This is a genomic window from Janthinobacterium sp. GW821-FHT03A03 (assembly GCF_059421435.1).
In genome coordinates this window covers 57,382-113,183 of the sequence record NZ_JBWKUZ010000017.1, presented here as the reverse complement: position 1 = coordinate 113,183, position 55,802 = coordinate 57,382, and the positions used below count along the sequence as shown (strand labels likewise).

Genomic DNA, 55,802 nt, shown 5'->3' with positions numbered 1-55,802 from the left:
TGACGGTGTCGAACGGATTGAGCGTATGTTCAATCACTTCCAGGCAGACGACGCAGTCATAGGCGCTGTCGGCGATCGCCGAGTTGACCTTGGTGATGTCGCCCACCAGGGTGGGGCTATAAGTGTCGACGATGTCAAAGGTATCGACGCTGAAATTGCTGAAGTTTTCGCGCACGGTGGAGCGGTCCTGCGGCCCCACTTCCAGCAGCTTGCCCGTCTCACCGGCAAGCTTGGCGGCGGTTCTTGCCACAAAAGCGTTCAAGTGATCGCGGGCCAGCTGAAACGTGTCATTGTCAAACTTCGAAGGAGTTGCCATCGTAAAAATTCTCGTATAGTGGTTATGCCCGGACGCTATGCCGCAAGCAAAAACATCATAGCCGCTAATTTTCCCTGTGGCAACAATACCTTCCCTATGCCGCTTACATGCTGGCCATGCCGCCATCGGCGGAGATAATCGCGCCGTTGATGAAGTGCGAATCCTCGCCCGCCAGCAACAGCAGCAGGCCGTCGAGGTCTTCCGGCTTGCCCGGACGTTTATTGGGCAGCATCTCGATCAGTTTCTTGCCCTGCTCGGTGGCGAAATAATCTTCGTTGATTTCCGTGGAAATATAGCCGGGGCAGATGGCGTTCGTGTTGATGCCATATTTGCCCCACTCCACGGCCATGGCGCGCGTCATGTGCACCATGCCCGCCTTGCTCATGCAGTAAACGCCGATCTGCGGCAGCACCTGCAAGCCCGCCATCGAGGCGATATTGATGATGCGGTGCTGTTTCTTCGGGTCGCCCTTGGCGCGCGCAATCATGCGCTTGGCCGTCTGCTGGGCCACGAAGAACGATCCGCGCAGATTGGTGTCCATCACGAACGAGTAATCTTCGGGCGTGACGTCGACCAGGCGTTGCGTGGTAGACACACCTGAGTTATTGACGAGGATATCGATGGGACCGGCCTCCGTTTCCGCGTGCGCGATGGCCGACTTGATGCTGGCAAAGTCGGTCACGTCAAGCGAGACCACGTGCGCGGCGCCGCCGTCCGCTTCGATTTCGGCACGCAACTCCTTCAGGCGCTCGGTACGGCGCGAGGCCAGCACGACCTGGGCGCCGGCCTGGGCCAGCACTTTCGCAAAGCGCGCGCCGAGGCCGCTCGATGCGCCGGTAATCAGGGCAATCTTGCCCTCGAAATTGACTTCTATGCCCACGAGCTACTCCTGTTTTGTTTTAAACAACACTTTACGCCATGCCCATGGCAATCGGGCAAATTCCCCCGCAGCGCACTTGAGCAAAAGTAAACGCCATCATTACACAAAATGGCCGGATTTAGATTGCGGCGAGGGGCAATGTCACGCAAAATGGCGCCAAAGTTGCAATCCTCGCCAAAAACAAGCACACTCGTGCTTAAATTTATTCGAAGATTCCTCACCCACCCATTTAGTGAATAACAATCGAGACCATGACACAGCCTAATAACTTAGTTGAACAGTACGGACCGCGCGAGACCATGGAGTATGACGTGGTCATCGTGGGCGGCGGCCCCGCAGGCCTGGCGGCCGCGATCCGCCTGAAGCAGCTGGCGGCGGAAAAAAGCCAGGAAGTGTCCGTCTGCGTGCTGGAAAAAGGCGGCGAGCTGGGCGCGCACATCCTGTCGGGCGCCATCATGGACCCGAAAGCCTTGACCGAACTGATCCCGAACTGGAAGGAACTGGGCGCGCCCCTGAACACGGCCGTGACGGAAGACCGCATCCTGTTCCTGACCGAAACGAAGGCCTACAAGACGCCGAACTTCGCCGTGCCGGCCTGTTTTGAAAACCACGGCAACTACATCGTCTCGCTGGGCAATGTGGTGCGCTGGATGGGCCAGCAGGCGGAAAACCTGGGCGTGGAAATCTTCCCGGGCTTCCCTGCCGCGGAAATCCTCTACAACGACGACGGCTCCGTGAAAGGCGTAGCAACCGGCAACATGGGCGTCAAGCGCGATGGCCAGCCCGGCCCCGACTTCCAGCTGGGCATGGAACTGCACGCCAAGTACACCCTGTTCGCCGAGGGCGCGCGCGGCCACCTGGGCAAGCAATTGATGGCCAAATATGACTTGAACGCCGGCAAGGACCCGCAATCGTACGGCATCGGCATCAAGGAACTGTGGGAAATCGACCCCGCCCTGCACCAGCCGGGCCTGGTGATCCACTCGACGGGCTGGCCGCTGGACGCGAAAACCTACGGCGGCTCCTTCCTGTATCACCTGGAAAACAACCAGGTGATGGTCGGCTACGTCGTCGGCCTGGCCTACGAAAACCCGTACCTGTCGCCGTACGAGGAATTCCAGCGCTACAAGACGCATCCGGAAATCCGCAAGTTCTTCGAAGGCGGCAAGCGCATCTCCTACGGCGCGCGCGCGATCACGGCCGGCGGCCTGCAATCGTTGCCGAAACTGGTATTCGCGGGCGGCGCGCTGATCGGCTGCGACGCGGGCTTTTTGAACATGAGCCGCATCAAGGGCAGCCATGCGGCGATCAAGAGCGGCATGCTGGCGGCCGAGGCGGCCTTCGGCGCGCTGGGCGAACAGCGCCAGCACGACGAGCTGGCCAGCTACCCGCTTGCGTTTGAGCAATCCTGGCTGCACGACGAGCTGCACGTGGCGCGCAACGTCAAGCCATGGCTGTCGAAGGGCTTGTACCTGGGCAGCCTGATGACGGGCATCGACCAGATCATCTTCCGCGGCAAGGCGCCATGGACCCTGCACCACACGCACGGCGACCACGAATGCCTGAAGCCGGCCGCCCAGTCGAAAAAGATCGTGTATCCGAAACCGGATGGCAAGTTGACCTTCGACAAGATGTCCTCCGTCTTCATCTCGAACACCAACCATGCGGAAGACCAGCCGATCCACCTGACCCTGAAAAACGCCAGCGTGCCCGTCGACGTCAACCTGGCCACGTATGCCGGTCCGGAAGCCCGTTACTGTCCGGCCGGCGTGTACGAGTTCGTGAAGAACGACGACGGCGCCGAACGCCTGCAGATCAATGCGCAAAACTGCGTGCACTGCAAGACCTGCGACATCAAGGACCCGACGCAGAATATCGTGTGGGTGACGCCGGAAGGCGGCGGCGGACCGAATTATCCGAACATGTAGTCGTTCTCGCGCGTAACAGGCGACAACAGCGCGGCACCCTCGGGTCGCCGCGCTTTTTTTATTTTTATCGCAATCTTTCCGTCCCCTGTGGCGTGCCAGGAACAGGGAAATTTGCTCAATGATGCTCTGGAGCAAAATTCCATGGGGAAATTTTCTATTCGCCACTCCCAGCAGTTACAATTGCCGCTGGTACATTTTCCTTCCCTCTCATGAACGCTGACGCCACCCCGGAAACGCAACTCGACACCCAACTGGCGCTGGCACTTGAAGCGCACCAGGCTGGCCGCCTGGAAGAGGCGGAAGACCTGTATGTCGGCATCCTGCAAGAACAGCCCTACCATGCCATCGCCAACCACAATATGGGTTTGCTGGCCGGCCAGGTCGGCCAGTTCCGGGCAGGACTGCCGTATCTGCGCAAGGCGCTGTCGGTCAATCCCGACGAAGGCCAGTTCTGGCTGTCGCTTGCCGAGGGCCTGCTCAAGGCCGGCGAACGGGACGAAGCGCTCGACATCATCGACACGGCCATCGGCCGCGGCCTCGATAACGACCAGGCGCACGCCTTGCGCGCGCGCATAGCCGCGGCGATTGCCGCCGCGCCGACGGCCGACGAATGCCAGCACGTGGTGGCGCTGTACCAGGCGGCACGGTACGCGGAAATGGAAACGGCCACCCGGGCGCTGATCGCCCGCTACCCCACCTCCGATTTTGCCTGGAGCGTGCTCGGCACCGTCCTGCAGGCGCAAGGCAAGGACGCCCTCGACGCGCTGCAAACCACGGTGCAGCTCACCCCGTATGACGCCGAAGCCCATTGCAACCTGGCCAATGCGTGGCAGGCGCGCGGGGAACACGCGCAGGCGGTCCAGTCCTACCAGCAGGCGCTGCAGTTCAATCCGGCGTTCGCCGAGGCGCACAGCAACCTGGGCGGCGCCCTGCAGGCGCTCGGCGCCCTGGCGGAAGCGGAAGCATCCTACCTGCGGGCCATTGCCCTGCGGCCCGACTATGGCATGGCGCACTTTAACCTGGGCAACACACGCAAGGCGCGTGGCGATCTCGACGGCGCCGTCAGCGCCTACCACGCCGCCCTGGCAAGCATGCCCGGCGACGCCGAAGTGCTCTGCAATCTGGGCAACGCCCTGCAGGGGCTGGAGCGCAATGAAGAAGCGGCCGACAGCTATCGCCGCGCGCTGGCGCTCGATCCCCGGCTGGTGATGGCGCACAGCAACCTCGGCGCCGCGCTACAGAATCTGGAACAGTACCCGCAGGCGGAAGCGAGCTACCGCAGCGCCTTGTCGCTGGCGCCGCGCCATGCGGACCTGTGGAATGGCCTGGGCAACAGCCTGCAGTCGCAGCAGCGCCTCGACGAGGCCGCCGATGCCTATCGCCAGGCGCTGGCCGTGCAGCCCGACTATTCCCAGGCCCAGTCCAACCTGGGCGGCGTGCTGGTGAGCCTGGGCGAATTCGATGCGGCGATCGCCAGCTATCGCCGGGCCCTGCAGCTGCAGCCGGACAGCGCCGACGCGCACACCCAGCTGGGCCTGGGCCTGCAATCGGTCGGCGAACTCGACGAAGCACTGGCCCTGCACCAGCGCGCGGTACAGCTGGCGCCCGACAAGCTGCAGGCGCACACCTGCCTCGGACATTGCCTCAAGCAAATGCGCCGCTTTGAGGAAGCGCAAGTCGCTTACCGGCAAGCGCTCGCGCTGGCGCCCGATGTCGCCACCCTGCACAATGACCTGGCCATCGCCGTGCAGGACGCCGGCGATTATCCCGAGGCGATCCGCATCTACCAGCACGCGCTGGAACTGGACCCGCGCTCATCGCTGATCCATTGCAACCTGAGCGTGGCGTTCGAGGATAGCGGCCAGTCGGAGCGGGCGCTCGAGTATCTGCAGCGCGCGCGCGAAATCGCGCCCGACTCCAGCCGCGTGCACTTTACGATGGGCAATTGCCTGCGCTCGCTGAAGCGCTACGACGAAGCGCTGGCCAGCTATGCGCGCTCGCTGGAAATCCAGGACGACTTCATCGGCTCCCATTTGAACACGTGCGCGACCTACAGCGAGATGGGCCGCACCGACGACGCCGTCCAGGCCTGCCGCACGGCCCTGGCCAGGTATCCGCAGTACGATGAGGTCTACAGCAACATGCTGTTCGGCCTGTCACACATGCATGCCGACGACCCCGCCGCCATGGTGGCCGACCATTTCGGCTTCGGCGAACGCTACGAAACGCCGCTGCGCGCCGCATGGCAGCCGCATGCGAACGAGCGCGACCCGCAGCGCCAGTTGAAGATCGGCCTGGTCTCGGGCGACTTCTGCAACCACGCCGTGGCGCATTTCATTACGCCCCTGCTTGAAGAACTGGTGACGATGCCGCAGTTTGCGCTGTATGCGTACTACAACAATAGCCGCGTCGACAACGTCACCATGCGCATCGCGCAACTGCTGCCCAACTGGCTGCCAGTGACCCACCTGAGCCAGGAAAAGCTGGCCGAGCGCATCCGCGCCGACGGCATCGACATCCTGATCGACCTGTCCGGGCATACGGCCAAGAATTGCCTGCTGGCCTTTGCCCGCAAGCCGGCGCCCATACAGATGAGCTGGATCGGCTATCCGCTGACCACGGGCCTGCAGGCCATGGATTATTATCTGGGCGACCGCCATTTCTCGCCGCCGGAGACATTCGCCAGCCATTTCACGGAAAAACTGATACTGCTGCCGACCATCGCCCCGTTCCTGCCATCGGAGCATGCGGACGGCATCCTGCCGGCGCCGGTGCTGAAGAACAAATACCTGACGTTCGGCAGCTTCAACCGCCCTAACAAGCTCAACCGCCAAACCATCGCGCGCTGGGCCAAGGTCTTGCGCGCCATCCCGGACGCCAGGATGCTGCTGGCGGCCATGCCGGCGCCCGGTCCCCACCCCGGCCTGACGGCGTGGTTCGCCGAAGAAGGCATCAGCGCCGACCGCCTGATCTTCGAGCCGCGCGCCAACATGGCCAACTTCCTGGCCATGCATCACCGCGTCGACATCTGCCTCGATACGGCGCCGTACGGCGGCGGCACCACCACCTTCCACGGCTTGTGGATGGGCGTGCCCACCCTCACCGTTGCCGGACCGACAGTACCAAGCCGCGCCGGCACCTCGATACTGCGCCATGTGCAGCTGGAGGAATTCATCGCCCGCGACGACGAGGAATTTGTCAGCAAGGCCCTGTACATGGCGGCCAACCCCATGCTGCTGGGCGCCTACCGCTTCAGCACCCGGCACCGCCTGGCGCAAACGGCGCTGGGCCAGCCGAAGTTGATTGCGGAAGGCGTGGCCAACAGCCTGCGCCTGGCCTGGCAGCGCTGGTGCGCGGGCCTGCCGCCAGCGAGCTTCGATGCGCCGCTCGACAGCCAGTTGCCCGGGGAGCTGGCAGCATGAGCGACTCCAAACCCATCTACGTCACCCAGCCGCTGCTGCCGGACCTGCAGGATTTCCTGCCATACCTGGAAAGCATCTGGCAAAACAAGATCCTCACCAATGGCGGCCCCTTCCACCAGCAGCTGGAAAAAGCGCTGTGCGACTACCTGGGCGTGCGGCATATCTGCCTGTTTACCAATGGAACGCTGGCATTGATGACGGCCTTGCAAGCCTTGCGCGTGAAGGGCGAAGTCATCACGACGCCATATTCCTTCGTTGCCACGGCCCATTCGCTGCTGTGGAACGACATCAAGCCCGTCTTCGCCGACATCGATGCGCGCACGCTGAACCTCGATCCGGCGCGCATCGAGGCGGCCATCACGGCGCAGACCACGGCCATCATGCCCGTGCACTGCTATGGCCAGCCCTGCGATGTCGACGCCATCCAGAAGATTGCCGACAATTATGATCTGAAGGTCATCTATGACGCCGCGCATGCGTTCGGCGTGCGCCATCAGGGCACCAGCGTGCTCAATTACGGCGACCTGTCCGTGATCAGCTTTCACGCGACAAAGATCTTCAACACCTTCGAAGGCGGCGCCATCGTCTGCCCGGACGCCAAGACCAAGCAGCGCATCGACCATCTGAAAAATTTCGGCTTTGTCGACGAAGTCACGGTCGTCGCCGCCGGCATCAATGGCAAGATGAGCGAAATCAATGCCGCCTTCGGCCTGCTGCAGCTGAAGGGCATCGACCAGGCGCGCCAGCAGCGGCGCGGCATCGACGCCCACTACCGCCAGCGCCTGGCCGGCATCGCCGGCATCACCTGCCTGGAAGCGGCCGATGCGGAAGCGGCCAATCACGCCTACTTCCCCATCCTCGTCGGCCCCGAGTATCCGCTGGCGCGCGACGCCCTGTTCCAGCGGCTGCGCGATCACCAGATCTATGCGCGCCGCTATTTCTACCCGCTCATCAGCGATTTCCCCATGTACCGCGGCATGCCGTCCGCCGTGCACGCCAATCTGCCGGTGGCGCGCCTGGCCGCGTCCCAGGTGATCTGCCTGCCGATCTACCCTGCCCTCGAGCTGTCGAGCGTGGATGCGATCACCGCCCTGATCGCCGGGCCTGCCTGAGCGCCGCGCCCATCCCTATTGACCCAGAACAAACGGCCACCGCATGTCCCACTACGCCCACCTTACCGCGATCGCCTGCCACCTGCCGCAGGCGATCCTGACGAATGCCGCGCTGGAACAGGAATTCATCGACTGGCCGGCGCAAAAAATCCTCGACAAGACAGGCATTGCGCAGCGTCATATCGCCGCGGCACATGAAACGGCCAGCGACCTGGCGTTCCATGCCGCGGAAAAACTGTTCGCCACGCATGACATCGCGCGCGGCGACATCGATTTCCTGATCCTGTGCACGCAGGCGCCCGACTACCTGCTGCCCAGCAGCGCCTGCGTGCTGCAGCAGCGGCTCGGCTTGCCGACCTCGTGCGGCGCGCTCGACATCAACCTCGGCTGTTCCGGCTACGTCTACGCGCTGGCCATGGCCAAGGGCCTGATCGAGAGCGGCATCCGCAAGAAGGTGCTGCTGCTGACGGCCGACACCTATTCCAAGTACATCAACGCGCGCGACCGCAGCGTACGCACGCTGTTCGGCGACGGCGCCGCCGCCAGCGTGATCGCCGGCGGCGCGCCCGAACTGGCGCTGGGACCGTTCGTCCTGGGCACGGACGGCAGCGGCGCGAACAACCTGATCGTGCCGGCCGGCGGCATGCGCACGGCCCGCAGCGCGGCCACGGCCGTCCCCGTCGAGGACGCGTCCGGCAACTGGCGCAGCCAGGACGACCTGTTCATGGATGGCGCGCAGATCGTCCAGTTCACCTTGGGCGCCGTGCCGCGTACAATGCAGGAGCTGCTGGAGACGGCCGGCAAGACCCTCGATGACATCGATCATGTGATTTTCCATCAGGCAAACAAATTCATGCTGGACGCCTTGCGCCGCAAAATCCGTATTCCGGAAGACAAATTTGTGATTGAAATCGATACTGTCGGCAATACCGTCTCCTCGACCATTCCCATCGCCATCGCCCGCGCGCGCGCCTCGGGGCGCATCCGGCCGGGCGACACGGCCCTGCTGCTGGGCTTTGGCGTCGGCTATTCCTGGGCCGGCACGCTGGCGCGACTGTAGGCGTCCGCGCGCCTGCGCACTGAACTTCTCTGAAAGGAAACACAATGCAAGAATTTTTCAACGGCATGGCCGACATTCTGGAAATCGACGCCGACAAGGTCGTGCCGGGCCTGAAACTGGGCGATTACGCCTGGGATTCGCTGGCCATCATTTCCACCATCGCCCTGGCCGACGAACTGTTCGATCAGATGCTCGAAGGCCAGGCCCTGGCCAATTGCGAAACCCTGGCCGACGTGCTGGCATTGATCGCCGTCAAGGTCTGACCATGTCTAGCCAGCGCCTGGAATCGGGACTGCCGTTCAGCACCGCCCATCTGGCCATGCGCGGCGTGGTGTGCGCGCTGCCGCGCACGCAGGTCCACAATGCCGACCTGGCCGAGCGCTTCGGCGCCGAGGCCGTGGCCGACGTGAGCAAGATGATCGGCGTGCAGTCGCGCCGCCGCGCCGCCGACGGCCAGACGACGGCCGACCTGTGCCAGGCGGCGGCGCAAACCCTGCTCGACGACCTGGGCTGGGAGCGCGACAGCATCGACGCCCTGATCTTCATTTCGCAAACCCCCGATTACGTGCTGCCGGCCACCGCCTGCGCCCTGCATGGACGGCTGGGCCTGCACAAGGCCTGCGCCGCCTTCGACATCAACCTCGGCTGCTCTGCCTACGCGTATGGCCTGTGGCTGGCGGCGAAGATGCTCGATGGCCAGGCCATGTGCCGCATCCTGCTGCTGGTGGGCGACACCATCAGCAAGACCGTCGACGAGACCGACCGCGCCACCGCGCTGCTGTTCGGCGACGCCGGCACGGCCACGGCGCTGGAATTCGATGCGGCGGCGGCGCCCGCCCATTTCATCGTCGGCAGCGACGGCGGCGGCGAACGCCACCTGATGATGGCCGCCAGCGCCTGCCGCCCCTACGCGGGCGACGATGCGCGGCTGGCGCAGCGCGATCCGGCCAAGCTGTACATGGACGGCGGCGAAATCTTCAATTTCACGCTGAAAAGCATTCCGCCGCTGGTAGCGGACCTGCTGCGCCTGGCTGGCCGCACGAGCGACGAGGTCGATGCCTTCCTGTTTCACCAGGCAAATACCTTCATGCTCAAGCACATTATCAAAAAAGCCAAATTGCCGGCCGGGCGCGCGCCGATCAACATGGACCGCTATGGCAACACGTCCAGCGCCTCCATCCCCCTGTTGATCGCCGACAGCCTGGGGGCGGCGGCACAGGGCCAGACCATCGCCATGTTCGGCTTTGGCGTCGGCTACTCCTGGTCGGCGGCCGTGCTGGGCCTGCAATCGCTGACCGTCAACCGCCTTATCGAAGTCTGAACCATGATCTTTCAACCCGACATGCTGGCCGGCCAGCGCATCCTCGTCACCGGCGCCTCGTCCGGCATCGGCCGCGACACGGCCCTGCTGCTGGCGCGCTGCGGCGCGCAACTGCTGATCAGCGGACGCGACCCGGCTCGCCTGGAGCAAACCCTGCAGGCGCTTGACGGCAGCGGCCACCGCGCCGAAGTGCTCGAACTCGACGGCGGCGACCACATCGTCGACTTCCTCAGGCAGGCCACGCAGGAGGCGCCCCTGAGCGGCATCTTCCATGCGGCCGGCATCGAGTTATTGCGCCCGGTCAAATTGTCCAAGGCCCAGCAGTTTGACGAGGTCTTCGCCTCCAGCGTCAAGACGGCGCTGGCGCTGGCGCGCGGCGCCGCCCTGCGCGGCGTGCTCAGCGATGGCGCGGCCCTGCTCTTCATGTCTTCCGTGGCGGGCCAGAGCGGCCAGTCCGGCATGAGCGTGTATTCGGCCGCCAAGGCCGCCATCGACGGCCTGGTGCGCGCCCTGGCCGTGGAACTGGCGCCGCGCGGCATGCGCGTCAACAGCATTGCCGCCGGCGCCGTCGAAACGGAAATGCACGCGCGCCTGAGCCGCGGCTTGCCGGACGAGGCCATGCGCGCCTACGCGGAACGCCATCCGCTCGGCTTCGGCCGCAGCAGCGACATCGCGCAGACGGCGGCCTTTTTGCTGTCGCCGGCGGCCCGCTGGGTCAGCGGCGCCACCTGGGCCGTCGACGGCGGCTACCTGGCCCGTTAGGAGTGCCCATGCAAACCATCCTCATCGTCGGCGCCGGACGCTTCGCCCGAGAATTGCTGTGCTGGCTGGAAGACAGCCTCGACCCTGCTACCGCCCGCATCGGCGGCCTGCTCGACGACACGCTGCCGCCCTCGGCCGTGCTCGACGCCGACTACCCGTATCCCGTGCTGGGCAGCATCGGCGGCTACCAGCCGGCGCCCGGCGAAGCGCTGCTGCTGGCCATCGGCGCGCCGAAAGCCCGGCTGGAAGTGGCGCAGATGCTGGCCGCGCGCGGCGCCCGCTTCCATACCCTGATCCACCCCAGCGCCATTGTCGCGCGCACGGCCCGCATCGGCCAGGGCGCCGTCGTCTGCCCGTTCGCCCTCGTCTCGGCAGGCAGCGAACTGGGCGACTATGTCACCATCAACAGCTACGCCAGCGTCGGCCATGATGCAGTGCTGGAACCGGGCTGCACGCTCAGTTCGCACGTCGACATCACGGGCGGCGTGCATCTGGGCCAGGCCGTCATGGTCGGCTCGGGCGCATCCATCCTGCCGCGCGTGCGCATCGGCGCCGGCGCCACCGTGGGCGCCGGCGCCGTCGTCATGCGCCGCGTGGCCGCCGGCGCCACCGTTTACGCTCCACCCGCAAAGACATTATGACCATCCACTCCGAGACGCGGCAGCTGCGCGACCAGTTCTGGCACCTGCTGTGCCACCGCAGCGAATTGCCCGCCAGCGGCGACTATCTGAAGCTCGACTGGCTGGGCGAGGAAGTGGTCGTCTACAACGACCAGGGCGAGCTGATCGCCTTCGACAACCTGTGTCCGCACCGCGGCACGCGCTTCTTCACTGCAAAACGCGGCAATGCGCCGCTGGCCTGCCCCTACCATGGCTGGGCCTACCGGGCCGGCGCCATGCACATCCCCTGCCGCGAACGCTACGCCCCGGCCGAGCTGGACAACGCCCGCCTGCAGGTGCTGCAGCTGGACTGGTGCGCCGATTTCCTGTTCGCCTCGCCACGGCCGCGCCTGTCGCTCGGCGCGCAGCTGGGCGAGACGCAGGCCCTGCTGGAAAACATGTCCTTCAACGTCGACGGCCTGGGCGATTTCAACGCCTATGACTTCGAGTGCGACTGGCGCATCGCGCTGGAAAATGCGCTCGAACCGCTGCACGTGCCGTTCGTGCACCCGGAATCGCTGGCGCAACTGCAACTGGGCGACGGCGAGAACCGCTTCACGGACTGGACTTCCGTGTGGCAAGCCCCGCTGGGCAATGCGGGCATGGCCAGGAAGCTGCGCTCCGTCAAACGCCTGTTCCAGCTCGACAGCCAGTTCGAGGGTTACCAGAGCCTGTACCTGTTCCCGTTTACCATGCTCTCGTCGACATTTTCGTATTCGTATTCGCTGCAGCATTTCTTTCCGTCAACCCAAGCGCAGCGCACGCATTTCTCCAGCCGCCTGCTCAAGGCCGCGACCAAACCCGCCGCCAGCGCCACGCTGCAGGGCTTTTTCGACTCGAGCGCGCAGATGAACCGCCAGGTGTTCGAGGAAGACCATGCCATCTGCAAGCGCATCGCCGTCCAGGCGGCCGACAGCGCGCGCTTCAAGGTCCTTTCCAGCGACGAGGCAAAGATCGCGCATTTCCGGGCCTGCATCGTGGCGGCAAGCCGGTCCTAGGGGGCTGGCGGCGAGTCCGCCGGCCGATGTGAAACTTTTTTAAAAAGAATTTTAAAAAATTTCCACAAAGCATTTAATAAGCTTATGCGTACGGTCGTCTTGTACTTGGGAGAGCACAAAGAACCGTTGCTCCGGACTGAACCCAACAAACCAGGAGTTACACCATGCTGAGCCTTCACACTAACAACGCTGCACTGTCCGCACAAAATTCGATCACCCGCACCCAAAACCAACTGTCGACCTCGATGACCCGCCTGAGCACCGGCTTCCGCATCAACTCGGCAATGGATGACGCAGCAGGCTTGCAAATCGCAACCCGCCTGAAAGCACAAACCAGCGGCATGACCGTTGCAATGTCGAACACCCAGAACAGCACCTCGATGCTGCAAACGGCCGAAGGCGCGTTTGACGAAGTCACCAACATGCTGATCCGCATGAAGGATCTGGCAACCCAGGCAGCCGATGCTTCGTCGGGCGCCAAAGACAAGACCGCCATGCAATCGGAATACGATGCACTGGGCCTGGAACTGTCGAACGTGATGAAAAACACCACCTTCGGCGGCAACAAGCTGCTGGTAGGCGGCACCTTGGCTTCGTCGATGACCTTCCAGATCGGTGCAAGCTCGACCGAAACGATGGCATTTGACGTTTCCGCCAAAATGACCAGCCTGACCGCATCGCTGGGTTCGGCTACCGCCAACTACGCTTCGGCCGCCACCGGCACCGAGCTGACCAGCGCCGCCAACGCCACCATCGCCCTGCTGGAAACGGCCATCGGCGACGTCGGCACCGTTCGCTCGGCACTGGGTGCTGCTGCCAACCGTCTGGACCACGTCAACACCAACTTGTCCAACATCGCCACCAACACCAAAGCCGCTACCGGCCGCATCATGGACGTCGACTTCGCTACCGAAAGCTCGAACATGACGTCGTCGCAAATGCTGCTGCAAGCTGGCACCGCAATGTTGAAACAAAGCAACAGCATGTCCTCGATGGTCATGTCCCTGCTGCAATAATTTTTACCTGCATGGCCGCTCGCGGCCTGCCAGCAAAAACCAGGCCGCGGCCTGGTTTTTTTTCGTTCCGCGCAGCGGCAGGCGCGCCCGGAAAACTATTTCCCCGCAATCTTTAACGATGTGCTCCATGCGGTCGCCTGTTTGCTGGGTAGCCCCGTAAACTGCCGTCATCCACAGGAATCGCCGAGTGCTGAGCCTTCACACCAATATCGCCGCACTATCCGCACAGAATGCCGCCGCGCGGGCGCAAACGCGGCTGTCGACGTCGATGACGCGCCTGTCCACCGGCTTTCGCATCAATTCGGCCATGGACGACGCGGCCGGCCTGCAAATCGCCACGCGGCTGCGGGCCCAGGCAAGCGGCATGGCCGTCGCCATGCGCAACACGCAAAACAGCACTTCGATGCTGCAAACGGCCGAAGGCGCGTTTGATGAAGTGACCACCATGCTGATCCGCATGAAGGATCTGGCCACGCAGGCCGCCGATGCATCGTCGGGCGCCAAGGACAAGGTCGCCATGCAGGCCGAATACGACGCCCTGGGCCTGGAACTGGCCAACGTGATGAAAAACACTAGTTTCGGCGGCAACAAACTGCTGGCCGGCGGCACGCTGGCATCGGCCATGACGTTCCAGATCGGCGCCAGCCAAAGCGAGACGATGGCGTTCGACGTCTCGGGCAAGATGGGCAGCGTGCTGGCCTCGCTCGGCGCGGCCAGCGCCAACTTCGGCGCACCCGCCGCCGGCACCGAACTGACGGGCAGCGCCAACGCCACCATCGCCCTGCTGGAAACGGCCATCGATGATGTGGGCGGCGTGCGCTCGGCCCTGGGCGCCGCGGGCAACCGCCTCGACCACGTCAACAATAACCTGGCCAATATGGTCACCAACACCCGGGCCGCCATCGGCCGTATCATGGATGTCGACTACGCGGCGGAAAGCGCGAACATGACGTCGGCGCAAATGCTGCTGCAAGCGAGCACGGCGATGCTCAAGCAAAGCCAGAGCATGCAGAAAATGATACTGTCCCTGTTACAGCCATGATGGCTGACGCAGCCTGATTCTCCGGCTTTTATAGACTTTCATCTGGACATAGTGGCATGGCGATAGACCGCATTTCATCGGGTAACCCTGTTCCCCTGATTACCCAGCGCCTCGACGTCAGTCCCGCCACGCCGATGACGCCTGGCGTGGTGCAGCCGCTGGTGCCCATCGGCCCCTACATGGCGCCCGCGCCCGACGCCGGCACCCTGCCAGCGCAACTGCAGCAGCAAGGCCAGGACAGCCTGGCGTCGCTGATCAAGCCGAACGCCGATGGCGCCGCCGGCGCCATGCCGCGCGACAGCAGCGCCATGCAGGTCAATCAGCTGTTCTTCACGCGCCAGCTGGTCTGGCAGCCGCCCGACGCGGCGCAGCTGGCCGCCTCCTGGCGCGTGATGGTGCGCACCTATGGCGAGCAATATGCGGCCCTGCAGGAGCAGGCGCGCGGCCAGCACGTGCCGGGCAACCTCTTCATGGCCGAGCAGCAGCCCGCCCTGCTGCGCGAAGGCCCGCGCCCGCCCTTGAGCATCGACAGCGAAGCATGGCGCTTTGCCGTCTACGGCTGGGGCGGACAGCGCCTGCTGCTGCGCGTGCTGGCCAGCGATGCCGACGAGGAAGAAAGCCCGCCCCGGCGCCGCGGCAAGGTGGCGCTGCGCGTCGAACTGGTCATCCTCGGCATCGGCCGGGTGGTGATCCAGATGGAGCCGGCCGGCGACGGCGTGCTGCTGGAACTGGCCGCCGATGCAGAGAGCGCCCTGCGCCATTTGCGCCTGGTCCTGCCCGGGATCGCCGGCGCCGTGCACCGCGCCGGCCTGCGCGTCGTGCGCTGCCGCCTGAACCGCCAGCTGCACGCGCAGCGCGTGCATGGCAATTTTCCCATGCAGGCGGGCGCCGCCTCGCTGTCGCCGGCCCTGTTCCGCGCCATGGCCGAAGTGGCGCTGCTGCTGACGCAGCCGGAAGCGGAGGCGGCGGCCGATCCCGATGCGCCCGCGACGCCCCCGGCTGAAGCGGAAAAGGAAGTCCTCTTCATCTCGAAGGAAGTGCCGGCCCCGCTCGGCTACGACTATGGCGACGCGACGGCGGACGGACGGGAAGAGGAAGTGCTGCTGCTGGCCGGACCGGCAGAGCCAACGCAGGATTTGCTGCCGCCAATCGACGAACAGGATTGATACAGCGCAATAAAAACGGCGCCCGAAGCGCCGTTTTTGTTGTTTACCCCACCATTTACCCCACCGTGCCGATGATGCTCACTTCGCGGTTTTCCGGGATTTCGTTATACGACAGCACGTGCAGGCCGGGCGCGAACAGGCGCGCGTAGCGGGCCAGCAGCGGACGGATCTGCGGCAGCACCAGCAGCAGCGGCGGCGTGGCCTGCTGCTTCATCTGCTCGCGCGCCACCGGCATGTTCACCTGCAGCTGCGACAGCAGGTGCGGGTCGATCGGATAATTATCCAGAGTCACCTTGCCCGACTGGCGCGCCTGGTTCAGTGAACCGAGCAGCATGTTTTCCAGCTCGCCGCCCAGGTTGAACGCCTGCATTTCCATCTTTTGGCCGAACAGGCCGCTGACGATCTGGCGCCGCAGCGCGCAGCGCACTTCGGCCGCCAGCAGGATCGGGTCCTTGGTCGTCTCCGAGCTGTCGAGCAAGGTGGTGGCGATGGGCACGATGTCCTTCAGGGACACGTTCTCTGCCAGCAAGACGCGGAACACGCGCAGCATCTGCGTGTGCGTCAACGCCTTGTCCAGCGCGCCGGCCAGCTTCGGCGACAGGGCCGTCAGGCGCTCCATCAGGTTCGAGACGTCTTCGTGGCGGAACAGTTCCGGCAGGTATTCGCGCACCATCTTCGACAAGTGCGTGGCGATCACGCTGGGCGCCTCGATGACCTGGTAGCCGAGACCCAGCGCATGCGCCTTTTCGCCCGGTTCGATCCATGTGACAGGCATGCCGTAGGCCGGCTCGATGCCGGGTATGCCGTCCAGCTGGCCATACACGTTCGGCGACGGGATCGCCATCAGGCGGTCGGCCTGCACTTCCGCCTGCGCCACCACGGTGCCCGACAGCACGATCGCGTATTGCGACGGCTTCAGGGCCAGATCATCGCGCACGCCGATGTTCGGCAGCAGCAAGCCCATGGCTTCGGACAGGCTCTGGCGCACGCCCTTGACGCGCTTGTTCAATGGCTCGCCTTGCGTTTTATCAACCATGCCCACCAGTTTATAGCCCAGCATCACCATCAATGGCTGCACGGCCGGCAGTTGCTGCCACTCCAGCTCGGCCGGGCGTTCCTCGCGCAGGGCCGCCTCGATGGCCGCCATGCCGGCCGCGTCCGGCCCCTTCACGCGCTTGGTGAGGCGCCAGGCGACAAAGGCCAGCACGGCGGCGAAGGTCATGAACATGAACCACGGCATGCCCGGAATCAGGGCCAGCGCCACCATCATGCCGGCCGCGCTGAAGATCACCGTTGGCGACGTCAGCACCTGGCCGGCAACTTGCTGTTCGAAATCGCCCGAATCGCTGATGCGGGTGACCAGGATGGCGGCGGCGGCCGACAGCAGCAGCGCCGGGATCTGCGCCACCAGGCCGTCACCGATGGTCAGCAGCGCATATTGACGGAAGGCGTCGCCGAACGACAGGTCGTGCATCAGCGAGCCGATGGCCACGCCGCCCACCATATTGATGATCAAAATCAGGATACTGGCGACGGCGTCGCCGCGCACGAACTTCGAAGCACCGTCCATGGCGCCGTAGAAATCCGCTTCGGCGGCCACGTCCTTGCGGCGGATCTGGGCTTTTTCCTGGTTGATCAGGCCGGCGTTCAGGTCGGCGTCGATGGCCATCTGCTTGCCCGGCAAGGCGTCCAGCGTAAAGCGCGCGGACACTTCGGAAATACGCTCGGCACCCTTGGTGACGACGGCGAAGTTGATAATCATCAAGATTACGAAGACAACGATACCGACGACGAAGTTGCCGCCGATCACCACGTTACCGAAGGCCTCGATCACCTTACCGGCCGCATCCGCGCCCGTATGGCCGTGCAGCAATACCACGCGCGTGGACGCCACGTTCAGGGTCAGCCTGAGCATGGTGGTGGCCAGGATCACCGTCGGGAAGACGGAGAAATCGAGCGGCCGCTTGGCCGAGACGCTGACGAGGATGACGATCAGTGCCAGCACGATATTGAATGTGAACAAGATATCGAGCAGCACGGGCGGCAGCGGCAGGATGATCATCGCCAGGATCACCAGCAGGAACAGCGGCGTGGCGAACTTGTGGCGGCGCATTTCAGCAACCACGCGGTTCAGGAAATTCATGAAGGTACTACCTCGCTCAAATGAGATGGCACGACCACCTCGGTGGGAAATGGGGGCTGGGCGGCACGCTGCCCAGTACGGAATGCTTTCAGCTGCAGTATGTAGTTGAGCACCTGCGACACGGCCTGGTACAGCTGCACGGGTATCTGCTGCTGCACCTGGCTGGTGTTGTAGATGGCGCGCGCCAGCGGCGGCAGTTCCAGCGTTTCAATATCGTGCTCCTTCGCCACCTGCCGGATGTACAACGCCATCTCGTCGACGCCCTTGGCGACGACAAACGGCGCCTCGGCGCGGTCCTGGTCATATTTCAGGGCCACGGCGTAATGCTCGGGGTTGACGATCACCACGTCGGCGTCGGGCACGGTCTTGCGCACGCTGCGCCGGCCGATCTGCTGCTGCAGCTGGCGGATGCGCTGGCGCACCTCGGGCCGGCCTTCGCTGCTTTTATGCTCTTCCTTGACGTCCTGCTTGCTCATGCGCTGGTTGCGGGCAAAGAAAAACGCCTGCGCCGGCACGTCGATGATGGCGAACAGGATGAACACGGAAATGAGGGCCATCAGGCCGTCGAGCATCAGCGCCGAGCCATCGAGCATGGCCTGCTGCAGGGGGCGGTGCTGCAAGTCCACGTATTGCACCAGGCTGGAACGGCTGACGTGCACCAGCACCATGCCCAGCACGGCGGCCTTGGCGATGGACAAGCCGAATTCAAAACCATGCTTGGGCGACACCAGGCGGCCCAGATTCTTGGCCGGGCTCAGGCGTTCCATCTTCGGCATCCAGTTCTTCGTGCTGATGACCCAGCCGCCTGGCACCAGCGAGCCCAGCACGACAAACAGGGGCACGCAGAACAGCGGCACGATCATCTTGATCAGCAAGCCCACCGAGGTGGTAAACGCCATCGACATGGCATTGTCGAGCGCGCCCTTGCTGTCGAGCGGCATGAAGGCCATGGCGAACAGCTCGCGGAACGTGTCCAGATAGCCGGGCAGCAGGAACACGAACAGCTTCATGCTGATCAGGATGCCCAGCGCCGTCGACAGGTCGCGCGAGCGCACCACCTGCCCTTCCTGGCGCGACTTCTTCAGCTTTTGCTGTGACGCCTTTTCTGTCTTGTCGCCCGTGCTGCTATCGGCCATGCTTCACACCTTTCCGCGCGCTAGCCATGGGCCACCCGCATCTGTTCGGCGATCATGTCGAGCACCCGGTTGGTCATGGCGATGTAGTGCTCGGGGATAAAGCGCACGATCTGCACCAGCATCAGCAGGCCGAACATGGTGATCATGGAAAAGCCCAGCGAAAACAGGTTCAGCGACGGCGCCACGCGGTTCAGGAAGCCGAAACCCAGCTGCACCACCATGGTGGAAAACACGATCGGCATGGCCAGCAGCATGGCCGCGGCGAAAATCCACGCCACGTTGTAGGCCACCGTCTGCAGCAGCAGCGGGCCGTAGCCCTGCCCCACGGGCCAGGCCTTGAAACTGGCGCCGATGACGCCCGTCAGCACCAGGTGCCCGTCGATGGCAAAGAAGACAATCATGCACATGATCGTCAGCAAGCCGGTGATGACGTCCGAGGAGGTGCCGTTCAGCGGGTCATTCATGACGGCCATGGAAAAGCCCACCTGGCTCGACACCAGATAGCCAAGCACCGACATCACCGACATGGCGAAGTGGAAGGCCAGGCCCAGCACGAAGCCGACGACGGCCTGCTCCAGGGTGGCGACGACGGCGTGCAGGGAAAACGGATCAATCTTCAGCAAGTCCTGCGAGATGCCCGACGCCTGCATCACGGGCAGCATGAGGATCGCCAGCACCAGCGACAGCAGCACCCGCACGGGCACGGGCACCATGGCGTCGCCGATCACGGGCGAGGCGCTGAGCATGGCCAGGATGCGGCAGAACGGCCACCATACGGCCAGCAGAAACGGCAGCACCTGATTGAAGATCTGATCCATGGGGCGCGCAGCGCTATCCGACCAGGGTGGCCGCGCGCTGAAAAATGGACACGCAATAATCCATCAGGTAACCGGCCATCCAGCGCCCGGCCAGTATCAGGGCCAGCAAGGTGACCAGCAGGCGCGGCAGGAAACTCATGGTCTGCTCATTGATCGACGTGGCCGCCTGCACCAGCGCAACCAGCAGGCCCATCAGCAAACCTGGCACGACGAGGATGACCACCAGCAGCATCACGACATGCAGCGCTTCGATGATCAGGTCGACGGCGACTTCAGGGGTAAACATGGGTCAATACGCCTGTATGCTGGTAACTAAGGTGTTGACGGTCAGCGTCCAGCCGTCGACCAGCACGAACAGCAGCAGCTTGAACGGCAGCGAGATGACGAGCGGCGACAGCATCATCATGCCCATCGCCATCAGCACGGACGCCACCACCAGATCGATGATCAGGAACGGTATGAACAGCATGCAGCCGATCTGGAACGCCGTCTTGAGTTCGGACAAGACAAACGCGGCCAGCTTGACCGTGAAGCTGTGGTCCTGCGGGCGCATGGTCGACGGCTCGCCGGCCAGGTGCGCGATCTGCGCCAGGGCCGCCTTGCTCGTCTGCGCCAGCATGAAGCGCGAAATCGGCACTTCGGCAATCTTCAACGCTTCCTGCATGCCGATCTGGTCGCGGTCGTACGGCACGAACGCTTCCTTCCACACCTGGTCGCCGATGGGGCGCATGACGAGCAGGGTCAGGATCAGGGCGATGCCGGTGACGATACGGTTGGGCAAGCCCTGCTGCAGGCCCAGGGCCTGGCGCAGCAGGGAAAGCACGATGACGAAGCGGGTAAAGCTGGTCATCATCATGACCATCACGGGCAGCAGCCCGAGCAGGGTCATGACGACGAGGATCTGCATCTTCACCGACAGGTCGGTCTTCGCGCCCGGCACCACGCCGGACAATAGATCCTGGGCGCCGGCGGCGCTGCAGCACAGCATCAGAACGGGAACGGCGAGCGCCGCCGCCAGCGTGCCGCGGCGCCGGCTCAAACCGGGTACCGCCAGCTTCATGCTGTCATCATGTCGAGATTGAGACCGTCGAGGTCGATGACTTTGAGGCCATAGTTTTCGCCGGCCACCACCACTTCGGCGCGGCCGATCGGCGTGCCGTTGACCTTGATCACCAGCGGTTCGCCGGCCAGCATATCGAGTTCGATCACGCTTTCAGGGCCGATGGCCATCAGCTCCTCGAGCGAAATGCGGGCCGAGCCCACTTCCAGGGTCAGGGTGACGGGAATCTTGCGCATCATCTGCGGAATGTCGCGTCGCGCGCGGCCGCTGGGCACGTCGGCAACGTCGCCCTGGTCGATGATCATATCGTCGCCCAGGTCTTCCAGCAGGGTTTCGCTCTGGTTGGTATCGGTCATATTCATATTATTCGACATCTTCAAATGAGGTTAAACAGAGCTTGCCCTTGTGTTCGGAAACGGCGGCCGTAAACAAGCGGGAATCGTCGAGCATGACGTCGGTACGACTCAGGCTGACGGGAATCACGTCCCCCACGCGCAGGTCGAACAAGGCGCCCAGCTGCATTTGCTTGCTGACCAGCCGGCCCTCCAGGGTCACCTGCAGGCGCGACGCCAGCGGGCGCACGCTGCGCAGGGCTTTCTTGGCCTGCGCCCGTTCGGGCAGCAAGCCGCGCAGCACGTCGGCCATCAGGCGCTTGTCCAGCGAGAACCAGAAGTAACCGCTCTGCCCCGCCTCGACATCGCTGAGCGCCACGGTGACGACCCAGGCGCCGCGCGCCGGATGCACACCCGACTGTACGCCGATTTCGGCGGCGGTGTCGATGGCGCTGGCTTTGCCCAGCGCTTGCAGGTTTTTATGGATGCGCGCGAACAGGCTGGTAACCAACTGTTGTCCCAGCACCACAGCCAGACGCTCTTCGGTGGCAGTCACGCGCACCAAGGAGGGATCGGGCAATACGCCCTTCGCGCCGGCACTACCATAGCGATAGTTCAGGACACTGAGCAGTATCTGGCGTTCGAGCGTGAAGCCGGCCTGACCGGCCGGCGTGGAAAAACTCAGCCAGCGGTTCACGCTGTCCTCGTCCTCGGCGCGCGCCAGGGTGACGGCGTCGATCTGGAAATTACCCCAGTAGCGGCGGCTCATGGGCTGGCGCAGCGCCGCCGCCAGGTCGTCGCGCAGCTGGGCGCCGAATACATGCAGCAAATGGACAGGACGTCCAAGCAGACAGGAATCCAGGGCTTGATGGCGTACGGTTTGATCTGTCTTGGTAATGGTTGTCATGTAGTGGTCATGTCGGTATTGCGGTGGCAGAACAAATTATACGGATCGCCCGAAATTAAATACAGCTTCATCTTGGCATTGCTGACTCTGACGCAAGCAAACGGTTGCGCATCGTATCGCATGCTAGATGACTACGGTGCTGAACAATACATGAAAATCATAAATATTGCCATGTATCAATATTCCTTGAGCCAAAGCTCTCTTTACTTTATAGTTGCCGCGAGGTAAGCTTATAGCGACAAAAAGCAGATTTGCAGTGCGCCATTCCGCTTACCTGATTCCGGTTTTTATGGCAGTTTTCAGCCCCTCTTGATTGCCGCCTGTAGAAACTTTTATCAGTTATTTATTGTTTATCATGGCCATGTGAATCGATGCGCAGGTTTGCTGGGTTTGTTTCAATCTGCTTGCGGCGGATGGTGTGGCAACTGATAAAACTGATGGGCCCTGGGAATCGGGCTGGAGCGAAAGGCGTGCAGCGCCGATTTCGCTGGAATGGCAACACCAGTATTTCTGATTGATACGTCACCGCATATTGAAAGTAGAGGGCAAGATGAGCAACGAACTCGCAGGTTTGATCAAGGCCGATCTGGCAGCACTGAGCAACGACGCGCGCGCCCTGGGCGCCAGCATCGCGCCGGCGGCCCACTTCGGCGGGCCGGAACAATCCGGCTTTTCCTTTGCACAAAGCATGAAAGACGCCGTCGGCAAGGTCAACAACGATGACCGCATGGCCGCGCAAAAAATGAGCGACGTCGACAGCGGCAAGAGCGATGACCTGGTCGGCGCCATGCTGGCCAGCCAGGAAGCGGGCCTGTCCTTCTCCATGTTGATGCAGGTACGCAACAAGGTCATGGGCGCCGTCGATGAACTCATCAAACTGCCTCTGTAATCTTCACGTCCTGATCCACGCCCAGCCTCCCAGCGAAAGTTACCCCAAGTGATTACCCCCATGAAGTCCGCATTTGCGCGCTGGCGCCTTGGCGCCCAGCCCGCCATCCCGCCCGCCCTGCTGAAAAACCTGGTTCCCATCGTCGTGCTGGCCATCGGCATCACCGCCATGGTGACCATGTATGCCTGGCGCGACCAGGCCAACTACAAGCCGGTCTTCGGCGCGCGCGAAAAAGTGGCCGTGACGGACATGATGGCCACCCTGGACGCCGAGCACATTCCCTACCGTTTGCATCCGGACAGCGGCCAGGTGCTGGTGCCCGACGCCATGCTGGGCAAGGTGCGCATGCTGCTGGCCTCGAAGGGCGTGACGGCGCAGCTGCCGGCCGGCCTGGAGCTGATGGACAAGAATGACCCGCTGGGCGTGTCGCAATTCGTGCAGGATGTGCGCTTCCGCCGCGGCCTCGAAGGCGAATTGTCGCAAAGCATCATGACGATGGACGCGATCGCTTCGGCGCGCGTCCATTTGTCGATTGCCAAGTCGACCTCGTTCGTCGCCAGCGACGGCGACAAATCGTCCGCCTCCGTGGTCGTGGCCCTGAAACCGGGCCGCACCCTGGCGCCGGAACAGATCGCCGCCGTCATCAACATGGTAGCCGGCAGCGTGGCCAGCCTGGCGCCCACGCGCGTGAGCCTGGTCGACCAGGGCGGCAACCTGCTGTCCTCGCACATCGACCTGGCCGACGGCTTCGACGCCTCGGCGGCCGGCAATGAAGGTGCGAAACGTTTCCAGGATGAAATTCGCCGCAACGTCACGGGCCTGCTCGGCCCCGTCATCGGCGAAGACAACTTCAAGCTCAGCGTCACGGCCGCCGTCAACAACGACCGCGTGGATGAAACGCTGGAAAAATACGGCGAAGCCCCGAAAGTGACCAGCGAAGCGATGCGCGAAGAGCAGGAGCGCAACCGCACCGTGGCCGGCGTCCCCGGCAGCCTGTCGAACCGTCCGCCGGCCGCCGCCGTGCCTGCGCCCACCGATGCGGCGGGCAATCCGCCAGCCGATGGCGCACCGAAGCCGGCCGATGACGGTACGGCGCGCAAGAACGCCACCACGCGCCAGTACGCGTACGACCGCAGCATCACGCAGATCAAGCGCAGCCGTGGCCGCCTGGAAAAACTCAGCGTCGCCGTCGTCCTCAACAGCGCCGCCGCACCGAATCCGAAGACCGGCTGGACCCCCGCCGAACTGGGTAATATTGAAAAAATGCTCAGCAGCGGCCTGGGCATCAACGCCCAGCGCGGCGACAGCCTGAGCCTGACGGCCCTGGCCTTCCCCGCCAAGCCGCCCGTGGCGCAATGGTGGGAAGAGCGCGATACCGTCGTCGACTTCAGCAGCTGGCTGCTGTACGCGCTCGGCGCCGTGCTTGGCTACTTCCTGATCCTGCGTCCGCTGATGCGCCTGCTGACCTCGCGCCTGGCGCCGCCCGTACTGAAGCAGCTCGATCCCGCCCTGGCCCTGAACGGCGCCGGCGCCGGCGCCGCCGCTGCAAACGGCGCGGCCGTGGCCGGTGCGCCAGCCTTGGGCCTGAGCGGCTTGCCGGCCCTCGAAGGCGAAGCGGCCGCCGGCGGCGGCATGCCTGTCGTGCCGCTGCTGGAAAACTATGACTTGCCGCCGCCCGGCTCGGCGGTCGACGTGATGGTCGACCACCTGAAAGTGCTGGCGGAAAAAGAACCCGAGCGTGTCGCCGAAGTCGTCAAACAATGGATGCAGAAAAATGGCCGAACTCAACAACAATAATTTCCCGGACGACGCAGAAGTCGAAAACGTCAGCCTGAGCCCCGTGGAACAGGCCGCCATCGTGCTGCTGAGCATGGGAGAAGAACAGGCCGCCAATGTGCTGCGCTGCCTGTCGCGCGAAGAATTGCTCGAAGTCACGCAAGTGATGTCGCGCATGAGCGGCATCAAGGTCGAAGCCGTGAAAACGGCCATGCAGACCTTTTTCGACGACTACCGCCAGCAAAGCGGCGTGCACGGCGCCTCGCGCAGCTACCTGAAGCGCTCGCTGGACATGGCGCTGGGCAGCGATATCGCAAATAGCGTGCTCAACAACATTTACGGCGATGCCATCCGTCCCAAAATGGCGCGCCTGCAGTGGGCTTCGCCAAAATGGCTGGCCGAATACATCGTCAACGAACACGTGCAGATGCAGGCCGTCTTCCTGGCCTTTTTGCCGCCCGCGCTGGCCGGCCAGATCCTCGACGCCCTGCCCGCCGAAGGCCGCGACCTGGTGCTGCTGAACCTGGCGCGCCTGGACGAGATCGACCGCGACCTGCTGGTCGAGCTCGACGAGCTGGTGGGCCGCTGCCTGGGCACGCTCGACACGCAAAGCACCAGCGTCGAAGGCATCCGCCAGGCGGCCGAGATCCTCAACCGCATGCCGGGCAACCGCGCCGCGCTGGTCGAGCTGCTGCGCGCGCACGACCCGGACGTGGTGTCGGAAATCGAACTGAGCATGTACGACTTCCTGATCCTGGCCACGCAGAGCGACGTCACGCTCACGCGCATCCTGGAAGACGTGCCGATGGAACAGTGGGCCATCGCGCTCAAGGGCGCCGAGCCGTCGATCCGCGAAGCCGTGCTGAAAACCATGCCGCGCCGCCAGGCGCAAAGCTTCGAAGACATGATGCGCCGGTCCGGCCCCGTGCCGCTGTCGCGCATCGAACAGACGCGCCAGGAAATCATGGCCACCGTCAAGGGCCTCGCCGATGCGGGCGAGATCGAAGTGCAACTGTTTGCCGAAGCGGTGATTGAATGAAGCACTTCCGCTCGTATCGTTTCCCGCCCCTGTCGCAATTCATCGCCGCCGGCCAGCGCGCCGCCAGCGAGGACACGGACGGCCAGTGGCAGGCATCCGTCTCGGAAGGCTTCGAACAGGGCCAGCGCGACGGCTACGAAGTGGGCCTGGTGCAGGGCCAGCAGGATGGCTACGACGCCGGCCGCAGCGACGGCGTGGCGCAGGGACGTGAAGAGGGCCGCAATGAAACCCTGGTGGCGCTGGACCGCCTGGCGCGCCCCGTCGACGCGATTTTGCGCGACCTGAAGAAAGTGCGCGCCGATTACCGCGAAGCGCAACGCAAGGAAGTGGTCGACCTGGTGGCCAAGGTGGCGCGCCAGGTGATCCGCGCGGAACTGGCCTTGCAGCCGGTGCAATTGCTGGCCCTGGTCGACGAGACCCTGGCCTCGATGCCGCCCACGCGCGAGGAAATCGACGTCTTCCTCAATCCGGAAGAACTCAAACGCATCAGCGAACTCGATCCGAAGCGCGCCAAGCGCTGGAACCTGATCGCCGACGCCCGCCTCGACGCGGGCGAATGCCGCATCAAGGCCGGCGACAATGAAGTCGACGCGGGCTGCCATCAGCGCCTGTCGGCCTGCATGGAGCAGGTCAGCAGCCACCTGGCGCTGGCCGCCGAACACGCGGACCAGGGCGCGCCTGCATGATCGCCGACACGCTGCGCAGTTTCGAGATCGGCGATATCCCGGTCGCGACACCCACCGGCCGCCTGGTCGGCGCCTCCGGCCTGCTGCTGGAAAGCGCCGGCTGCCGGCTGCACACGGGCCAGCGTTGTCAAATTGAAACAGTCAATGGCGAATGGCTCGATGCGCAAGTCGTCGGCTTCCGCGAAAAACTCTCTTACCTGATGCCGTTCAAGAAGGCCACGGGCCTGACCACCGGCGCGCGCGTGCTGCCCCTGCCCGACAAGGCCAGCCTGCAGATCGGCCAGTCCTGGCTGGGCCGCATGGTCAATGGCCTGGGCGAGCCCATCGACGACCTGGGCCGCCTCGGCGGCGAACACATCCTGGAAGTGACGCCGCCGAAGATCAATCCCCTGAAGAAACAACCGGTGGTCGAGCCGCTGGACGTGGGCGTGCGGGCGATTAACAGCATGCTGACCCTGGGCAAGGGCCAGCGCGTGGGCCTGATGGCCGGCTCCGGCGTCGGCAAGAGCGTGCTGCTGGGGCTGATCACGCGCCAGACGGTGGCCGATGTCGTCGTCGTCGGCCTGATCGGCGAACGGGGCCGCGAAGTGCGCGAATTCGTCGAAAAATCGCTGGGCGCCGATGGCTTGAAGAAAGCCGTGCTGGTGATCGCGCCGGCCGACGAGTCGCCCTTGATGCGCATCATGGCCACCGAACTGTGCCATTCCATCGCCGCGCATTTCCGCGACCAGGGCAAGCACGTGCTGCTGCTGGTCGATTCGCTCACGCGCTACGCGATGGCGCTGCGCGAAGTGGCGCTGGCCTTGGGCGAGCCGCCGGCCACGCGCGGCTATCCGCCGTCCGTGTTTTCGAACCTGCCGCAGCTGGTGGAAAGCGCCGGCAACGGCGCCCACCCCGACGGCAGCATGAGCGCCATCTATACCGTGCTGGCCGAAGGCGACGACCAGCAGGATCCCGTGGTCGACACGGCGCGCGCGATTCTCGACGGCCATATCGTGCTCACGCGCGAACTGGCCGAGCGGGGCCACTACCCCGCCATCGACATCGCCGCCTCGATCAGCCGCTGCATGGCGCAGGTGATCACGCCCGAACACATGCAGGCGGCGCGCGCGCTGAAGGCGTCGATGGCGCGCCACGCGCGCGTGCGCGACCTGATCCCGCTGGGCGCCTACGTGCCCGGCGCCGACCCCGTCACCGACCGCGCCGTGCAACTGCACGCGCCGATCGAGGCCTTCCTGTGCCAGGGCACCAAGGAAGAGGCGCCGATGGGGCCGTGCATCGAACAACTTGAACAGATCATGGCCTAGGAGCAAACGTGAGCGACGCGCATACCATACGCAACCTGACCACCCTGGTCGGCCTGCGCAGCACCGAGGTGGAACGCCTGCAAGGGGAAATGGCGGCGCAGACGGCCGTGCGCGAGCGTTACCAGAAAAACCTGGAACGCCTGACGGGCCTGTACACGGATAGCGGCCCCAGCGGCGCCCTGCCCCTGGCCCTGTCCGTCAATTGCGGCAACTTCAAGCAGGCCGTCATGCAGATGGCCGACCAGCACCGCACCGATTTGCACCTGCACGAGGCCAACATGGCCATTTCGCAGCGCGCCCTGAACACGGCCTGGGCCAAGCGCGAGGTGCTGGACCAGGTGCTGACGCAAAAACAGAAACATGTTGCGAATGAGCAACAACGCGTTGATGCCAAGCGGCAAGATGAGCTGGCAACCCAATTCTGGTTCCGCGGGCAGGTAAAATAATGTTTGTGTAAGTTTCTTTCAGGAAAACTTCACAAAACGGGAATGGGGGTCGCCTTGTACCGGTATATCCCTTTATTCAGGAGTCTGGCATGGCAAACGTAATTACTGCACCGCAATACGATCCGCTCGTCACTGCAAAAAACCTGGCAACCAAATCGGTCGCGGCGCAGCAGGACAAATTGACTAAGCAAACCGCACTGGCCAATAACACGGCCGCGGCGCTGAACAACCTGAAGCTGGCCATGAGCGCCTTCCAGAGCACGATGACGACCATGAGCAGCAGCAACAAGTCGCTGCTGAGCCAGTCCGCCACCTTCAGCAATACCGCCTATGGCAGCGGCACGGCCGATGCCACGGCAGTCGCCGGCAGCTATTCCTTTTTCGTGCAGCAACTGGCCACAGCCAGCCAGACTTCGTACAGCGGCCTCGCCAGCAGCCCCGCCGCCGGCAGCGGCACGCTGGCCGTGCGGATCGGCGATCCGCTGGCCCCCGTCACCGCCGACAACAGCTTTGACATCGACCTGAGCGCCGCCGACAAGGATGCCGACGGCAACCTGACGCCGCAGGAAATCGCCGCCGCCATCAATGGCAACAGCAAGAACAACTCGCGCGTGACGGCTTCCATCGTCACCATCGGCAACCAGGCGCAGCTGGTATTGACATCGAACCTGACGGGCAAGGAAAACGCCGTCACGCTGGACGCGTCGAGCGTGACGAATACCGCGCTGACCAAGGCCCTGGTGACGGACGCGGCCACCAACATCAAGGAAGTCGTCAAGGCGCAGGACGCCATCGTCTGGCTGGGCGCAAAGGATACCGGCACACAAATCACGCAGGCGTCGAATACCTTTACCAACGTGACGGGCGTGAAGATGACCTTCACCAAGGCCATGAACACGGGCGACGCACCCGTGACGGTCACGGTGGCAACGGACAGCGGCGGCACGGCAACCAATGTGCAGGCATTCGTCGATGCCTACAACAAGCTGAAAAGCGTGCTGGACGGCCTGGCCAGCTCCGGCGATCCGGACAAGAACGTCGCGGCAGGCATCTTTGCCCACGATTCCGGCCTCAATGCCCTGCGCAGCAATTTGAACAATCTGCTGCGCCAGAGCGTCGGCGGCGTATCGCTGGTCTCCTACGGCGTGACCGCCAACCGCGACGGCACGCTGAGCCTGAATACGGCCAAGCTGACGGCCAAGCTGGCGTCGAATCCGGGCGACCTGGATAAATTGTTCGGCAACAATAGTCTGTCGGCCCCATCAGGCGTATTAGGCAGCTTGGACAAGGCACTGGGCCAATGGAGCAACATCACCAAGGGCCAGCTGGTGCAGCGTCTCGATGCGAACACCAGCTTGCAGAAGTCGCTGAGCAAAAGCACCGACCTGCTGACGACCCAGTACAACACGGCCTACAAGCGTTTCCTGGATCAATATACGCGCCTGCAAGTGATGCAGGAACAGATGTACAAGACGGTCGACATGTTCGACGCCATGTTTGGCAACAACAAATCCTAAGGCGAGCGTGCCTGCCGCGCCGCCGCAAGTTTACACAGTGAGAAATAAGACATGTTAAACAATGAAGCTTACGGCAACTACCATGCAGTCAACCTGGATGCCCAGACCTCGCGCGCCTCGCCGGTGGAGCTGGTGCTGGTCCTGACGGACGGCCTGCTGGAAGAACTGGCGCGCGCGCGCGGGCATATCGTAGGCAAGCGCTACGAACAGAAGGCCATCAGCCTGGATAAATGCACGCAGATCATCAATGGCCTGTCGAGTTCGCTCGATTTCGACAATGGCGGCGAGGTGGTGGTCAACCTGGCGCGCCTGTACGACTACTGCGTGGCGCGCCTGTACACGGCCGGCATCAAGCTCGACCCCGCCCTGATCGACGAAGTGACGACCTTGATGACCACCATCAAGCGCGGCTGGGTGGGCGTCCAGGCCAACAATGCCTAGGCGCGCCGTACTGCAGCAGTTGAACCGGCAATTGAGCGCCGCCATCGCGCAAGCGGATTGGGAAGCAATGGGAAAACTGTCTGCCAGCCTGGCGAAAAACATCCCGCTGCTGGCCGAACGGGGCGCCTGGAATGCGCTGGAACAAACAGAATTGTTGCAATTGCGCAAAAATCACGCGCAAGCGGTTAAAATTTGCTCTGAGGAAAAAGAACGCCTGGGTTTGCACCTGGGTGCATTACAGGCAAATAAGGAAGGTTGGGTCGCCTACGCCGCGCTCGGCGAATACGACCCGGACGGGAATCAAGCATGATCATGAGTTTCAATACAACGCCGGCAGCGCCGGCATCGACAGGCAACGCGGCACAGCCGCAAGCGGCATTGCTGCCTGGCCTGCCTGGCAATGCCGCGCCCGCGGGCAACGCGGCCGCGCCATCGGCCCTGCCGCTGTTTGCCCAGGTGCTCGACATCGCCGGCGCCGTCACCCCGGATACGGCCGCGCCCCCCGGCGACAGCCTCCCGCAGGGCACGGCTGGCAACGACAGCGACAGCAAGGCCGACAGCGACCTGCCTGCCATGGCCGCGCCCGTTATCGGCTTGCCGCTCGCCGCGATGCCCGCTCCCATGCCCCCACAGACGGACGCGGCAGCTGCCGAAGCGCGCAGCGCCGCGGCGCAAACGCAGGTGCAGGCCAGCGCGGCGCAAGCCAATCCCGCACTCAATATCAGCCTGCATCCGGCAGCCATCACCCTCGCCGCCCAAGCTACGCCGCAGCCGGCGGGACGCGATACGCGCGAACCGGTGGCCGCCGCCAACCCGGTGCCCGCGGCCAAGGGTGGCGCGGCCAGTGCACCGGCGCAACCGTTCGAATCGCTGCTGCAGCAAAGCGCTCCGGCAGCCGTGGCCGCCGTCCCGGCCGCCCGCGATGGCGAGCGTGCCGCGTCACCGGCACCGAACAACCTGGGCCTGACGGCTGCGGGCGCGAACACCGCCCCCGCAACGAACGGCGCCGACACCATCAAGCTCAACGGCCCGGCCCAGCAGTGGCAAGAACCGCTGCGCGAAGCACTGGGCGAACGCCTGCAGACGCAGATCGGACGCAACAGCGAACATGCGGTGATCCGCCTCGATCCGCCGATGCTGGGCCGCATAGAAATTTCCATCCGCCACACGGCCGGCGCGCTGCAGGTCAACGTCTCGGCGTCGAATTCGGAAGTATTGCGCCAGTTGCAAGGCATCGGCGAGAACATGCGCAGCGACCTGGCGCAGCGCCAGTACACGGAGGTAGCCGTGAATATCAGCGCCACCCCGCGCAGCCCGGCCGCCCAGGCGTTCGCCGAGGGCGACGCGCGCGGCCAGCGTCAGCCTGGCCGCCAGAATGACGACGCCGAGCCGGGGCGCGCCCTGTCCGACGGCAGCACCGCCGCTACCACTTACGCCATGCATGAGCGAGAGATTGCCTGATGAATATGAAAATGAAACTGTTAGCCGGCTTCGTCGCGGTAGCCGTGCTGGCCGCCGGCGCGGCCGGTGGCGCCATGTGGTACCTGGCCAAGCCCGTTGCCGCGCCAGGCGCTGTTGCCGAAGTGAAAGCCCCACCGCCACCGGCCACGGGCAAGAAGGCGCGCAAGTTCATCACGCTCGACAAGGTCATCGTGATGCTGCGGCGCGGCCCCGGCGAAGGTGAAACGCATTACCTGTCGGCCGACCTGGTGATCGCCACCACCGAGGAAAAGGAAAAGCTGACCAAGGACCACTTGCCGCTGATGCGCTCGATCGCCGTCAGCACCCTGTCGAGTTTCCCGCTGGACAAGGCGCAAACCATGACTGTGGAGCAATACGCCGAGCAGATCAACAAGGCATTCAATGTCAGCTATGAACGCGAACAGATGGAAAAGCCGTTCACGGAAGTCATGGTCGGCAAGCTGATCATTGAGTAAGCCAACACGCCAGCCGACCTAGTGGGAGATCCCTTGGCCTATGTAGAGCAATACCAGGAAGCGTATGGCGCCGGCGAATACGCCGCCGCCAGCGCTTGCGCGGCCGTGCTCAGCATTGCTGAAGAGCAACAACATCTGGTGGCGTATGCCCCCTTGGTGAAACGCATCGTGCGCCAGCTCAATTCGCAAGTATCGGGCGCCATCGACCGTGATGACATGGAACAGATTGGCCTGATGGGCTTGCTGGAAGCGCTGCGCCGCTACGGCGTGCCCGACCAGTCTTTCGGCAGCTATGCCAGCCTGCGCATCCGCGGCGCCATCCTCGATGAACTGCGGCGCCAGGACTGGCGCCCGCGCGCCGTGCGCCAGGAAAGCCACCGCCTGCGCGACAGCGTGCGCGCCCTCACCCGGCGCCTGGGCCGCGAACCGCTGGAAGCGGAAATCATGGCGGCCCTGAAACTGACGCCGGAAGCGTATCAGGAGTACCAGCTGGCGGAAAACGCCGAACTGATCGCCAGTTTTGACGAAGTGCTGCAGGAAAGCCTGGGGCAGGCTGACAGCGCGCCCAGTCCGGAAGAGCAATTGATGGTGCGGCGCAGCCTGGAACAGGCCCTGCGCGCGCTCGACGAACGCGAGCAGCGCGTGGTGCAGATGTACTACGAATTCGAACTGAGCTACAAGGAAATTGCCGCCGTGCTGGACCTGAGCGACGCCCGCGTCTGCCAATTGAACAAGGCGGCACTGGGCAAGATGAAAGCCATGCTGCAGGACGCATAAAGTTAAGCAACATCCATAAATTGACGCAGCACAATGACGCAGAAAGGCAGTTGACATGGTAATTATCGGTATCTTAATCGTGATGGGGTGTGTATTCGGAGGCTTCGCCCTGATGGGCGGCACCGTCCACGCGATCTGGCAACCGGTCGAGTTGATCATCATCATCGGCGCCGCCGTCGGCGCCCTGGTGCTGGGCAATCCGAAGCATGTACTCGGTGAAATGCTGCACCAGATGCGCAAGATCGTCACGCACAAGAAGCAGGGCTCGGAATTCCAGCGCCAGTTGCTGCTGCTCATGTATGAACTGCTGCAAACGGCCGCCGGCGGCCTGAAGGCGCTCGACGCCCACGTCGAGGCGCCGCGCGAAAGCGCCCTGTTCCAGCGCTATCCGCTGGTGCTGGAAGAGCCGAAGCTGCTTGCTTTCATTGTCGACAACTTCCGCCTGATGGCCATGGGAAAGATCAACGCGCACGAGCTCGAAGGCGTGCTGGAGCAGGAACTGGAAGCCATCCACGACGAATTGCTGCAACCGTCGAAGTCGCTGCACAAGATCGCCGAAGCCATGCCCGGTTTCGGTATTCTGGCGGCCGTGCTCGGCATCGTGATGGCCATGAATTCCGTGGCCGACGGCGCAGATGCGGCGGAAATTTCGGAAAAAGTGGGCGCCGCCATGGTCGGCACCTTCATCGGCATCTTCTTTTGCTACGGCGTGCTCGATCCGATGTGCAACATGATGAAACAGCTGGTGGGCGAGGAAGGCTCGACCATGGAATGCGTGAAGGTCGTGCTGGTCACGCACGTGGCGGGCAAGCCGCCCCTGCTGGCCATCGATGCGGGCCGCCGCCTGGTGCAGCTGAACATCAAGCCGAGCTTCGCCCAGCTGGAAAGCTGGATCAATGCGCTGGAAGATGGCGGCGCGGAACAAGAGCAAGGCCAAGGCCGGGGAGGCCGCCGTGCTAAAGCCGCATGAGAAACATGAACAGGCCATCATCAAGCGGGCCGGCCGCAAGCATGACGACGACGGCCACGGCGGCGCCTGGAAGGTAGCATTCGCCGACTTTTGCCTGGCCCTGCTGTCGCTGTTCCTCGTGCTGTGGCTGATGGCCGCGCGCGAGCAGCAGGCGATGAAGGAAATCATGATGGATGCGTCGGCAGGCAGCCGCCAGGGCGAAGGCCAGGGCGTCATGCCGGAACAGAAAGGCGGTCCGCGCGGCAGCCTGATCGAGCGCTTCCCCATGCCCCGCAAGGGTACGGGCGACACGCGCACGGAAGGCAAGCAGACGCAGGACGGCAAGGCCGGCGCGGCGCCGCAAAACCAGACCAAGGTCAGCTACCAGTCGCCGGAAGACCTGCTGGCCCTGTCGCGTGCGCTCGACAAGCTCAGCGACGAAGCTGGACTGAAGAGCAATCTGCAATCGGTGATCACGCCGTACGGCTTGCGCGTCATGCTGCACGATACGGACAAGCAAGGCATGTTCGTGCGCGGCAGCGCCGTGCCGACCGACCGTTTCCGCAAGCTGCTGCGCCAGATGGGCCCCGTTTTCGCCCAGATGGACAACCAGATGCTGATCGTCGGCCACACCGATTCGATGCAATACGCCAATACCGGCTATGAAGGCTATTCGAACTGGACCCTGTCGGCCAACCGCGCCATGTCGGCGCGCGCGCAATTGTTGATCGGCAGCATGAGTCCGGACAGCGTGCTGCAAGTGGTGGGCATGGCCGACCGCGCGCCGCTGGACGTAAAAAACGCCAGTGCCGGCATCAACCGCCGCATCGAGCTGTTAATATTGACGCGCGGCCAGGCCGACAGCATCGCCGCCATGTTCGGCATGGCGGGGCAACACGCGCAAGGCGAAGAACTGCAGGTGGGCGAGCCTGACTCCGGCACCTTGCAACGCCTGCGTGAAAAACTGGGCTTGCCCGCAAAGAAGGAACGGGATGAGCATGCAAATTAAAGGCAAGGGACAACGTATGAAAATCTCCTCCGGCAATACCGGCGCCACCGTGCGCAGCGGCGCCGTGGCGCCTGCCGAGGCGATCGCCGAGAACGCGGCCGCCGGCGCGGTGTCGCCCGGCTCCGCGGCAGGCGAGCAGATGCAGTCGGCCGTGCTGCAACCGGCCATGGCCGCCCTGCGCGCCATGCCCGAGATCGACCATGAACGCGTGGCCATGCTGCGCGACGCGCTGGCCAAGGGCGAGCTGCCGTTCGACCCGTCGAAACTGGCCGGCCTGATCCAGCGTTTCCATGGCAGTGAATCGTGACCGCGCCGCGCAAAGGCATCACGCGCCAGGAAGCCGTGCAGCGTGTCCTGCTGGGTATTGCGGATGATCAACAGGGCTATACTGCTCTGCTGGCCTTGCTGGAAGAACAATTCCAGGCCACCTTGCACCACCAGAGCGCGCAACTGACGGCGCTGGCCGACCGGGTCATCGCCGCCGTCGAGCAGCTCGATGCGCGCCGCCGCCAACGCGTCAGCCTCGTTACGGCCCTGCTGGGCCCAAAGGCGGAGATGGCGCAATTGTTTGCGCTGCTGCAAGACGATGCGCGCAGCAAGGCCGAGACCGACTGGGCCGCGCTGGAACAGATGGTGCTTGAATGCAAGCGCCTGAACAGCCGCAACAGCGAATTATTAACAGAGCAGTACAGCATCATGCAGCGCGTGCTGCATGGCGAGGAAGATACCTATGCGCCAGGCTGATTTCCTGACCACCCGCGCCACCGCGGCCACCCCGTCGACGGCGGCCACGTCCGCTGTGCAGAGCAATATGCGCGCCACCAGCGCCGCCACCTCCGCCGGCGGCAGCTTTGGCAGCGTGTTCCAGCAGGTACAGGGCGAAGTGGCCCGCTTCATCGAACAGGGCGGCGGCAGCGCCACGGCGCTCAGCCCGCAGGGCCGCGCCTACCTGGAGCAGAGCCAGCCCGTGAATGTATTGGGCAGCATCAGCCAGGGCGGCGAGATCGGCGAAGTGCAGCAGCAATTCCTCGCCTCGATCAAGCCGTGGACGCAAGAAGCCGGCGCCTGCCTGGGCGTGGCGCCCGAGATCGTCGCCGCCCACGCGGCGCTCGAATCGGGCTGGGGCCAGCGTCCCCTGCGCCAGGGCACGGGCGCGGACACGCATAATTTGTTCGGCATCAAGGCCGGCGGCAAATGGCAGGGCGACGTGGCCAGCAACCTGACCACCGAATACGAAGCGGGCAGCGGCACGGCCCTGAAGAAAACCGAGCGTTTCCGCAGCTACCCGGACCAGGCCAGCGCCTTCCGCGACTATGCGCAAGTACTGCTGGAAAACCCGCGCTACCGCGCCGCCCTGAACACGGGCGCCGATGCGGGCGCGTTCGCGCAGGGGCTGGCGCGCGGCGGCTATGCCACCGACCCGAATTACGCCGCCAAGCTGACGCAGCTGGCCACGCGCCTGCAGCGCACGGCCGCCGCCGACTAAGCCTGCCTCAACGGCCGGGAATCTCGGCCGGTTCCACCACGCCCGCATCGACCACCCTGGCACGTATCACCGTGCCGCTGGTGGCGTTGCGCACCCTGATCACCTCCCCTTGCGCGCCCGCGTCCAGCGCTTCGCCGGCCATGCTCACCTCCACCTGCTCCTTGCGCGCGACGATGCTGACCGCACTGCCCCGTTTGATCAGCACAGGCGACGCCAGCTGGCCTTGCCGCAGGACTTCCCCGGCGCGCAGGCTGCGCCGGCTTGACAGGCCGACAACACCAGGCAGCGAAGAGATACTGTCCGGCACCATCGTCACGTCGCGCCGCGCCAGCGCCAGGTCGCCCGCCTGCAGCGGTGTATTCGCCGTCACGGCGCTGCCGGTCACGGCGACCTGGGCCGTGATGGCGCCCCGCACCAGCAGCTCGTAACGCCAACCGTTGCTTCCAGGACACACTGCAACAAAACGCATGCGCTGCGCCGAGCGGCTGTCGGCCGCTTCCAGCGCCACCGGCGCCGCGCATGCAGGAATGGGGCGCGTGCTTTTCACGACGGTCACCTGGAACTGCGGTTCCAGCAGTCCAGCCGAGGCCGCCTGCTGTGCCAACTGCTCCCGCGCCAACTGTTCCACACGTGAAAATATATTGTCGGCTGGCAATTCTGCCCATCCTGCACTACTATATAGGCTGGTCAGTAAAAATAGGCCCGGAAGCAGCATGTGACGACGCGGCGCCTTGTTTCGGATCACGGTAATACTGTCGAAATGAATCATTGCTAACCTTAATCAAAGATACTGAAGCGGCATGACCTTACCATGCGTCAACATGACCAGGCTGGGATTTTACCTCTGCACTAACTATTTTCTGGCCCGAACTGCAAAAAGCACGATCGAATTCAACACAAAGGATGACCATGGGGATTAATTTCAAGGATGCGCTGGGCGTACATGCCGATGCACTCGCACTGCGTGCCGACCGTACCCGCGTACTGGCGGCCAACATCGCCAATGAAAACACGCCCGGCTTCCAGGCCATGGACATGGATTTCGGCAGCGCCCTGCAGCAATTGCAGGACAACGAAGCGGGCCTGCTGTCCACCGATGACGATGCCAGCGCCCTGTACCGCGTACCCTACCACCCCAGCCGCGACGGCAACACCGTCGAAATCGGCGTCGAACAGGCGGCCTTCTCGCAGAATGCCACCGAATTCCAGACCAGCCTCACTTTCGTCAACATGAAACTGAAGGGGCTGTCCAAGGCCATTTCCGGACAATAAGGAACAGCATGAGCTTCCAGGACATTTCCAAAATCGCCGGTTCGGCGATGGCGGCGCAAACCGTGCGCCTCAATACCATCGCCAGCAACCTGGCCAATGCCGATTCCGTCGCCGGTTCCGAAGGCGAGACCTATCGCGCGCGCAAGCCCGTGTTTGCGGCCGTCATGGATGGCAGCGGCGCCAGCGGTGCGGGCGGCAGGGTGCAGGTGCTTGACGTGGTGCAAAGCGACGAGCCGCTGCGCAAGGTCTACGAGCCGGGCCACCCGATGGCCAATGCCGATGGCATGGTGTACTACCCCAACGTCAATCAGGTGGCCGAGATGACCGACATGATGTCGGCCTCGCGCGCGTTTGAAACGAATGTCGAAGTTCTGGGTCGCATCAAGTCGATGCAGCAATCGCTCCTCAAATTAGGTGAAGCATAAGCCATGGAAACGAATCTCTTTACAAACAATACCAGCAACGGCGCCAACAGCAGCAATGCCGTCAAGTCGCAAAGCAACGCCACCCAGGACATGTTCACCAAGCTGCTGGTGGCGCAGATCAAGAACCAGGATCCGCTGGCGCCTACCGATCCGAGCCAGTTCGTCAATCAATTGACGCAGCAGGCGCAAACGGAAGCGATGCAGAACCTGTCGGCGCTGACCAGCGCCAATGCCAGCGTCTTGCAATCGATGCAAGTACTGGCCCTGGGTGCGCAAGTGGGCTCCGAAGTCATGGTCAACAGCGAAACGGTCCAGCTCGACAAGAGCAAGGTCAGCGGCAGCATCGCGCTGGCCGCCGGCACCACCAAGACCACCGTGACCTTGAAAGGGATCGACGACAAGGAATACAAGATCGAACTGGGCGCCAGGGCCGCCGGCACCGTGCCCTTCACCATCGACCCCGTGGCCTTGGGCTTGCCTGCTGGCACCTACAGCATGAAAGTCACCACCAACGGCGCCGAAAAGCCATCGGTCGACATCGCGGGCAAGCTCAACAGCGTGCGCCTGTCGTCCGGCGGCAGCATGATTCTGAGCGTATCGAACCTGGGCGAAGTCAACCCTGGCGCGATCACCGGCTTTAACGGCAAGACGGCCTGATCCGCTCGCCCCTTCGTTCCTGAACACTAATCTCGTCCTTCACTAAAGGAAGTCAACATGAGTTTCGACATCGCCCTGTCCGGTATCCAGTCCATCAACCAACAGTTGAACAGCACCAGTAACAATATCGCCAACGCCGGCACCTATGGCTTCAAGAGCAGCCGCGCCAACTTCTCGGCCATGTACGCCGGTTCGCGCGCCACGGGCACGGAAATCGGCTCGCTGACGCAAAGCATGTCCCTCACTGGCGGCGTGCTCAACACGGGCCGCGCGCTCGACGCGGCCATCGATGGCCGCGGCTATTTCGTCACCCGCGATTCGCAAAACACCATGACCTACAGCCGCGTCGGCATCTTCTCGGCCAGCAATGAAGGCAAGCTGATCGATGCGAACGGCCGCCTGGTGCAGGGCTATGCCGCCGTCAAAGGCAGCACCACCCTGGGCGCCATGGGCGACATGCTCATTCCAACGGGCCAGATTCCCGCCGTCGCATCGACCAAGCTGGCGTATGCCGCCAACCTGTCGTCCGAATGGACCATCAAGACCGTTCCCTTCAACAAGGGCAGTGAATTGAGCTACAACAGCGCCAAGTCCTCGATCGTCTACGATTCGCTGGGCGGCAAACATGCGCTGGGCCAGTACTTCGTCAAGACGGCGGCGGGCGTGGACGTGCACTACACCTTGGACAACGTCGATCTGGCCCCTGTGACGAGCATGACGTTCGACACGTCCGGCAAGCTGTTGACCGGCACGCCGGTCACACTGGCGCTGGGCACGCCGCCCGGCGCCGCGGCGCTCTCGATCGCCATCGACTACACGGGCACCACCCAGTTCGCCGGCGAAGCGACCACCTCGACCGACCGCGCCGACGGCTATGCCTCGGGCACCTACACGGGCGTGGAACTGGCCGATGACGGCTCCGTCGTGGCAAAATACACGAACGGCCAAAAGCAGAGCATCGGCGTGATCGCCCTGGCCACCTTCCCCGACGAAGGCGCATTGACTGCAGTCAACGATACGAGCTGGGTCTCCTCGACCACCTCCGGCACCGCCATGTACGACCGTCCGGGCGTGGGCATGGCCGGCAAACTGGTGACAAGCTCGCTGGAACAGTCGAACGTCGACATCACCTCCGAACTGGTGGGCCTGATGACGTCGCAGCGCAACTACCAGGCCAACTCGAAGGTCATCTCGACCGAGAACGCGATGCTGCAATCGCTGATGCAAGCGCTGTAATCGCCGATACGCAAGGGTAAAGCTAATGGATGCGCTGATTTATACCGCCATGAGCGGGGCCGACCGTGCCCTGCGGGCACAGCAGGTACACGCCAACAATCTGGCCAACATCGAGACGGGCGGCTTCCGCGCCAATCTCGAGGTGTCGACGGCCCAGCCGTTGCAGAACGGCTACGGCTACGACGACCGCCACATGACGCAGACGCAGTCGAGCGCCGTCGGCACGCGCACGGGCGCCATCAAGGAAACGGGACGCGAACTCGACGTGGCCGTCACCGGCAACGGTTTTCTCGCGGTGCAGTGGCAAAACGGCGAAGCCTACACGCGCGCCGGCGCCATGGACCTCGATGAAACGGGCGCGCTGACCATCAACGGCCGGCCCGTGCTGGGCGAAGGCGGTCCGATCACGATTCCCGAGCACACCAGCCTGGCTATCGGCGCCGATGGCACGATTTCCATCCAGGTGCCCGGTACGGCGCAGATGCAGACCGTCGACAAGCTCAAGCTGGTGAATGCGGAATCGGGCGAGCTGACGAAGAACGAGGCTGGCCTGATCCTGGCGCGCAGCGGCGAAGACCTGCAGGCCGACCCGACGGTGCGCCTGCGCGACCGCCACCTGGAAGGCAGCAACGTCTCGGCCGTCGAGGAAATGGTCGCCACCATGAGCCTGAACCGCAGTTTCGAGATGCAGATGAAAGTGTTCAAGGCCAGCGATTCCATGACGGAATCGGGCAACCGCCTGCTCGGCAGCTAAAAGCAAGCAGTCCTACGCGACGAAATATTCAAGGAGCAATACATGAATCCAGCAATGTGGATCAGCAAGACCGGCGTGCAGGCGCAAGACGCCAAACTGCAAGCCATCGCCAACAACCTGGCCAACGTCAACACGGTCGGTTTCAAGCGCGACCGCGTCGTCTTCGAAGACCTGTTTTACCAGGTCGAGCAGCAGCCGGGCACGCAGCGCGCCGACAACACCCTGTCGCCATCGGGCGTACAGCTGGGTAACGGCACGCACATGGTGGGCACGCAGAAAGTGTTTACCACCGGCAGCCTGCAAACGACGAGCCGCGAATTCGACGTGGCCATCACCGGCAACGGCTTCCTGCAGGTGCTGCGCCCGAACGGCGAAGCGGCCTACACGCGCGCCGGCCAGCTGGGCATCAATGAAAATGGCGTGATGGTCAACGCCCAGGGCCTGCCCCTGGTGCCGCAGATTACCGTGCCGAACAACGCCACGGCCATCACCATCGGCGAAAACGGCATGGTCACGGCCACCGTGCCGGGCAATGTCAACGGCACCCAGCTGGGCCAGCTGAACCTGACCAGCTTCGTCAACCCGACGGGCCTGCTGGCACTCGGTGAAAACCTGTTCCAGGAAACGGCATCGAGCGGCACGCCGACGGAAGGCCGTCCCGGCGAAGGCGCACTGGGCAAGCTGAAACAGTTCGCGCTGGAAGGCTCGAACGTGCAGGTGGTGGAAGAAATGGTCGACATGATCGCTGCCCAGCGCACCTATGAAATGAATACCAAGGTGCTGTCGGCCGCCGACAATATGCTGCAATACCTGGCGCAAGCGGCACGCTGATGACTGCCGCCATGAAAGCCACGGCGGCCCTGCTGCTGGTGTTGACGACCGGATGCGCCAGCCGTCCGACCACGCCGGTGGCGCCCAGCTTTTCCGACACGCCGCTGCCCGTGGCGCCGCGCAGCGCTGCGCGCGGCGGCGTGGGCGGCGGCGTTTTCAATCCCGATGCGGGCCTGGACCTGATCTCGGACAGCCGCGCCTTCCGCGTGGGCGACGTCGTCACGGTAGCCCTGCAGGAAACCACGCAGGCCAGCAAGAAGGCCGGCACGTCGTTCAACAAGGGCTCCTCCGTCGGCGTGAAGGCGGCCAACATCCTCGGCAAGACTCTTCCCAAGACGGGCATCGACCTGTCGGCCGACCGCAACTTCGCCGGCGACGCGACCAGCACGCAGCAAAATGCGCTGTCCGGCGCCATCACCGTGATCGTGCAGGAAGTGCTGCCGAACGGCTTGCTGCGCGTGCAGGGCGAAAAGACGCTGACCCTGAACCAGGGCGAGGAATTCGTGCGCCTGCGCGGCTACCTGCGCGCCGCCGACATCGATTCAAACAACCAGGTGTCATCGTTGCGCATCGCCAATGCGCAGATCGCCTATTCCGGCCAGGGCACCCTGGCCGAAGCCAATACACCGGGCTGGCTGACGCGCTTCTTCGTCGGTCCGTGGATGCCGTTTTAAGGTCACATCATGAAATTTCGCTCCGCCCTGCCCCTCGCCGCCATGCTGGCCGTCCTGTCCGGCCTGTCCATGCCCGCCTCGGCCGCACAGGTGCTGCGCAACCTGGTCAGCATCGAGGGCGTGCGCGACAACCCGCTGGTCGGCTATGGCCTCGTCGTGGGCCTGAACGGCAGCGGCGACACCACCCAGGTAAAGTTTTCCAGCCAGTCCGTGGTCAACATGCTCAAGCAGTTCGGCGTGAAGATGCCGGACGGCGCCGAAGCGAAAAGCAAGAACGTGGCCACCGTCATGGTCAGCGCCGTATTTCCCCCCGGCTACCGCCGCGGCCAGGCCATCGATGTCACGGTATCGTCCCTGGGCGATGCGAAAAGCTTGCGTGGCGGCACCTTGCTGCTGACGCAGTTGCGCGCGGCCGACAATGAAATCTATGCGCTGGCGCAAGGCAACGTGGTTGTCGGCGGCCTCAACGCCACCGGCAAGAGCGGCTCGTCCGTGACCGTCAATACGCCCACCTCGGGCCGCATTCCCAACGGCGCCAACATCGAGCGCGAGATTCTCAGCGACTTTTCCACCAAGCCTTCCGTCACCCTGAACCTGCGCCACCCGCATTTCGAGACGGCCATCAATATCGTCGAAGCCGTCAACCGCCGCTTCGGCGCCGTCGCCACCACGCGCGACGCCACCAGCGTGGACGTGCTGGCGCCGGAAAACCCGACCCAGCGCGTGGCCTTCATGGCCAAGCTCGAAGCGCTGACCGTCGACGTCGGGGTCGACACGCCGAAAGTGGTGTTCAATTCGCGCACCGGCACCGTGGTCATCGCCGAAGGCTTGCGCGTGAAAGCGGCCGCCGTCACGCACGGCTCGCTGAAAGTGATCATTTCCGAAAGTTCCGCCGTCAGCCAGCCGGCGCCGTTCGGCCGCGGCCAGACCACTGTCACGCCGCAGTCGAAAGTGTCCGTCGACCAGGGCAACGGCAATATGTTCAAATGGCCTGCCGGCGCCAAGCTGCAGGCTATCATCGACGTGGTCAACAGCCTGGGCGCCTCGCCCGATGATATCATGGCAATTTTACAAGCCCTGGACCAGGCCGGCGCCATCGAAGGCGAACTGGTGGTGATCTAACGTGGCACTGAAAGCTGAATGAACATGCATATCAACGACAGCAGCGGCGCCCTGCCCTCGGCGCTGGACGACCGCTCGCCCGCGGCGGCCACCCCGGCCGATCCCCGCTACGCGGCCAAGGCCACCGAGGCGGCCGTCAAGTTTGAAGCCTTCTTCATCTCGCACATGCTGCGCCAGATGCGCTCGGGCACGCGCGAGATGGCGGGCGAGGACAGCGTCTTCAAGGACCCCGTCAACAGCGACATGCTGGAAATGGCCGACAACCTGGTGGCCGACAAGATGGCCGGCCAGCGCGCCTTCGGCATCGCCGACGCCATCCTGCGCCAGCTGCTGCCGGCGCCCAGCGCCCCCGTGTCCGCCCGCGGCGCTGTCAAAAGCGACAATATTGCGGCGCCGCTTAATAAATCCGTCTGAAGCGTCGCCTGTTGTAGCTAACAACGATACCAGGCCTGTCCTCCGGCACGCGCCCCACTCTTCACGAAAGAAACTTGCCCAATGAGCATCATCAGCAATGCATTGTCAGGCAGCATCGCCGCCCAGGCCGCCCTCACCGCCGCCAGCCAGAACATCGCCAACCTGCAAACGGCGGGCTATACGCGCCAGGGCGTGCTGCTGTCCTCGCTTGGCGCCGGCATAGGCGTGCGTTCGGCCGGCAATGGCGTGGAAGTGTCCGCCCTGCTGCGCTTTGCCGATGCCTACAAGAGCCAGCAAATGTGGCGGGCCGCGTCCGACCAGGGCGCCCGTTCGCAGACTCAGCCTTACCTGACGCAGCTCGAACGCGTGATGGGCGACGATGCGTCGAGCATCAGCAACGGCATCGACGGCTTTTTCGCCGCCCTCAACGCGGCCGCCGTCGATCCGACGTCGACACCGCTGCGCCAGCAGATCATCACCTCCGCCGACGCCATGTCGCAGCGCTTCAACAGCATCAGCACCGTCATGAGCAACCAGTTGCTGTCGGTGCAGCAGCAACGCGCAGCGATCGTGCCGCAAGCCAATACTACGCTGCAAAATATCGCCGCGCTGAACCAGCGCATCAGCACCTCCACGGCATCGGGCACGAATGTGTCGTCGCTGATGGATGCGCGTGACCAGCTGATCGACGGCCTGGCCTTGCAAATGGGCATCGAAGTCCTCGACCAGCCGGACGGCTCGCGCAATGTCGCGCTGAAATCGGGCCAGCCGCTGGTCATCGGCAGCATGGCCGGCACGCTGAGCAGCGCCATGACGAACACCGGTGAACAGACGCTGAGCCTGGATTTTGCCAAGTCGTCGTATACCCTCGATATGGTCGCCATCGGCGGCCAGATGGGCGGCCTGGGCGAATTCGAGAAAAATACCCTGAAACCGCTGCAGCAGTCGGTACAGGACATGGCCAGCCAGTTGGCTGCCAACGTCAACGCGCAACTGGCCCTGGGCAAGACCATGGCCGGCGCGGCGGGCGGCCCTCTGCTCGTCTACGCGAATAACAAGCTGAGCATCACCGCCGGCTTCAATGCCAAGGATCTGGCCCTGTCTCTGACGGGCGCGGCCGGCGACAGCGGCAACTTGCAGAAATTGATCGATATCAAGAATCAGCCGGTCACGGTGAACTGGGTCGGTTCAGTCCTGCTGAGCGACGCGGACACGCAGCTGGTCGGCAAGCTGGGCATCTACAGCCAGCAGAACCAGGCTTTGCTGAAGACGGCCAATACGGTGCGCGCGCAAGCGATCGACGACTGGAAATCCACCAGCGGCGTGAACAAGGACGAGGAAGCGATGAACCTGGTCGAATTCCAGAATATGTACCAGGCAAACATGAAGGTCATTTCCGTCGCGAACACCTTGTTTGATGCCACTTTGGCAATGATGGGTTAAGGAGAAGATCATGCGTGTCGCCACCAGCCAGTACCAATCGCTGATCAATATTTCGCTTCAGCAAAATCAGGAGCGCATCAATTACGTGACCCAGCAGATGGCGTCGGGCTTGCGCATCCAGTTGCCGTCGGACGACCCGATCGGCAATGTGCGCATTTCGCGCCTGACGCGCGAGCAAGCCATGGTCAAGCAGTACCAGGACAATATCGCCACCGTGAAAGTGCGCCTGCTGAAGAACGAGAACTATCTGTCGAGCATGGTCACCGACATGGGCCAGGCGCGCGACCTGCTGGTCTGGGCCGCCGACGGCGGCAATGCGCCCGACGACCTGAATGCGATGACGCAATCGCTGACCGCCATGCGCGACAGCGTGCTGTACACGGCCAACCTGAAGGACCAGGAAGGCCGCTTCATGTTTTCAGGCACGGATACCGACAAGCCGGCCATCGCCTTCAATTCCGCTGCGCCCGCCGGCTCGCGCTACAGCTATAACGGCAACACGGCCACGCAGACCGTGGTCGTGGGCAATGGCGTGACGCAGGCCGCCAACGTCGATGTCAGCAAGCTGGAGGTCTGGCTGAACAAGATCGACCAGGCCATCGATACGCTGAGCAAGCCCGGCGTGAGCCCCAACGATCCGGCCGTGCGCACCGTGGTTGGCGCCGCGCTCGATGGCACCGATGATGGCATGGACTTGCTTTCTGGCAAGATCGCCATCTTCGGCGGCGCGCAGAACATCCTCAGCACGCTCTCCGGCAATCTGGGCAATGTGTCGCTGTCGAACGACATGGCCTTGTCCGATTTGAAGAAAACCGACATGGGCGCGGCCGCTCTTGAACTGACCGGCTACCAGACGGCCATGCAGGCCACGTACAAGGCCTATGCCAAGGTTGGCACCATTTCCCTGTTTGATCTTCTCTGACCATCATGCAAATCGCTCAGACCTCCTCCTCTTCCGGCGTCAATGCCAAAGGCGCCGGCACCGCCCGCGTCGTCGATGACGCGTCCCCCGCCGTCAGCGGCAGCGCCAGCGCGCGCAGCGAGGCGCCGGCAGCGAGGAGTTCGACGGCGAGCCTGAAGCGCGGCCTGAGCAACTGGGATCACCAGTTGCAGGGGGAAATTTCCAACGCGCAGCAAACACTCGATTACCTGGAGCGCAGCAGCAGCCAGCTGCAGGCGCTGAAAAGCGAGCTGGCGGCCAAGCTGGCCGCGCGCCAGGGCCGCGAGGGACAGGTCGAAGCCAGGGTGCGCCAGTTCAGCAATACCTGGCGCCAGCGCGCCAGCGCCTCGGGCGGCACGCTGGACTCGCAGCTGAGCTACACCAGCCCGCGGCCGGCACAGCAGAACTTCAGCATCCGCGGCCTGACCATGGCCAGCCTGCAGGAAGGACCGCAGGAAGTGCTGGCCTTCTCCGTGGGCGGCGCGAACCAGGCCTTGCGTTCGGTCAATATCGAACCGGGTCTGAGCGAGAGCGAAATCGTGTCCCGCTTCGACCGTGCACTGATGCCATCCGGTATCGGCGTCAAGCTGGGCGAGAATGGCGAGCTGGTGTTCAGCACGTCGGAAGCGTCGTGGGCCAATGTGCGCGACAGCCTGTCCGTGCGCGGCAGCGGCATCCGCTATCCGACAGGCCAGATGAGCCGCGTGCGCACCGATGCGGAACCGGCCGCCATCGCGCCGGAAGAATGGAATACCGGCGACGTGGAAGCCCTGCGCGCCACCTTGCAGCAAGTGGTGCAGGCGCTGGCGCAGCTGCAGGCGGCGCGCAGCTCCGTCAGCCTGGCCCTGGCGCAAGCCACGGGCCGCGTGGCCCGCGCGCAACCGGTGCAAGTGAGCGTCAGCATGGATACGCTGGCGGAAAACTTCACAGAAAAGGCCAGCCAGCCCGGCTATGAATCGTTGCTGGCGATCAGTTCGGCATTGGTCGGCATCAGCCGCGAGCGCGTCGTCGCCCTGCTGGGCCTGGACTGACTCCCTGCCGCCGCGTGCGCCGCCTTGGCCACGCGGCAATAAATTGACACGCCCCCTAGCCCAGGACCGTGGAAATCCGTAAGATGCAGCGGTCGCTGACGCTTTCACCAGGACGCCAGCGCATTCCGTCATCCACCTCCGGAGTTCCCTTGATAAAAACCGCCGCCCGGCTGATCAGCTACGCCCTGCTGGGCAAATCCGACAAGCAGCCCCTCGATATCGCCAAGGTGCGCAAGGTATTGATTTTGCGCAATGATAAGATCGGCGACATGATCGTCACCACGCCGTTGCTGCGCGAGCTGAAGAAAAACTACCCGCACTGGCAAATCGACGTGGCCGCCAGCAGCGCCAACCGCGCCGTGCTGGCCGACAATCCGCATGTCAACGACATCATCATCTGGGACAAGCAGCCGCTGCTGCGCGACTTGCGCAGCACCATCGCCGACCTGCGCCGGCGCCGCTACGACGTCATCTTCAACCCCTACAACCGCTTTTCGATTCCCTTGCTGTTGCGCATCAAATGGCTGGGCGCGCGCTATCTGACGGGCTTCGCCATTCCCAAGTACGGCAGCTCGACGGCCAAACTGGGCATGTTCGACCACACGGTGCCGTGCGACCGCAGCCGCCATATCCTGCACAGCTTCTTCGCCACGTTCGCGCAGTTCGGCTTGCGCGATATCGACATGCGCTACGAACTGTTCGGCGTGGACGCCCACGCGGCGCGGGTTGACGCGGCCTGCGACGCCCTGCTGCGCGACTATGCGGGATTGTTTTGCCTCAATTTTCAAGGCAGCAATGCGCAGCGCACGGTCAGCGTGGCCGATGCCCGGCGCTGCTGCGCCGCCCTGGCGGCGCGCTATCCGCGCCATGCGCTGCTGGTGATCGCCGCGCCGGGCACCGAGGCGCGCGCGGCCGAGATCGTGGACGGCGCCGGCCACGCCAATGTGATGCTGGCGCCGCCCACCGGCCACGTCCTGGAGCTGGCGGCCCTGATACGGCGCTGCGAACTGGTGCTCTCGCCCGACACGTCGGTGATCCACCTGGCGTCCGTGTATGACAAGAAAATCGTCGGCTACTACATCCGTACCGACAACTACCGCTGGTTTTATCCGGCCAGCCGCCACTACCGCGTCATGGTGGCGCCCGGCCTGACCCTGGAAACGGTCAGCGCGGACGCCACCCTGGCTGCCGTCGACGAGCTGATGGCCGGCGATACGCCGCTGCAAGCGACCGTTCAAGCAGCGGGCTGAGCGGCTACCAGGGCCGCGAACTGCCCTGCCGGCAAGGCCCGGGAAAACACATGGCCCTGCGCATAATCGCAGCCGGCGGCCCGCAGCAAGTCGCGCTGCGTGGCCGTCTCCACGCCCTCCGCCACCACCTTCAGGCCCAGGCCCTGCGCCAGCGTGATGATGGCCACGCACATGGCCAGGTCCGCTTCGCCATGGCCCAGTTCCCGCACCAGCGAGGGATCGAGCTTGAGCACGTCGATATCGCCCCGCTTCAGGCATGCCAGCGAGGCGTTGCCGGCGCCAAAGTCGTCGAGCGCCAGCGCCAGGCCCATGCCGCGCAGCTGCCGCAGCCGCTCGCCCACCTGGCGGGCATCGTCGAGCAGCACGCCTTCGGCCATCTCGATGGCGATGGCGCCCGGCGCCAGGCCCGCCCGCGCCAGGGTCTCTCCCCAGCCCTCGTAGCAGGCGGCGTCGCAGTGAAATTCCAGCGCCGACTTGTTGATGCTGATCTGGAAGGCGGCGCCATACTCGGCTTGCCACTGCTGCGCCTGGCGCACGGCCTGGCGAAACACCCAGTCGCCGATATCGGTGATCAAGCCGTTGGCTTCCGCAAAGGCGATGAAATCGGCGGGACACAGCAGGCCGCGCTGCGGATGGCGCCAGCGCAGCAGCGCTTCGGCCCGCTCGATGCCGCCGCCCTGCAGCCCGATGATGGGCTGGTAATGCAATTCGAACTGATTTTGTTCCAGCGCAAGGCGCATTTCGCGCACCGTGCTGCGGCGCAGTTCTGCCGCCTGCTGCATGGCCGGCGTGAAGTAGCTGTAGCGGTTGCGCCCCGCGCTCTTGGCCGCATACATGGCCTGGTCGGCGTGGCGCAGCAAGGTGGCCGTCGCCTCGGCATCGGCCGGATACAGGGCCACGCCCACGCTGGCCGAGATCTGCGCGCTGTCGCCGTCAAGCGTGAATGGCGCGGCCAGCGCCGCCACCAGCTCCTGCAGCACCCGTTCGATGCCGCCCGGCTGCGCCACGCCGGCCAGGATGACGGTGAATTCATCGCCGCCCAGGCGCGCCACCGTGTCGGTCACGCGCACGCGCTCGCTGATGCGCCGCGCCGCCTGGCGCAGCAGCATGTCGCCCTTGGCGTGACCGAGGCGGTCGTTGACTTGCTTGAAATGGTCGAGATCGATGAACAGCAGGGCCAGGCTTTTGCCGTCGCGCCTGGCGCGCCGCGCCTCGTTGTGCAGGCGGTCGAGAAACATGTGGCGGTTCGGCAAGCCCGTCAGCTGGTCGACGTTGGCTTGCCGCCAGATGCGCTCGGACGCGATGCGCTGCGCCGTGATGTCGCTCACCAGCGCCAGCGCGCCCAGGTAGCCGCCGCTGGCATCGAAGATGGGATTGGTGGCCAGGGTGGCCCACAGGGCGCTGCCGTCGCGGCGCAGGAATTTGAATTCATGGCGTTCGGCGATGCCTTCCTCGCGCCGCGCGATATTGCGCTCGAGGATGGCGCGCCCCTCCTCGTCCATGAAGGAGGCCAGCGGCTGGCCCAGCATGTCCTCGATCTGGAAACCCAGCATGTGCGCCATCTTCGGGTTGACAAAGCTGGTCAGCGCCTGCGCATCGATTTCCCAGATGCCCTCTTCGGCACTGTGCACGATGCGCCGGAAGCGCTCCTCGCTGCGTTCGAGCGCGGCCAGCCTGCCTTCGGCCTGCTCGAGCACCAGGCGCAGCGCCTGGCCGCCGGGATCGGCGCTGCCAAGCAGACTCATCGGTAAACAGGGTTCCGGCGCACCCGGACGCAGCCTGATCTGCAGCTGGATGCGTTCCGGTTCGCTGCTGTTGAGCACGCGCTGCACGAACTGCTCGTAATCGTGGCCGAAGGCTTCGTGCACGTAGGCGCGGAACAGCACGTGGCCGGGCCGCTCGCGCTGCAGGCCGAACAGCTCGGCGGCCACGAGGTTCATTTGCAGGATCACGCCGTCGAGGCCCAGCACGAAATAGGCGACGGGCGCCAGCAGGTACAAATCGTTGAAATACGCCTGTTCGCGCTCGGCCTTCACCCGCTCCGGGCTGAAGACGCCATCGTCGAGCAAGGGCGCGGCCGGCCACGCCACGGGGTCGTGGCCACGCAGGGAAGAGGAATCCGGAGCAGAGACCGCATGCGGCGTAATGTCCATGGCTATCCTTTGCACCACCGCCCAGACAGTCTGGCGGATGCTGTCCCGAGACTAGCATGCGCAAGGCGCAGTGTCGAGCCACGCACGCCCGCCCGCACGTTTTACAACAGGGCCGGCCTCAGCGTCCCATGCCGCGCCGGCGCAGGCCGAAATCGTGTCCCACCACCAGCAGGGTGCTGGCGACCAGGCTGGACAGGCCCACTATGAGCTGGATCAATTTATCGTCAGGCAAGATCCACAGCGATGACGCCGGCGTCTCGCAGCCCGTGGCCGCGCTGATCAGGGGCGACACCCAGGCCGCGTCCGGCGTCACGTCGAGCACGACGGCGCCGTCGGCGCTCGTCTGCATATAGATGTCGCCCCCTTCGGCCAGGGTAAAGCAGATGCCCACGCCCGTTTCCGTGGCGCGGATATTGTCCTGCATGCTGCGGTTATGTTCCTCGATCCACACTTCCACGTCGTATGGCGTTTCCAGGTGCTCCCACGGGCGGGGGCGGAAACGCGGACGTTCGTCCGCGCTGGCGGGAGAATCCGCGATATCGGGATTGTTGCTGTCTGCTGCGCCTTGCATGCTCGTTGACCTTTTCTGCGGTGATGTTCTGCGGTGATGCGCGGGAGCGTTTGCCCGCCAGCCGCCATTATCCCCCGTTCGCGGCGCGCAGGGTATTCCCACAGCGAATTCATCAGAAAAACTGACAGCTATCAACTTTTAACATCAACATGTCTGACTTAAAATACGCGCCATCTCTTCTTTACAGGTTTTACATGCAAGGCATCAAACGCAAAATCGTCTACGTCACGGCCTTTGAAATCATCGGCATGGCCATTTCCACACTCTGGCTGACCCTGCTTTCGGGTGAATCGCCCACCAGCACGGGCCCGCTGGCGATCATGATCACCACCATCGCCGTGATCTGGAACCTGCTCTACAACACGGCCTTCGAATACTGGGAAATCCGCCAGGTGTCGCGCACGCGCACCGTCTGGCGCCGCATCCTGCATGCGATCGGCTTCCAGATCACGCTCGTCATCTACCTGATTCCGCTGATCGCCTGGTGGCTCAACATCAGCCTGTGGGAGGCCTTCGTGCTCGATTTCGCGCTGATGCTGATCATCCCGTGCTACAGCTTCATCTTCAATTACTTCTTCGACGGCCTGTTCGGCGTGCCCCTGTCGGCGCAGCAGCCGAAGGAAGCAGCGCCCGCTACTCAGGGCGCGAGAGTTTCCGACGCGGTCAGCAACTGAAGAAAGGACCGCGCCGCCATGCCCAGCGGCCGGTCCTTCATCCACACGAGGTGGATGGGCACGACCAGGCCATTGCCCGTGTTCTTGAAGGCCACGCAGCGCACCCTGCCCGCCGCCAGAGAATGGGCGATGGCCGAGGCGGCGAAATTGCCCCAGCCCAGCCCCGCCTCGACCATGGACAGCGCCATCGGCAGGCTGTCCGTGCGCCAGTAGGACAGTCCCACGACGGGACGCGCATCGGCCAGGTCGAGTTCCCGGCTGGCAACGATGATCTGGCGCAAATTGACCAGTTCCTCGATGTACACGGGCTGTCCCGCCGCGCTCGGTGGATGCTGCGTGGAAATAATCGCCAGCAAGGCGTCGCTGCCCACCAGCTGGAACTGTTCCTCGTGATTGATGCGCCCGCCGGCAAACGCCATGCAGGCGCTGATGCGGCCCCGGTGCAGCATGTCGAGCACGTCATCCTGCGGCGCCGTCAGCACTTCGATGTCGAGCAGCGGATGGCGCTGCGACAGGGCCTGCACGGCGGCAAGAAAAGGCGCATGGTCGAGTTCGGCCGCAATGCCCAGAGAAATGCGGCTTTCCAGCCCCTGCGACAATTGCTGCGCATGCAGGTGCAGCTGCTTGAGCTGCTCGGCAATCAGGCGCGCGTGGGGAATCAGGGCCGTGGCGGCCGGCGTGGGCACGGCTTCGCGCGCGCCGCGGTCGAACAGCACGATGCCCAGTTCCGCCTCGATGCTGGCAATGGCCATGCTGACGGCCGACGGCGCCCGCCGCAGGGCGCGCGCGGCGGCCGAGAACGAGCCGCCGTCGACGACGGCCAGGAACAGTTCGATGTTATGGCTGGACAGTTTCATGGGAAACGGAAAGAGGAAGCTGAAAGCGGGAAATGGGCGGCACGTTTCTGCCGCCAGCGATAAAATGGCAGAAATCTCGATAGCAGGAGGGGCCATGACTCATCCACTTCCCTACCGCCGCGGCGGCTACGTCTCGGAGTTTACCCGCTTTATCGACGGCTATCTGCGCAACCATCCCGAAGCGCAAACCAGCCAGCGCCGCGGCTGGCGCATCTGGTGGGAACGCCCCGTGAATTTCGACGAGTGGCGGCGCGCCGGCAGCGATAGCGTGCCGGAGCCGCCTTACCACTACGACTGATCAAACAAAGGCCCGGACAAACGGATTTATCCGGCGTTTGTCCTGTCGTTCAGCCTTTCCAGGTGCGCTGCAGACCGGTATCGGCATGGATCCAGCCGCCGCGCGGGCCGGAGCGGTAATAAAATCCCACGCCGCCCTGCTTGAAGCTGCGCACGAGCGAGCCGAGCACTTCCGCGTTCAGATTCGCCACGCGGATGTCGGCGGCGCGCCCCGAAATGTGCAGCGACTGGCGCGCGGCCGGCACGCCCGCTTCGCGCAGCTTGCCGTTCGATTCGGCCGTGCGGTAGCCCGACAAAATCTCCAGCGGCTGCTCGATGCCGTAGCGGGCCACGAACGCTTGCGTGCCCCACAGGGTTTCCAGCAGTTTCGGGTCGATGGGCGCCGTCTTCTTGCCGTTCACGTCGCGCAGCAAGTGGCACAGTTCCTGGTAGGCCGAATCGATGACTTCGCCATCTTTCCAGTACAGCAGCTTGGCCTTTTCATTGCTGGCCGGACGCACCACTTCCAGGGTGCGGGGCTTGAGCCAGAATTCCAGGTCCAGCGCCTGCGCGTCGAAGATGTCGGGCGGCGGTTCGAGTTCCGTGATCGGCTGGCGCGACTGCGAGGTGAGCGAGCGGTCCACGCTGGCCAGCTGCGTCGGCTGGGGCGGCACGCCCGTGCGCGGGGCGCGCGGCCTGGCGCTGGCCGAAGCCGCGGCGGGAGCGGCCGTGCGCGAGGCGCAGCCGATGAGAGGGGTAGCTACCAGGCCCAGCGCGGCCAGGCCCATACCGTGGTGTAGAAAATTTCTGCGCGATGCCATAGTCAGTCCAATGTAACGATGGGAATACTATAGCGTATTGTGCTGCGAAGAAAAACCCTCCATGCCTATCGTACGGGCCTGATTGCCCGCTTTTTGCGTCAGGCGGCGGCAGCGACGGGCGCGGCGCCCTCTTTCGCCTGCGCCAGCACCGTCAATGGCTTGTCAAGCAGATAACCCTGGGCTGCGATGGGCAAGCCCGTGGCGGCGGCGATGCGCTGCAGCGCGGCCAGCGCGGCCGGCGTGTCGAGGCGCTTGAAGACGACGCGGATTTTCGCCGCATGGCACACGGTGACGAAGCTGGCGACGGCCTGCTCGTCGCTGAGGTTGCCCGCGTCGAGCTTGAACGCGTGCGGGTGCAGCCGCTCCAGCATGCCTGTCGCTTCCTGCACGCTGGCCACGTTGATGGCCAGGCGAAAACCGTTGCGGCGGTAATTGTCGGCCACGTAATTGAGCAGCCAGCCCTGGTTTGGCGTGACGGCCGGCAATTGCAGCACGATGCGCTCGATGGGCAAGCCCAGCGCGTCGAGGATGCGCTGGAAGGCGTGGCCGTGATTGCTGCTGACGGCGCTGAGCAGGCGGTCGTGCACGTTCAGGTACAGGTCGGACTGCTCCGCCTCGCTCTGGCGGAAAAAATTAATCGCATGCAACATGCGGCACAGCCGGTCCAGCTCCACGGATTCGTCGTCGCTGGCCGCGTGGTCGAGCAAGCGCCACAGCGACAGGCCCTCGTCCGCCTTCGACACGCTGCGCGCCAGGCCCTCGAACGCCAGCAGCTTGCCGCTGCCCAGTTCGCGCAGCGGCTGGAAGGCGCTGGTCATGGTGCAATTGAAAAAGCGTCCCAGCGCCCTGCCCTCGTCATCGAGCCAGACGCTGGTGCCGGCCTGGGTCTGATGCGACAGGCGGGCCAGATAATTCTTCAGGACGGGAAATGGCATGGATGCTCCTTCGTAAGGCTGCGCCAGGCTGTCCTCGCGGGAAAAGCGGCGCCAAAGCGTGCAGACTAAGGCAAGGCGAACCAAAGGAGAACGAATGGTTTCGCCATTTGATATGCGCCCAGCATATAAAGAATGCGGCGGCCGGCGCATAACGATAGTCGGAAACATTCGTTCCAGCGGTCCGCCCCGGCCTTTACTGTGGGCGTGTACCGATATCGTCAGGAAGGGCCGCCATGTGCCAGTTACTCGCAATGAACAGCAGCAAGCCCGCCGCGCTGGGGTTTTCCTTTGCCGGCTTCGCCGAACGGGGCGGACGCACGGACGAGCACCGCGACGGCTGGGGCATCGCCTATCATTCCAGTAGCGGCTGCACCCTGCTGACGGACCACCTGGCCGCCGTCGACTCGCCGCTGGCCGCCACGGTGCAGCGGCACCCCGTGAAGGCAAGGAACATCGTCGCGCACATCCGCAAGGCCACGCAGGGCCGCATCGCCCAGGAAAACACGCACCCGTTCGCCCGCGAACTGTGGGGCAAGACCTGGTCCTTCGCCCACAATGGCGACCTGAAAACGTGGCGCGCGCCCGTCAACGCCCACTACCGCGCCAGCGGCGACACCGACAGCGAACAGGCGTTCTGCCACCTGCTGGCCAGCCTGCGCGCACGCTTTCCCCTGGGTGAACCCACGCGCGCCGCGCTGCGCGCCGCCATCGCCGACGTGGCCCGCGAAATCGCCGCGCACGGCAGCTTCAACTTCATCCTGTCCGACGGCGAACTGCTGTTTGCCCACTGTTCCACGCATCTGCACTATGTGATCCGCGAATATCCATTTTCCGTGGCGCACCTGATCGACTGCGAGCGCAGCATCGATTTCCGCCAGCACAACCACCTCGACGACCGCATCGCCGTCATCGCCACGCATCCGCTGACGCAGAACGAGGACTGGCTGGCGTTCGCGCCAGGCGAACTGAAGCTGTTTGCCCGCGGCGCCTTGCTGCCGCCGAACGAGACGGCGCCGCAAGGCGTGTACATCCAGATCAGTTACTGAGCGGATACTGAGCTGATACCGAGTCGTTACGAGGGAACATGTTCAAACGGAGGGAAGGGCCCGCCGCCGGATGGGCGGGCTGA

The 55,802-nt window shown here is 64.0% G+C and carries 61 protein-coding genes (1 of these 61 running past the window's edge); 45 read left to right on the top strand and 16 right to left on the bottom strand.

The features are described 5' to 3' along the window. Both AC07VI_RS23410 and AC07VI_RS23405 read right to left on the bottom strand, forming a co-directional pair. Positions 1-250, bottom strand: partial view of a class I SAM-dependent methyltransferase gene (locus AC07VI_RS23410; RefSeq protein WP_253251928.1) — the beginning only. 263 nt of this gene lie to the left of the window's left edge; 250 of the gene's 513 nt are visible here — the first part of the coding sequence; the start codon lies at positions 248-250; the stop codon falls past the left edge of the window. Positions 251-419: 169 nt separating this feature from the next. Then, positions 420-1,196: an SDR family oxidoreductase gene (locus tag AC07VI_RS23405; RefSeq protein WP_070221564.1), complete on the bottom strand. Its 777-nt coding sequence runs from the start codon at positions 1,194-1,196 to the stop codon at positions 420-422. 251 nt (positions 1,197-1,447) lie between these two features. On the opposite strand from AC07VI_RS23405, the gene AC07VI_RS23400 reads away from it, so the two are divergent. The 10 genes from AC07VI_RS23400 to AC07VI_RS23355 all read left to right on the top strand — a co-directional run bounded on the left by AC07VI_RS23400 (position 1,448) and on the right by AC07VI_RS23355 (position 13,474). Next, positions 1,448-3,124 (top strand): electron transfer flavoprotein-ubiquinone oxidoreductase, encoded by a 1,677-nt coding sequence (locus AC07VI_RS23400; protein WP_172404736.1) that lies wholly within the window; start codon positions 1,448-1,450, stop codon positions 3,122-3,124. 209 nt (positions 3,125-3,333) lie between these two features. Then, positions 3,334-6,546 (top strand): tetratricopeptide repeat protein, encoded by a 3,213-nt coding sequence (locus AC07VI_RS23395; RefSeq protein ID WP_492993703.1) that lies wholly within the window; start codon positions 3,334-3,336, stop codon positions 6,544-6,546. After that, positions 6,543-7,658 (top strand): DegT/DnrJ/EryC1/StrS family aminotransferase, encoded by a 1,116-nt coding sequence (locus tag AC07VI_RS23390; RefSeq protein WP_086145651.1) that lies wholly within the window; start codon positions 6,543-6,545, stop codon positions 7,656-7,658. Before AC07VI_RS23395 ends, AC07VI_RS23390 begins: the two co-directional genes overlap by 4 nt. 43 nt (positions 7,659-7,701) lie before the next feature. Continuing rightward, positions 7,702-8,718, top strand: a complete 1,017-nt coding sequence (locus AC07VI_RS23385) for a 3-oxoacyl-ACP synthase III family protein (RefSeq protein ID WP_086145652.1) — start codon at positions 7,702-7,704, stop codon at positions 8,716-8,718. 44 nt (positions 8,719-8,762) lie between these two features. After that, positions 8,763-8,981 (top strand): acyl carrier protein, encoded by a 219-nt coding sequence (locus tag AC07VI_RS23380; protein WP_086145653.1) that lies wholly within the window; start codon positions 8,763-8,765, stop codon positions 8,979-8,981. Positions 8,982-8,983: 2 nt separating this feature from the next. Continuing rightward, complete coding sequence (locus AC07VI_RS23375) at positions 8,984-10,039, top strand: ketoacyl-ACP synthase III (RefSeq protein ID WP_086145654.1); 1,056 nt, start codon at positions 8,984-8,986, stop codon at positions 10,037-10,039. Between the two features lie 6 nt (positions 10,040-10,045). After that, entirely contained in the window at positions 10,046-10,801 is a 756-nt protein-coding gene (locus tag AC07VI_RS23370; protein ID WP_413465882.1) for an SDR family NAD(P)-dependent oxidoreductase, read from the top strand. Positions 10,802-10,809: 8 nt separating this feature from the next. Then, on the top strand, positions 10,810-11,442 hold the full coding sequence (locus AC07VI_RS23365; protein ID WP_086145656.1) for a NeuD/PglB/VioB family sugar acetyltransferase: 633 nt from the start codon (positions 10,810-10,812) through the stop codon (positions 11,440-11,442). Beyond that, a complete protein-coding gene (locus AC07VI_RS23360) occupies positions 11,439-12,458 on the top strand; it encodes an aromatic ring-hydroxylating oxygenase subunit alpha (RefSeq protein WP_492993699.1) in 1,020 nt (339 codons plus the stop codon). Before AC07VI_RS23365 ends, AC07VI_RS23360 begins: the two co-directional genes overlap by 4 nt. Positions 12,459-12,622: 164 nt before the next feature. Beyond that, complete coding sequence (locus AC07VI_RS23355) at positions 12,623-13,474, top strand: flagellin N-terminal helical domain-containing protein (RefSeq protein ID WP_086145658.1); 852 nt, start codon at positions 12,623-12,625, stop codon at positions 13,472-13,474. A 3-nt stretch (positions 13,475-13,477) separates the two neighbouring features. Here AC07VI_RS23355 and AC07VI_RS23350 read toward each other — a convergent pair whose 3' ends face one another. After that, the gene (locus AC07VI_RS23350) at positions 13,478-13,603 is read right to left on the bottom strand and encodes a hypothetical protein (protein ID WP_301178808.1); all 126 of its coding nucleotides are present in this window, start codon (positions 13,601-13,603) and stop codon (positions 13,478-13,480) included. A gap of 58 nt (positions 13,604-13,661) precedes the next feature. On the opposite strand from AC07VI_RS23350, the gene AC07VI_RS23345 reads away from it, so the two are divergent. Next, positions 13,662-14,516, top strand: coding sequence for a flagellin N-terminal helical domain-containing protein (locus AC07VI_RS23345; RefSeq protein WP_086145659.1), 855 nt, complete (start codon positions 13,662-13,664; stop codon positions 14,514-14,516). A 56-nt stretch (positions 14,517-14,572) separates the two neighbouring features. Further along, positions 14,573-15,682, top strand: a complete 1,110-nt coding sequence (locus tag AC07VI_RS23340; protein WP_492993696.1) for a hypothetical protein — start codon at positions 14,573-14,575, stop codon at positions 15,680-15,682. Positions 15,683-15,737: 55 nt separating this feature from the next. On the opposite strand, the gene AC07VI_RS23335 is transcribed toward AC07VI_RS23340, so the two are convergent. From AC07VI_RS23335 to AC07VI_RS23305, 7 genes are read right to left on the bottom strand one after another with little or no spacing between them, the layout of a single operon-like run. Beyond that, positions 15,738-17,825, bottom strand: a complete 2,088-nt coding sequence (locus AC07VI_RS23335; protein WP_086145661.1) for a flagellar biosynthesis protein FlhA — start codon at positions 17,823-17,825, stop codon at positions 15,738-15,740. Then, positions 17,822-18,961, bottom strand: coding sequence for a flagellar type III secretion system protein FlhB (flhB, locus tag AC07VI_RS23330; protein ID WP_086145662.1), 1,140 nt, complete (start codon positions 18,959-18,961; stop codon positions 17,822-17,824). Before flhB ends, AC07VI_RS23335 begins: the two co-directional genes overlap by 4 nt. 20 nt (positions 18,962-18,981) lie before the next feature. Further along, positions 18,982-19,779 carry a flagellar biosynthetic protein FliR gene (locus tag AC07VI_RS23325; protein WP_086145663.1) on the bottom strand — a complete coding sequence of 266 codons (798 nt, stop codon included), beginning with the start codon at positions 19,777-19,779 and terminating at the stop codon, positions 18,982-18,984. A gap of 13 nt (positions 19,780-19,792) precedes the next feature. After that, positions 19,793-20,065 carry a flagellar biosynthetic protein FliQ gene (locus tag AC07VI_RS23320; RefSeq protein ID WP_034757874.1) on the bottom strand — a complete coding sequence of 91 codons (273 nt, stop codon included), beginning with the start codon at positions 20,063-20,065 and terminating at the stop codon, positions 19,793-19,795. 3 nt (positions 20,066-20,068) lie between these two features. After that, positions 20,069-20,839 carry a flagellar type III secretion system pore protein FliP gene (gene fliP, locus AC07VI_RS23315; protein WP_086145664.1) on the bottom strand — a complete coding sequence of 257 codons (771 nt, stop codon included), beginning with the start codon at positions 20,837-20,839 and terminating at the stop codon, positions 20,069-20,071. Then, positions 20,836-21,201, bottom strand: coding sequence for a FliM/FliN family flagellar motor switch protein (locus AC07VI_RS23310; RefSeq protein ID WP_086145665.1), 366 nt, complete (start codon positions 21,199-21,201; stop codon positions 20,836-20,838). The genes fliP and AC07VI_RS23310 overlap by 4 nt, the downstream gene beginning before the upstream one ends. A gap of 1 nt (position 21,202) precedes the next feature. Beyond that, a complete protein-coding gene (locus tag AC07VI_RS23305) occupies positions 21,203-22,078 on the bottom strand; it encodes a FliM/FliN family flagellar motor switch protein (protein WP_172404737.1) in 876 nt (291 codons plus the stop codon). A 550-nt stretch (positions 22,079-22,628) separates the two neighbouring features. Here AC07VI_RS23305 and fliE point away from each other — a divergent pair. From fliE to AC07VI_RS23220, 17 genes are all read left to right on the top strand, one after another. Beyond that, positions 22,629-22,967 (top strand): flagellar hook-basal body complex protein FliE, encoded by a 339-nt coding sequence (gene fliE, locus AC07VI_RS23300; protein ID WP_086145668.1) that lies wholly within the window; start codon positions 22,629-22,631, stop codon positions 22,965-22,967. Between the two features lie 60 nt (positions 22,968-23,027). Continuing rightward, positions 23,028-24,764, top strand: a complete 1,737-nt coding sequence (gene fliF, locus AC07VI_RS23295) for a flagellar basal-body MS-ring/collar protein FliF (RefSeq protein WP_086145669.1) — start codon at positions 23,028-23,030, stop codon at positions 24,762-24,764. Beyond that, positions 24,742-25,782 carry a flagellar motor switch protein FliG gene (locus AC07VI_RS23290; protein WP_086145670.1) on the top strand — a complete coding sequence of 347 codons (1,041 nt, stop codon included), beginning with the start codon at positions 24,742-24,744 and terminating at the stop codon, positions 25,780-25,782. The genes fliF and AC07VI_RS23290 overlap by 23 nt, the downstream gene beginning before the upstream one ends. Then, on the top strand, positions 25,779-26,468 hold the full coding sequence (fliH, locus tag AC07VI_RS23285; RefSeq protein WP_099375832.1) for a flagellar assembly protein FliH: 690 nt from the start codon (positions 25,779-25,781) through the stop codon (positions 26,466-26,468). Before AC07VI_RS23290 ends, fliH begins: the two co-directional genes overlap by 4 nt. Further along, entirely contained in the window at positions 26,465-27,775 is a 1,311-nt protein-coding gene (gene fliI / locus AC07VI_RS23280; protein ID WP_086145672.1) for a flagellar protein export ATPase FliI, read from the top strand. The genes fliH and fliI overlap by 4 nt, the downstream gene beginning before the upstream one ends. 8 nt (positions 27,776-27,783) lie before the next feature. After that, a complete protein-coding gene (locus AC07VI_RS23275; RefSeq protein WP_086145673.1) occupies positions 27,784-28,221 on the top strand; it encodes a flagellar export protein FliJ in 438 nt (145 codons plus the stop codon). Positions 28,222-28,310: 89 nt separating this feature from the next. Then, positions 28,311-29,738 carry a flagellar filament capping protein FliD gene (fliD, locus tag AC07VI_RS23270; RefSeq protein WP_086145674.1) on the top strand — a complete coding sequence of 476 codons (1,428 nt, stop codon included), beginning with the start codon at positions 28,311-28,313 and terminating at the stop codon, positions 29,736-29,738. 51 nt (positions 29,739-29,789) lie between these two features. Next, a complete protein-coding gene (fliS, locus tag AC07VI_RS23265) occupies positions 29,790-30,179 on the top strand; it encodes a flagellar export chaperone FliS (protein WP_071324102.1) in 390 nt (129 codons plus the stop codon). 31 nt (positions 30,180-30,210) lie between these two features. Further along, positions 30,211-30,489: a hypothetical protein gene (locus AC07VI_RS23260; RefSeq protein WP_226935566.1), complete on the top strand. Its 279-nt coding sequence runs from the start codon at positions 30,211-30,213 to the stop codon at positions 30,487-30,489. Positions 30,490-30,491: 2 nt separating this feature from the next. Continuing rightward, positions 30,492-31,640: a flagellar hook-length control protein FliK gene (locus AC07VI_RS23255; protein ID WP_157792480.1), complete on the top strand. Its 1,149-nt coding sequence runs from the start codon at positions 30,492-30,494 to the stop codon at positions 31,638-31,640. Between the two features lie 11 nt (positions 31,641-31,651). Continuing rightward, positions 31,652-32,116 carry a flagellar basal body-associated FliL family protein gene (locus AC07VI_RS23250; RefSeq protein ID WP_319017130.1) on the top strand — a complete coding sequence of 155 codons (465 nt, stop codon included), beginning with the start codon at positions 31,652-31,654 and terminating at the stop codon, positions 32,114-32,116. A 33-nt stretch (positions 32,117-32,149) separates the two neighbouring features. After that, entirely contained in the window at positions 32,150-32,893 is a 744-nt protein-coding gene (locus tag AC07VI_RS23245; protein WP_086145678.1) for a FliA/WhiG family RNA polymerase sigma factor, read from the top strand. 55 nt (positions 32,894-32,948) lie between these two features. After that, entirely contained in the window at positions 32,949-33,863 is a 915-nt protein-coding gene (motA, locus tag AC07VI_RS23240) for a flagellar motor stator protein MotA (RefSeq protein ID WP_034757817.1), read from the top strand. Beyond that, positions 33,847-34,851 (top strand): flagellar motor protein MotB, encoded by a 1,005-nt coding sequence (locus AC07VI_RS23235; RefSeq protein WP_253251929.1) that lies wholly within the window; start codon positions 33,847-33,849, stop codon positions 34,849-34,851. The genes motA and AC07VI_RS23235 overlap by 17 nt, the downstream gene beginning before the upstream one ends. Before the next feature lie 16 nt (positions 34,852-34,867). Further along, positions 34,868-35,158 (top strand): flagellar biosynthesis anti-sigma factor FlgM, encoded by a 291-nt coding sequence (gene flgM / locus AC07VI_RS23230; RefSeq protein WP_086145680.1) that lies wholly within the window; start codon positions 34,868-34,870, stop codon positions 35,156-35,158. Next, the gene (gene flgN, locus AC07VI_RS23225; RefSeq protein ID WP_086145681.1) at positions 35,155-35,595 is read left to right on the top strand and encodes a flagellar export chaperone FlgN; all 441 of its coding nucleotides are present in this window, start codon (positions 35,155-35,157) and stop codon (positions 35,593-35,595) included. Before flgM ends, flgN begins: the two co-directional genes overlap by 4 nt. Then, positions 35,582-36,337: a glycoside hydrolase family 73 protein gene (locus tag AC07VI_RS23220; RefSeq protein ID WP_492993688.1), complete on the top strand. Its 756-nt coding sequence runs from the start codon at positions 35,582-35,584 to the stop codon at positions 36,335-36,337. Before flgN ends, AC07VI_RS23220 begins: the two co-directional genes overlap by 14 nt. 7 nt (positions 36,338-36,344) lie before the next feature. Here the strand turns inward: AC07VI_RS23220 and flgA are convergent, their stop codons facing one another. Further along, entirely contained in the window at positions 36,345-36,941 is a 597-nt protein-coding gene (gene flgA / locus AC07VI_RS23215; protein WP_226935564.1) for a flagellar basal body P-ring formation chaperone FlgA, read from the bottom strand. Positions 36,942-37,246: 305 nt separating this feature from the next. On the opposite strand from flgA, the gene flgB reads away from it, so the two are divergent. From flgB to AC07VI_RS23150, 13 genes are all read left to right on the top strand, one after another. Beyond that, positions 37,247-37,609, top strand: a complete 363-nt coding sequence (gene flgB / locus AC07VI_RS23210) for a flagellar basal body rod protein FlgB (RefSeq protein WP_086145709.1) — start codon at positions 37,247-37,249, stop codon at positions 37,607-37,609. A gap of 8 nt (positions 37,610-37,617) precedes the next feature. After that, entirely contained in the window at positions 37,618-38,034 is a 417-nt protein-coding gene (gene flgC / locus AC07VI_RS23205) for a flagellar basal body rod protein FlgC (RefSeq protein WP_086145684.1), read from the top strand. Positions 38,035-38,037: 3 nt separating this feature from the next. Then, a complete protein-coding gene (locus tag AC07VI_RS23200) occupies positions 38,038-38,691 on the top strand; it encodes a flagellar hook capping FlgD N-terminal domain-containing protein (RefSeq protein ID WP_099420363.1) in 654 nt (217 codons plus the stop codon). A 57-nt stretch (positions 38,692-38,748) separates the two neighbouring features. Then, the gene (locus AC07VI_RS23195; RefSeq protein WP_086145686.1) at positions 38,749-39,927 is read left to right on the top strand and encodes a flagellar hook protein FlgE; all 1,179 of its coding nucleotides are present in this window, start codon (positions 38,749-38,751) and stop codon (positions 39,925-39,927) included. A gap of 25 nt (positions 39,928-39,952) precedes the next feature. Continuing rightward, the gene (locus AC07VI_RS23190) at positions 39,953-40,681 is read left to right on the top strand and encodes a flagellar basal body rod protein FlgF (RefSeq protein WP_492993684.1); all 729 of its coding nucleotides are present in this window, start codon (positions 39,953-39,955) and stop codon (positions 40,679-40,681) included. Between the two features lie 42 nt (positions 40,682-40,723). Next, positions 40,724-41,512, top strand: coding sequence for a flagellar basal-body rod protein FlgG (gene flgG / locus AC07VI_RS23185; protein WP_170909686.1), 789 nt, complete (start codon positions 40,724-40,726; stop codon positions 41,510-41,512). Next, a complete protein-coding gene (gene flgH / locus AC07VI_RS23180) occupies positions 41,512-42,186 on the top strand; it encodes a flagellar basal body L-ring protein FlgH (RefSeq protein WP_172404739.1) in 675 nt (224 codons plus the stop codon). The genes flgG and flgH overlap by 1 nt, the downstream gene beginning before the upstream one ends. 9 nt (positions 42,187-42,195) lie before the next feature. Continuing rightward, on the top strand, positions 42,196-43,308 hold the full coding sequence (locus AC07VI_RS23175; protein WP_086145688.1) for a flagellar basal body P-ring protein FlgI: 1,113 nt from the start codon (positions 42,196-42,198) through the stop codon (positions 43,306-43,308). A gap of 18 nt (positions 43,309-43,326) precedes the next feature. Then, entirely contained in the window at positions 43,327-43,722 is a 396-nt protein-coding gene (locus tag AC07VI_RS23170) for a rod-binding protein (RefSeq protein ID WP_319017129.1), read from the top strand. 81 nt (positions 43,723-43,803) lie between these two features. Further along, positions 43,804-45,165 (top strand): flagellar hook-associated protein FlgK, encoded by a 1,362-nt coding sequence (gene flgK, locus AC07VI_RS23165; RefSeq protein WP_086145689.1) that lies wholly within the window; start codon positions 43,804-43,806, stop codon positions 45,163-45,165. Between the two features lie 10 nt (positions 45,166-45,175). After that, complete coding sequence (gene flgL, locus AC07VI_RS23160; protein WP_086145690.1) at positions 45,176-46,087, top strand: flagellar hook-associated protein FlgL; 912 nt, start codon at positions 45,176-45,178, stop codon at positions 46,085-46,087. Positions 46,088-46,092: 5 nt separating this feature from the next. Continuing rightward, positions 46,093-47,136: a hypothetical protein gene (locus tag AC07VI_RS23155; protein WP_086145691.1), complete on the top strand. Its 1,044-nt coding sequence runs from the start codon at positions 46,093-46,095 to the stop codon at positions 47,134-47,136. Between the two features lie 149 nt (positions 47,137-47,285). Then, positions 47,286-48,386: a glycosyltransferase family 9 protein gene (locus tag AC07VI_RS23150; protein ID WP_157792479.1), complete on the top strand. Its 1,101-nt coding sequence runs from the start codon at positions 47,286-47,288 to the stop codon at positions 48,384-48,386. On the opposite strand, the gene AC07VI_RS23145 is transcribed toward AC07VI_RS23150, so the two are convergent. Together AC07VI_RS23145 and AC07VI_RS23140 are read right to left on the bottom strand one after the other, a co-directional pair. Then, complete coding sequence (locus tag AC07VI_RS23145) at positions 48,371-50,539, bottom strand: putative bifunctional diguanylate cyclase/phosphodiesterase (protein ID WP_492993679.1); 2,169 nt, start codon at positions 50,537-50,539, stop codon at positions 48,371-48,373. The genes AC07VI_RS23150 and AC07VI_RS23145 overlap by 16 nt on opposite strands. A gap of 118 nt (positions 50,540-50,657) precedes the next feature. Further along, positions 50,658-51,110, bottom strand: a complete 453-nt coding sequence (locus tag AC07VI_RS23140) for a hypothetical protein (protein ID WP_086145693.1) — start codon at positions 51,108-51,110, stop codon at positions 50,658-50,660. A gap of 194 nt (positions 51,111-51,304) precedes the next feature. On the opposite strand from AC07VI_RS23140, the gene AC07VI_RS23135 reads away from it, so the two are divergent. Next, a complete protein-coding gene (locus tag AC07VI_RS23135; RefSeq protein WP_086145694.1) occupies positions 51,305-51,784 on the top strand; it encodes a PACE efflux transporter in 480 nt (159 codons plus the stop codon). Here AC07VI_RS23135 and AC07VI_RS23130 read toward each other — a convergent pair. Next, positions 51,748-52,641 carry a LysR family transcriptional regulator gene (locus AC07VI_RS23130; RefSeq protein ID WP_086145695.1) on the bottom strand — a complete coding sequence of 298 codons (894 nt, stop codon included), beginning with the start codon at positions 52,639-52,641 and terminating at the stop codon, positions 51,748-51,750. The genes AC07VI_RS23135 and AC07VI_RS23130 overlap by 37 nt on opposite strands. A 94-nt stretch (positions 52,642-52,735) precedes the next feature. Here AC07VI_RS23130 and AC07VI_RS23125 point away from each other — a divergent pair, with 94 nt between their 5' ends. Then, a complete protein-coding gene (locus AC07VI_RS23125) occupies positions 52,736-52,939 on the top strand; it encodes a DUF3460 family protein (protein WP_086145696.1) in 204 nt (67 codons plus the stop codon). 49 nt (positions 52,940-52,988) lie between these two features. Here AC07VI_RS23125 and AC07VI_RS23120 read toward each other — a convergent pair whose 3' ends face one another. Then, positions 52,989-53,738 (bottom strand): YcbK family protein, encoded by a 750-nt coding sequence (locus AC07VI_RS23120; protein WP_413465874.1) that lies wholly within the window; start codon positions 53,736-53,738, stop codon positions 52,989-52,991. A gap of 98 nt (positions 53,739-53,836) precedes the next feature. Further along, entirely contained in the window at positions 53,837-54,673 is an 837-nt protein-coding gene (locus tag AC07VI_RS23115) for an EAL domain-containing protein (protein ID WP_086145697.1), read from the bottom strand. 233 nt (positions 54,674-54,906) lie between these two features. Here AC07VI_RS23115 and AC07VI_RS23110 point away from each other — a divergent pair, with 233 nt between their 5' ends. Then, entirely contained in the window at positions 54,907-55,719 is an 813-nt protein-coding gene (locus AC07VI_RS23110) for a class II glutamine amidotransferase (RefSeq protein WP_086145698.1), read from the top strand. Positions 55,720-55,802: the final 83 nt, after the last annotated feature.

Coding starts and splice junctions, on each gene's coding strand:
- AC07VI_RS23400 (WP_172404736.1), top strand. CDS start 1,448: ATGACACAGCCTAATAACTTAGTTGAACAGTACGGACCGCGCGAGACC.
- AC07VI_RS23395 (WP_492993703.1), top strand. CDS start 3,334: ATGAACGCTGACGCCACCCCGGAAACGCAACTCGACACCCAACTGGCG.
- AC07VI_RS23390 (WP_086145651.1), top strand. CDS start 6,543: ATGAGCGACTCCAAACCCATCTACGTCACCCAGCCGCTGCTGCCGGAC.
- AC07VI_RS23385 (WP_086145652.1), top strand. CDS start 7,702: ATGTCCCACTACGCCCACCTTACCGCGATCGCCTGCCACCTGCCGCAG.
- AC07VI_RS23380 (WP_086145653.1), top strand. CDS start 8,763: ATGCAAGAATTTTTCAACGGCATGGCCGACATTCTGGAAATCGACGCC.
- AC07VI_RS23375 (WP_086145654.1), top strand. CDS start 8,984: ATGTCTAGCCAGCGCCTGGAATCGGGACTGCCGTTCAGCACCGCCCAT.
- AC07VI_RS23365 (WP_086145656.1), top strand. CDS start 10,810: ATGCAAACCATCCTCATCGTCGGCGCCGGACGCTTCGCCCGAGAATTG.
- AC07VI_RS23360 (WP_492993699.1), top strand. CDS start 11,439: ATGACCATCCACTCCGAGACGCGGCAGCTGCGCGACCAGTTCTGGCAC.
- AC07VI_RS23355 (WP_086145658.1), top strand. CDS start 12,623: ATGCTGAGCCTTCACACTAACAACGCTGCACTGTCCGCACAAAATTCG.
- AC07VI_RS23350 (WP_301178808.1), bottom strand. CDS start 13,603: ATGGAGCACATCGTTAAAGATTGCGGGGAAATAGTTTTCCGGGCGCGC.
- AC07VI_RS23340 (WP_492993696.1), top strand. CDS start 14,573: ATGGCGATAGACCGCATTTCATCGGGTAACCCTGTTCCCCTGATTACC.
- AC07VI_RS23335 (WP_086145661.1), bottom strand. CDS start 17,825: ATGAATTTCCTGAACCGCGTGGTTGCTGAAATGCGCCGCCACAAGTTC.
- flhB (WP_086145662.1), bottom strand. CDS start 18,961: ATGGCCGATAGCAGCACGGGCGACAAGACAGAAAAGGCGTCACAGCAA.
- AC07VI_RS23325 (WP_086145663.1), bottom strand. CDS start 19,779: ATGGATCAGATCTTCAATCAGGTGCTGCCGTTTCTGCTGGCCGTATGG.
- AC07VI_RS23320 (WP_034757874.1), bottom strand. CDS start 20,065: ATGTTTACCCCTGAAGTCGCCGTCGACCTGATCATCGAAGCGCTGCAT.
- fliP (WP_086145664.1), bottom strand. CDS start 20,839: ATGAAGCTGGCGGTACCCGGTTTGAGCCGGCGCCGCGGCACGCTGGCG.
- AC07VI_RS23310 (WP_086145665.1), bottom strand. CDS start 21,201: ATGAATATGACCGATACCAACCAGAGCGAAACCCTGCTGGAAGACCTG.
- AC07VI_RS23305 (WP_172404737.1), bottom strand. CDS start 22,078: ATGACAACCATTACCAAGACAGATCAAACCGTACGCCATCAAGCCCTG.
- fliE (WP_086145668.1), top strand. CDS start 22,629: ATGAGCAACGAACTCGCAGGTTTGATCAAGGCCGATCTGGCAGCACTG.
- fliF (WP_086145669.1), top strand. CDS start 23,028: ATGAAGTCCGCATTTGCGCGCTGGCGCCTTGGCGCCCAGCCCGCCATC.
- AC07VI_RS23290 (WP_086145670.1), top strand. CDS start 24,742: ATGGCCGAACTCAACAACAATAATTTCCCGGACGACGCAGAAGTCGAA.
- fliH (WP_099375832.1), top strand. CDS start 25,779: ATGAAGCACTTCCGCTCGTATCGTTTCCCGCCCCTGTCGCAATTCATC.
- fliI (WP_086145672.1), top strand. CDS start 26,465: ATGATCGCCGACACGCTGCGCAGTTTCGAGATCGGCGATATCCCGGTC.
- fliD (WP_086145674.1), top strand. CDS start 28,311: ATGGCAAACGTAATTACTGCACCGCAATACGATCCGCTCGTCACTGCA.
- fliS (WP_071324102.1), top strand. CDS start 29,790: ATGTTAAACAATGAAGCTTACGGCAACTACCATGCAGTCAACCTGGAT.
- AC07VI_RS23255 (WP_157792480.1), top strand. CDS start 30,492: ATGAGTTTCAATACAACGCCGGCAGCGCCGGCATCGACAGGCAACGCG.
- AC07VI_RS23250 (WP_319017130.1), top strand. CDS start 31,652: ATGAAACTGTTAGCCGGCTTCGTCGCGGTAGCCGTGCTGGCCGCCGGC.
- motA (WP_034757817.1), top strand. CDS start 32,949: ATGGTAATTATCGGTATCTTAATCGTGATGGGGTGTGTATTCGGAGGC.
- flgM (WP_086145680.1), top strand. CDS start 34,868: ATGAAAATCTCCTCCGGCAATACCGGCGCCACCGTGCGCAGCGGCGCC.
- AC07VI_RS23220 (WP_492993688.1), top strand. CDS start 35,582: ATGCGCCAGGCTGATTTCCTGACCACCCGCGCCACCGCGGCCACCCCG.
- flgB (WP_086145709.1), top strand. CDS start 37,247: ATGGGGATTAATTTCAAGGATGCGCTGGGCGTACATGCCGATGCACTC.
- flgC (WP_086145684.1), top strand. CDS start 37,618: ATGAGCTTCCAGGACATTTCCAAAATCGCCGGTTCGGCGATGGCGGCG.
- AC07VI_RS23200 (WP_099420363.1), top strand. CDS start 38,038: ATGGAAACGAATCTCTTTACAAACAATACCAGCAACGGCGCCAACAGC.
- AC07VI_RS23195 (WP_086145686.1), top strand. CDS start 38,749: ATGAGTTTCGACATCGCCCTGTCCGGTATCCAGTCCATCAACCAACAG.
- AC07VI_RS23190 (WP_492993684.1), top strand. CDS start 39,953: ATGGATGCGCTGATTTATACCGCCATGAGCGGGGCCGACCGTGCCCTG.
- flgG (WP_170909686.1), top strand. CDS start 40,724: ATGAATCCAGCAATGTGGATCAGCAAGACCGGCGTGCAGGCGCAAGAC.
- flgH (WP_172404739.1), top strand. CDS start 41,512: ATGACTGCCGCCATGAAAGCCACGGCGGCCCTGCTGCTGGTGTTGACG.
- AC07VI_RS23175 (WP_086145688.1), top strand. CDS start 42,196: ATGAAATTTCGCTCCGCCCTGCCCCTCGCCGCCATGCTGGCCGTCCTG.
- AC07VI_RS23170 (WP_319017129.1), top strand. CDS start 43,327: ATGAACATGCATATCAACGACAGCAGCGGCGCCCTGCCCTCGGCGCTG.
- flgK (WP_086145689.1), top strand. CDS start 43,804: ATGAGCATCATCAGCAATGCATTGTCAGGCAGCATCGCCGCCCAGGCC.
- flgL (WP_086145690.1), top strand. CDS start 45,176: ATGCGTGTCGCCACCAGCCAGTACCAATCGCTGATCAATATTTCGCTT.
- AC07VI_RS23155 (WP_086145691.1), top strand. CDS start 46,093: ATGCAAATCGCTCAGACCTCCTCCTCTTCCGGCGTCAATGCCAAAGGC.
- AC07VI_RS23145 (WP_492993679.1), bottom strand. CDS start 50,539: ATGGACATTACGCCGCATGCGGTCTCTGCTCCGGATTCCTCTTCCCTG.
- AC07VI_RS23140 (WP_086145693.1), bottom strand. CDS start 51,110: ATGCAAGGCGCAGCAGACAGCAACAATCCCGATATCGCGGATTCTCCC.
- AC07VI_RS23135 (WP_086145694.1), top strand. CDS start 51,305: ATGCAAGGCATCAAACGCAAAATCGTCTACGTCACGGCCTTTGAAATC.
- AC07VI_RS23130 (WP_086145695.1), bottom strand. CDS start 52,641: ATGAAACTGTCCAGCCATAACATCGAACTGTTCCTGGCCGTCGTCGAC.
- AC07VI_RS23125 (WP_086145696.1), top strand. CDS start 52,736: ATGACTCATCCACTTCCCTACCGCCGCGGCGGCTACGTCTCGGAGTTT.
- AC07VI_RS23120 (WP_413465874.1), bottom strand. CDS start 53,738: ATGGCATCGCGCAGAAATTTTCTACACCACGGTATGGGCCTGGCCGCG.
- AC07VI_RS23115 (WP_086145697.1), bottom strand. CDS start 54,673: ATGCCATTTCCCGTCCTGAAGAATTATCTGGCCCGCCTGTCGCATCAG.
- AC07VI_RS23110 (WP_086145698.1), top strand. CDS start 54,907: ATGTGCCAGTTACTCGCAATGAACAGCAGCAAGCCCGCCGCGCTGGGG.